Source organism: Bacillus sp. ChL18 (assembly GCF_026241425.1).
Taxonomy (GTDB): Bacteria; Bacillota; Bacilli; order Bacillales; family Bacillaceae; genus Bacillus; species Bacillus velezensis.
Map to the genome: position 1 here is coordinate 1,036,908 of NZ_JAPHWE010000002.1, position 51,834 is coordinate 1,088,741.

At 38.3% G+C, this 51,834-nt stretch carries 54 protein-coding genes, 1 rRNA gene and 1 riboswitch (1 of these 56 cut by a window edge); of the genes, 43 read left to right on the forward strand and 12 right to left on the reverse strand.

What is annotated here, in order from left to right; all coding sequences use genetic code 11:
* Together OQ477_RS16240 and OQ477_RS16245 are read right to left on the reverse strand one after the other, a co-directional pair.
* A protein-coding gene (locus OQ477_RS16240) for a site-specific integrase (protein ID WP_265973182.1) crosses the window boundary here: on the reverse strand, positions 1–803 show its 5' portion. The gene continues 349 nt to the left of window position 1, outside the view; only the first 803 of its 1,152 coding nucleotides appear in the window; it begins with the start codon at positions 801–803; the stop codon falls past the left edge of the window.
* Entirely contained in the window at positions 803–1,348 is a 546-nt protein-coding gene (locus tag OQ477_RS16245; RefSeq protein WP_265973183.1) for a helix-turn-helix domain-containing protein, read from the reverse strand. Before OQ477_RS16245 ends, OQ477_RS16240 begins: the two co-directional genes overlap by 1 nt.
* A gap of 183 nt (positions 1,349–1,531) precedes the next feature.
* On the opposite strand from OQ477_RS16245, the gene OQ477_RS16250 reads away from it, so the two are divergent.
* From OQ477_RS16250 to OQ477_RS16340, 19 genes are all read left to right on the forward strand, one after another.
* Positions 1,532–1,711 (forward strand): helix-turn-helix domain-containing protein, encoded by a 180-nt coding sequence (locus tag OQ477_RS16250; RefSeq protein WP_014470886.1) that lies wholly within the window; start codon positions 1,532–1,534, stop codon positions 1,709–1,711.
* Positions 1,712–1,917: 206 nt separating this feature from the next.
* The gene (locus OQ477_RS16255; RefSeq protein ID WP_265973185.1) at positions 1,918–2,880 is read left to right on the forward strand and encodes an AimR family lysis-lysogeny pheromone receptor; all 963 of its coding nucleotides are present in this window, start codon (positions 1,918–1,920) and stop codon (positions 2,878–2,880) included.
* Positions 2,881–2,924: 44 nt separating this feature from the next.
* Entirely contained in the window at positions 2,925–3,059 is a 135-nt protein-coding gene (locus OQ477_RS16260; protein WP_021495004.1) for a lysogeny pheromone AimP family peptide, read from the forward strand.
* A 92-nt stretch (positions 3,060–3,151) separates the two neighbouring features.
* The gene (locus OQ477_RS16265) at positions 3,152–3,706 is read left to right on the forward strand and encodes a hypothetical protein (protein WP_265973188.1); all 555 of its coding nucleotides are present in this window, start codon (positions 3,152–3,154) and stop codon (positions 3,704–3,706) included.
* Complete coding sequence (locus OQ477_RS16270) at positions 3,696–4,208, forward strand: hypothetical protein (protein ID WP_265973189.1); 513 nt, start codon at positions 3,696–3,698, stop codon at positions 4,206–4,208. Before OQ477_RS16265 ends, OQ477_RS16270 begins: the two co-directional genes overlap by 11 nt.
* A gap of 399 nt (positions 4,209–4,607) precedes the next feature.
* The gene (locus tag OQ477_RS16275; protein WP_265973190.1) at positions 4,608–5,504 is read left to right on the forward strand and encodes a hypothetical protein; all 897 of its coding nucleotides are present in this window, start codon (positions 4,608–4,610) and stop codon (positions 5,502–5,504) included.
* A 330-nt stretch (positions 5,505–5,834) separates the two neighbouring features.
* Positions 5,835–8,738 (forward strand): hypothetical protein, encoded by a 2,904-nt coding sequence (locus OQ477_RS16280; RefSeq protein WP_265973191.1) that lies wholly within the window; start codon positions 5,835–5,837, stop codon positions 8,736–8,738.
* Positions 8,739–9,065: 327 nt separating this feature from the next.
* Positions 9,066–9,284: a helix-turn-helix transcriptional regulator gene (locus OQ477_RS16285; protein WP_014417453.1), complete on the forward strand. Its 219-nt coding sequence runs from the start codon at positions 9,066–9,068 to the stop codon at positions 9,282–9,284.
* A gap of 414 nt (positions 9,285–9,698) precedes the next feature.
* Positions 9,699–9,845 (forward strand): hypothetical protein, encoded by a 147-nt coding sequence (locus OQ477_RS16290; RefSeq protein ID WP_265973194.1) that lies wholly within the window; start codon positions 9,699–9,701, stop codon positions 9,843–9,845.
* A gap of 28 nt (positions 9,846–9,873) precedes the next feature.
* Positions 9,874–10,350, forward strand: coding sequence for a hypothetical protein (locus tag OQ477_RS16295; RefSeq protein WP_265973195.1), 477 nt, complete (start codon positions 9,874–9,876; stop codon positions 10,348–10,350).
* Positions 10,350–11,063 (forward strand): hypothetical protein, encoded by a 714-nt coding sequence (locus tag OQ477_RS16300; RefSeq protein WP_104679069.1) that lies wholly within the window; start codon positions 10,350–10,352, stop codon positions 11,061–11,063. Before OQ477_RS16295 ends, OQ477_RS16300 begins: the two co-directional genes overlap by 1 nt.
* A 23-nt stretch (positions 11,064–11,086) precedes the next feature.
* Positions 11,087–11,872, forward strand: coding sequence for a hypothetical protein (locus OQ477_RS16305; RefSeq protein WP_014417456.1), 786 nt, complete (start codon positions 11,087–11,089; stop codon positions 11,870–11,872).
* A gap of 14 nt (positions 11,873–11,886) precedes the next feature.
* Positions 11,887–12,468 carry a hypothetical protein gene (locus OQ477_RS16310; protein ID WP_323054517.1) on the forward strand — a complete coding sequence of 194 codons (582 nt, stop codon included), beginning with the start codon at positions 11,887–11,889 and terminating at the stop codon, positions 12,466–12,468.
* On the forward strand, positions 12,468–12,695 hold the full coding sequence (locus OQ477_RS16315; protein ID WP_160182958.1) for a hypothetical protein: 228 nt from the start codon (positions 12,468–12,470) through the stop codon (positions 12,693–12,695). The genes OQ477_RS16310 and OQ477_RS16315 overlap by 1 nt, the downstream gene beginning before the upstream one ends.
* Positions 12,696–12,729: 34 nt before the next feature.
* Positions 12,730–13,203: a hypothetical protein gene (locus OQ477_RS16320; RefSeq protein WP_265973197.1), complete on the forward strand. Its 474-nt coding sequence runs from the start codon at positions 12,730–12,732 to the stop codon at positions 13,201–13,203.
* A gap of 203 nt (positions 13,204–13,406) precedes the next feature.
* Positions 13,407–13,556 (forward strand): hypothetical protein, encoded by a 150-nt coding sequence (locus tag OQ477_RS16325; protein WP_017417543.1) that lies wholly within the window; start codon positions 13,407–13,409, stop codon positions 13,554–13,556.
* A gap of 239 nt (positions 13,557–13,795) precedes the next feature.
* On the forward strand, positions 13,796–14,008 hold the full coding sequence (locus tag OQ477_RS16330; RefSeq protein ID WP_071347055.1) for a helix-turn-helix domain-containing protein: 213 nt from the start codon (positions 13,796–13,798) through the stop codon (positions 14,006–14,008).
* Between the two features lie 86 nt (positions 14,009–14,094).
* Positions 14,095–14,529 (forward strand): hypothetical protein, encoded by a 435-nt coding sequence (locus OQ477_RS16335; protein ID WP_265973198.1) that lies wholly within the window; start codon positions 14,095–14,097, stop codon positions 14,527–14,529.
* A gap of 19 nt (positions 14,530–14,548) precedes the next feature.
* Complete coding sequence (locus OQ477_RS16340) at positions 14,549–14,962, forward strand: phBC6A51 family helix-turn-helix protein (RefSeq protein ID WP_215532327.1); 414 nt, start codon at positions 14,549–14,551, stop codon at positions 14,960–14,962.
* An 18-nt stretch (positions 14,963–14,980) separates the two neighbouring features.
* Here OQ477_RS16340 and OQ477_RS16345 read toward each other — a convergent pair whose 3' ends face one another.
* Positions 14,981–15,619, reverse strand: coding sequence for a recombinase family protein (locus OQ477_RS16345; RefSeq protein WP_265973199.1), 639 nt, complete (start codon positions 15,617–15,619; stop codon positions 14,981–14,983).
* Between the two features lie 443 nt (positions 15,620–16,062).
* Between OQ477_RS16345 and OQ477_RS16350 the strand changes: the two genes are divergently transcribed.
* From OQ477_RS16350 to OQ477_RS16395, 10 genes are all read left to right on the forward strand, one after another.
* Positions 16,063–17,745, forward strand: coding sequence for a hypothetical protein (locus OQ477_RS16350; protein ID WP_265973200.1), 1,683 nt, complete (start codon positions 16,063–16,065; stop codon positions 17,743–17,745).
* 13 nt (positions 17,746–17,758) lie between these two features.
* Positions 17,759–19,129, forward strand: coding sequence for a phage portal protein (locus OQ477_RS16355; RefSeq protein WP_265973201.1), 1,371 nt, complete (start codon positions 17,759–17,761; stop codon positions 19,127–19,129).
* Positions 19,130–19,206: 77 nt separating this feature from the next.
* Entirely contained in the window at positions 19,207–19,791 is a 585-nt protein-coding gene (locus tag OQ477_RS16360) for a DUF4355 domain-containing protein (RefSeq protein ID WP_265973202.1), read from the forward strand.
* 45 nt (positions 19,792–19,836) lie between these two features.
* The gene (locus OQ477_RS16365) at positions 19,837–20,727 is read left to right on the forward strand and encodes a phage major capsid protein (RefSeq protein ID WP_104679078.1); all 891 of its coding nucleotides are present in this window, start codon (positions 19,837–19,839) and stop codon (positions 20,725–20,727) included.
* A 67-nt stretch (positions 20,728–20,794) separates the two neighbouring features.
* On the forward strand, positions 20,795–20,935 hold the full coding sequence (locus OQ477_RS16370) for a hypothetical protein (RefSeq protein WP_157110140.1): 141 nt from the start codon (positions 20,795–20,797) through the stop codon (positions 20,933–20,935).
* 1 nt (position 20,936) lies between these two features.
* A complete protein-coding gene (locus tag OQ477_RS16375; protein ID WP_071347049.1) occupies positions 20,937–21,251 on the forward strand; it encodes a phage head-tail connector protein in 315 nt (104 codons plus the stop codon).
* A gap of 6 nt (positions 21,252–21,257) precedes the next feature.
* Positions 21,258–21,596 carry a hypothetical protein gene (locus OQ477_RS16380; RefSeq protein ID WP_104679079.1) on the forward strand — a complete coding sequence of 113 codons (339 nt, stop codon included), beginning with the start codon at positions 21,258–21,260 and terminating at the stop codon, positions 21,594–21,596.
* A 77-nt stretch (positions 21,597–21,673) separates the two neighbouring features.
* The gene (locus OQ477_RS16385) at positions 21,674–28,552 is read left to right on the forward strand and encodes a phage tail tape measure protein (RefSeq protein WP_265973203.1); all 6,879 of its coding nucleotides are present in this window, start codon (positions 21,674–21,676) and stop codon (positions 28,550–28,552) included.
* A 96-nt stretch (positions 28,553–28,648) separates the two neighbouring features.
* Positions 28,649–31,228: a phage tail spike protein gene (locus tag OQ477_RS16390; protein ID WP_265973236.1), complete on the forward strand. Its 2,580-nt coding sequence runs from the start codon at positions 28,649–28,651 to the stop codon at positions 31,226–31,228.
* A 91-nt stretch (positions 31,229–31,319) separates the two neighbouring features.
* A complete protein-coding gene (locus OQ477_RS16395; protein WP_265973204.1) occupies positions 31,320–32,051 on the forward strand; it encodes a hypothetical protein in 732 nt (243 codons plus the stop codon).
* A 108-nt stretch (positions 32,052–32,159) separates the two neighbouring features.
* On the opposite strand, the gene OQ477_RS16400 is transcribed toward OQ477_RS16395, so the two are convergent.
* Positions 32,160–32,525 carry a DUF1433 domain-containing protein gene (locus tag OQ477_RS16400; RefSeq protein ID WP_265973205.1) on the reverse strand — a complete coding sequence of 122 codons (366 nt, stop codon included), beginning with the start codon at positions 32,523–32,525 and terminating at the stop codon, positions 32,160–32,162.
* 50 nt (positions 32,526–32,575) lie between these two features.
* Between OQ477_RS16400 and OQ477_RS16405 the strand changes: the two genes are divergently transcribed.
* Both OQ477_RS16405 and OQ477_RS16410 read left to right on the forward strand, forming a co-directional pair.
* Positions 32,576–33,991: a lipase gene (locus tag OQ477_RS16405; RefSeq protein ID WP_265973206.1), complete on the forward strand. Its 1,416-nt coding sequence runs from the start codon at positions 32,576–32,578 to the stop codon at positions 33,989–33,991.
* 12 nt (positions 33,992–34,003) lie between these two features.
* Positions 34,004–34,309: a hypothetical protein gene (locus OQ477_RS16410; protein WP_265973207.1), complete on the forward strand. Its 306-nt coding sequence runs from the start codon at positions 34,004–34,006 to the stop codon at positions 34,307–34,309.
* A 132-nt stretch (positions 34,310–34,441) separates the two neighbouring features.
* Here OQ477_RS16410 and OQ477_RS16415 read toward each other — a convergent pair whose 3' ends face one another.
* Positions 34,442–34,705, reverse strand: coding sequence for a hypothetical protein (locus OQ477_RS16415; protein ID WP_060962606.1), 264 nt, complete (start codon positions 34,703–34,705; stop codon positions 34,442–34,444).
* Positions 34,706–34,831: 126 nt separating this feature from the next.
* Entirely contained in the window at positions 34,832–35,056 is a 225-nt protein-coding gene (locus tag OQ477_RS16420) for a helix-turn-helix domain-containing protein (RefSeq protein ID WP_017417546.1), read from the reverse strand.
* Between the two features lie 184 nt (positions 35,057–35,240).
* On the opposite strand from OQ477_RS16420, the gene OQ477_RS16425 reads away from it, so the two are divergent.
* From OQ477_RS16425 to OQ477_RS16440, 4 genes are all read left to right on the forward strand, one after another.
* Entirely contained in the window at positions 35,241–35,555 is a 315-nt protein-coding gene (locus OQ477_RS16425; protein WP_053573500.1) for a hypothetical protein, read from the forward strand.
* A 14-nt stretch (positions 35,556–35,569) separates the two neighbouring features.
* The gene (locus tag OQ477_RS16430; RefSeq protein ID WP_265973209.1) at positions 35,570–35,965 is read left to right on the forward strand and encodes a hypothetical protein; all 396 of its coding nucleotides are present in this window, start codon (positions 35,570–35,572) and stop codon (positions 35,963–35,965) included.
* Between the two features lie 2,237 nt (positions 35,966–38,202).
* Entirely contained in the window at positions 38,203–38,481 is a 279-nt protein-coding gene (locus tag OQ477_RS16435) for a hypothetical protein (RefSeq protein WP_265973210.1), read from the forward strand.
* Between the two features lie 313 nt (positions 38,482–38,794).
* Positions 38,795–39,115, forward strand: coding sequence for a hypothetical protein (locus OQ477_RS16440; RefSeq protein WP_265973211.1), 321 nt, complete (start codon positions 38,795–38,797; stop codon positions 39,113–39,115).
* A gap of 66 nt (positions 39,116–39,181) precedes the next feature.
* Here the strand turns inward: OQ477_RS16440 and OQ477_RS16445 are convergent, their stop codons facing one another.
* Positions 39,182–39,823, reverse strand: coding sequence for a cupin domain-containing protein (locus OQ477_RS16445; protein ID WP_044801724.1), 642 nt, complete (start codon positions 39,821–39,823; stop codon positions 39,182–39,184).
* A gap of 218 nt (positions 39,824–40,041) precedes the next feature.
* On the opposite strand from OQ477_RS16445, the gene hmpA reads away from it, so the two are divergent.
* Positions 40,042–41,217 carry an NO-inducible flavohemoprotein gene (gene hmpA, locus OQ477_RS16450; RefSeq protein WP_265973212.1) on the forward strand — a complete coding sequence of 392 codons (1,176 nt, stop codon included), beginning with the start codon at positions 40,042–40,044 and terminating at the stop codon, positions 41,215–41,217.
* 141 nt (positions 41,218–41,358) lie between these two features.
* Positions 41,359–42,204: a glucosaminidase domain-containing protein gene (locus OQ477_RS16455; protein WP_014418724.1), complete on the forward strand. Its 846-nt coding sequence runs from the start codon at positions 41,359–41,361 to the stop codon at positions 42,202–42,204.
* A gap of 33 nt (positions 42,205–42,237) precedes the next feature.
* On the opposite strand, the gene OQ477_RS16460 is transcribed toward OQ477_RS16455, so the two are convergent.
* The 3 genes from OQ477_RS16460 to cudC form a co-directional block, all read right to left on the reverse strand.
* The gene (locus OQ477_RS16460) at positions 42,238–42,906 is read right to left on the reverse strand and encodes a potassium channel family protein (protein WP_007613331.1); all 669 of its coding nucleotides are present in this window, start codon (positions 42,904–42,906) and stop codon (positions 42,238–42,240) included.
* Between the two features lie 163 nt (positions 42,907–43,069).
* Complete coding sequence (gene bslA, locus OQ477_RS16465) at positions 43,070–43,609, reverse strand: biofilm surface layer hydrophobin BslA (RefSeq protein WP_015240450.1); 540 nt, start codon at positions 43,607–43,609, stop codon at positions 43,070–43,072.
* 159 nt (positions 43,610–43,768) lie between these two features.
* On the reverse strand, positions 43,769–44,323 hold the full coding sequence (gene cudC / locus OQ477_RS16470) for a choline uptake/conversion transcriptional regulator CudC (RefSeq protein ID WP_265973213.1): 555 nt from the start codon (positions 44,321–44,323) through the stop codon (positions 43,769–43,771).
* A gap of 200 nt (positions 44,324–44,523) precedes the next feature.
* Between cudC and betB the strand changes: the two genes are divergently transcribed.
* The 3 genes from betB (at position 44,524) to OQ477_RS16485 (ending at position 47,875) form a co-directional block, all read left to right on the forward strand.
* Positions 44,524–45,996: a betaine-aldehyde dehydrogenase gene (gene betB, locus OQ477_RS16475; RefSeq protein ID WP_014418720.1), complete on the forward strand. Its 1,473-nt coding sequence runs from the start codon at positions 44,524–44,526 to the stop codon at positions 45,994–45,996.
* Positions 45,997–46,013: 17 nt separating this feature from the next.
* Positions 46,014–47,222 carry a choline dehydrogenase gene (gene gbsB / locus OQ477_RS16480; RefSeq protein WP_003152181.1) on the forward strand — a complete coding sequence of 403 codons (1,209 nt, stop codon included), beginning with the start codon at positions 46,014–46,016 and terminating at the stop codon, positions 47,220–47,222.
* Positions 47,223–47,293: 71 nt separating this feature from the next.
* A complete protein-coding gene (locus OQ477_RS16485) occupies positions 47,294–47,875 on the forward strand; it encodes an MOSC domain-containing protein (protein WP_265973214.1) in 582 nt (193 codons plus the stop codon).
* 1 nt (position 47,876) lies between these two features.
* Here OQ477_RS16485 and OQ477_RS16490 read toward each other — a convergent pair whose 3' ends face one another.
* On the reverse strand, positions 47,877–48,365 hold the full coding sequence (locus OQ477_RS16490) for a DinB family protein (RefSeq protein WP_032876875.1): 489 nt from the start codon (positions 48,363–48,365) through the stop codon (positions 47,877–47,879).
* A gap of 145 nt (positions 48,366–48,510) precedes the next feature.
* On the opposite strand from OQ477_RS16490, the gene OQ477_RS16495 reads away from it, so the two are divergent.
* Both OQ477_RS16495 and OQ477_RS16500 read left to right on the forward strand, forming a co-directional pair.
* The gene (locus tag OQ477_RS16495) at positions 48,511–49,041 is read left to right on the forward strand and encodes an NfeD family protein (protein WP_032876878.1); all 531 of its coding nucleotides are present in this window, start codon (positions 48,511–48,513) and stop codon (positions 49,039–49,041) included.
* 19 nt (positions 49,042–49,060) lie between these two features.
* Positions 49,061–50,590, forward strand: a complete 1,530-nt coding sequence (locus OQ477_RS16500) for a flotillin family protein (RefSeq protein ID WP_045208587.1) — start codon at positions 49,061–49,063, stop codon at positions 50,588–50,590.
* A gap of 30 nt (positions 50,591–50,620) precedes the next feature.
* Here the strand turns inward: OQ477_RS16500 and thiT are convergent, their stop codons facing one another.
* Positions 50,621–51,202, reverse strand: coding sequence for an energy-coupled thiamine transporter ThiT (thiT, locus tag OQ477_RS16505; protein WP_044801717.1), 582 nt, complete (start codon positions 51,200–51,202; stop codon positions 50,621–50,623).
* Positions 51,203–51,301: 99 nt separating this feature from the next.
* Positions 51,302–51,402, reverse strand: a riboswitch (TPP riboswitch).
* Positions 51,403–51,768: 366 nt separating this feature from the next.
* On the opposite strand from thiT, the gene OQ477_RS16510 reads away from it, so the two are divergent.
* Positions 51,769–51,834 (forward strand): 16S ribosomal RNA (locus OQ477_RS16510); the annotation flags it as partial.

The following is a 51,834-nucleotide window of genomic DNA, read 5'->3' on the forward strand; positions in this document are numbered from 1 at the left end:
TGATCTGCTAATGATTCGCTAAATTCAATTGTCCGTCTACTTTTCTTAGTCTTAGTATCATCGAGAATTTCCTTACCATCATGTGACAATGTTTGCTCAACATAAAGAAGGTTGTCTTCTAGGTCGACATCTTTCCAGGTAAGCCCCAGTATTTCCCCCTGACGCATTCCACAGATAATAGCAATAGCATAAGCCAAGTGATATCTATTTTGTTCATCCTCTTTAGATGTTTCTAAGAATTGGTTAGCTTGTTCTAAATCCCAAACATCAATTCTCTTGCGCTTAGGTTCTTTAGGAAGTATTGCTTTTTTAGCTACATTGGTTTTGATCATCTTATTGTCTACACCGTAGTCAAGTGCTGTGCTGACAATTTCATGGCTTCTCTTAATGGTTTTGTAAGCATACCCAATCTTTCCTTTGCCTCTATCTTTTGTGTGAAGAGCGTGAATGAAGTTATTAATGTGCTCTGTTTTAAGATTGGCCAAAAGAATATCCCCTAAATAGGGGTAAATGTAGTTCTTCAAACAATTTCTATAAAGTGTTGCAGTCTGAGAGCCGATATTTATCGACTTTACTTCGAGCCATCTATCTAAATAATCTTTAACCGTTATCCTTGGAGTCTGAATATACATTCCTTTATTAATAGCTGATTCAACTTCAGTAATGAATTCTTTAGCATCTTTTTTCTTATCGAATCCTCTTTTCTTTTTCTGGTGGCGCTGTCCATTCTCATCATATATGTCGTAGGCTACAAGATATTTCTGTTTCCCTTTACTTGTCTTGTAAGGGTGAATAGATGCCATTAATCGTCCTCCTTAATATCTCTGTATTGCTTGAGAAATCTTAAACTTTTTTCTCTCAAATTTTCCAAAACCTTTTTCCTGATTTCCTTTTTATTCTCTTCTATAAATTCCATTAGAGTGTTAACGACGACATCGGTTTCATAGAGATAAGATTTTTCACGGGAATTCAGTTCTTCCTCTAATCCCTCATCTAAATCCTTTCCATTAACAAATGTTCGCAGTTGAATGGCGACTGAAGTAGAACTAGTTACATCCCAAATGTCTCTACTAGCAACCAAAATTTTTTCAGTGTCATCATTTTCATTCGTTGGTTCAGGTTCAATATTTAAAAATTCAGCAATGTCAGGAGGAAGTTCAATTTCGCATATCTCAATTATTCTTTTCACAGTTTGCAAACTGTTTTTTCTTTGCCCAAACTTCCCGTTTTCAATGTTGGATACTGTCCCTTGACTAACCCCAACCAATAGAGCGAAGTCTGCTGAAGACATTTTCTCTTTTAATCTGTAGTTTCTTATTATCCTTCCAATCCGTTCATTCTCAGTCATTTCTTATACCTCCAAGATCATAAACAATATAGCCAATGATAACATAATTAATTATGATTAAAAACAGTTAGAAAACTTATTAGATAATTAGTAATTTATTATTGACTAATTAATTGAATGTGAGTATACTTAAATTAATCCCAAACGAGAGGGGATTATCCCGAATTAGAAAGGAGGAACCAGATGTACGAGGACATCATGAATAAACCGGCACTTGACGTTGAAGATGTGCAGAACTGGCTGGGCATTGGGCGTGATCAAGCATATGCCCTGTGCAAAAGTGGAAAGTTCCACACAGTAAAGATCGGTAGACGTATCAAAATTCCAACGAACGGATTTATGCGTTGGTTCAACGGTCAGTAAGTCTAATAGTTTCATATTACATAACAGCAACACCGCAATACATAATCGCAATACATAACTTGTTCCATAAAACTGGAGGATGAACTATAATGAGATCATATGTTCTGTATGAACTAAAAGAGATCCTATATTCAGATTCGGGTTAGTGGTGACATCGCCACTGTCTGTTGCTCTGAATTAGTGACACACCACAGGGGGTTATTCGGATGATAGCAAAAGAGAGAGAAGCTAAGAAACCAAAAGTAGATGCAAAGGTACGTCTTGAAATGTCAGATATTAATGAACAGTATGAACAAACTGACGCATTAATTGATCAATTAATCAACAGTAGCTGTTTGATTGAACGTGAATGGGCAGCAATGTATCAGATCAAACGTAAGCAAGACAGAGGCGAAATAAACGCACATCAGGCGCTTAAAGCAATTGGGAAGCTTGATCCCAAGTCTCAAGAAATGCGTGTATTCACTTACATAATCCCGTTGTATTACTACCTTAGAATGGCTGAATACTCAAATCTTGCAGAAATGTCGACAATTGTTGATCTTGATTTTATTGAAAACAATGAACAGATTAAAAGTTCGTTTTATTACCGTCTGATGGCTTTGTTGGGCGCTTCAGCATTCAGTCAGAATAAAATGACTCAAGCTCGTTTTTATTGCTCATACGGCATTAATGTAACGAATATTGATAGACTTGTCGCTTATAGCTATCTAACTATGGGTAACACTTATTTGCTTGATGATTATGAAAAAGCAAAAGAATATTACCTAGCCGGTTTAAAACATACTGAGAATAACCCCTTGGCAAAATTACAGCTAACTAGAAGCCTTTGTTTCTTGGAAAACCATTGGAATCAAGAGAACTTTTGGTTAAACCCTGATTCAAATGAAGTTACAGATATCCAAGAAATTGCACACTATCACATCAAGAAAAACAACTTGCAACAGGCTAAAGAAATATTGGAGAACTTAGAGCAGCAACCGAATATTCATACTGACTTTGGCATTCATTTTTATCTAAAAGGACTAGCTTATGAAGATAAGAGATTCTTTTATGAGTCTATAAAACACTTTAAGCTGTCCGGTGATCTATACAGCGTACGATTACCTTTAGATAAATTAAGGGAAATGGGTGAGGACGAGCAGATTTTGGATTTACTTGCCCTTTAAATGCGAAATTGATTTCGCATCACTTGAAAGGAGGTGAACATAATATGAAAAAAGTATTTATCGGTCTTACAATCGTAGCTTCATTGGCTGTTGGTTTCGTTGCCGGTCAACAAACTACAATTCACAGCGCATCAGGGGAAGAAACATTCCATGTAGCAGGTTTTGGACGTGGTGCGTAAGCATTACATATCCATTTGAAGGGGTGAGCGATTCGTTCACTCCTTCTCATTACATATTTTTAGGATAAAAATAAAATAAGTGGAGAGTTTAAATGGGCACTCTGATAAATTTTCATAAGAAAACACTTGAGAATAAACAAGCAGCTCTAAGGGCTTTGCAAAAACAAATAGACGCAGAAAATGAAATAGAGCCAAGAATCCCCTTAGAACAAAAGGAAGTTGAATTAAAAAGAGAGATTGAAGACGTAAAACAATTGATTAAAGGTGAAAACAGAACTGTGTTAGATATTTTGATAAGCGGTATGCTTGATGGCCAATACTACGAGCACATGAAAAAAGTTGCTGGCTACACAGTGGATTACATAATTGATGACTGTTTCATCATGGAATATGCAGAAGAAACAACTGCAGATGACGTGGAAAGAGTCCAGGCGATCAAGAAAGCTTTGTGGGATAAGTTAGAAGAAGATTCTCCTATTAAGACAAATAGGAACATAGATGACCGGATTTTTTATATCCCGATCAGAAAGGGATATGAGGGTGAAGGGATAAGAAAATTCATCAGTATATTTGAAAATGAAATCGGCAGTGAGATCACAATTTTATTTAAAAGAAACTCGAAAGGGAGATTGCTAGATGGCTGCTAGAAGAAGCGTAAGAATTGATTTAGCAGCATTAGCTAATGGCTTTAAGCGAATCAATGAAGACAAGCCGGTTTATTACAGCCTAAAACATAATGCGATACTTAGCACAAATGGTTATACAGCAGAAATTATTAGCCCACAGCCATACGATTCAGTAGTTGTGGGGTTGCCTTACATAATGCGTGATGGGGTTTGCAAGAAAGTTACATATAGAAAATCATCGGAAAATTTAAAAAACGACATAAAAATAATACTTGAGAACCTGGATAAATTCTCATCTAACGGTTTTCATCAAATGACGGTTACAGAGTGTTTTGACACCGGTTTAATTAAGCTATCTTCTTCATATTGTCCGGAAGCTTACGCTGATATATCGAAATTTAACGGTAGGAATGTGGAGAATGGGGAGCAACTTTGGTGCAAACTTGAAACAAATGAAAACAGAGCGCCGATTGTTACAGCTATTGAGAACAGTAAACCATCAGAATACTTAAATTTAATTTAAAAGGAGAATTCAAATGTGGATAGATGACGGAATCTCAATTTGGATATGTGACCTCTGCGGCATGTCATGGTGCGAGTGTTGTATTGAATGTGGGATGCCACATAGCGACTGTGATGGTTGCGACTGCCCGAATTGCATTGTGTGTAATAAACAATTGAAAGGAAGAAGAACATGAAGAAACAACCGAAGTATTTCTTTTGCTATTCCATTAATCTTCATCGCAAGTTAAGAGCAGCAGGAGCGTCATCAATCTGTGAAGCTTTAAGCACTCGAAATAAGCGGTTCTGGCTTTATGAGAAAGACGAAACTGTTCAAAGGGTACTAAATGAAATGTGATTGCTAGAAGCTCCGTAAGGAAGTCTAAGCACCAGAATAATAAGCACAAAAGGAGAATGTTTATTGAAATCAAAGCGAAAACATATTAAGGGGAAAGAAGAAATTCAAAAAATTATAGAGTCAAGCGGCATTAAGTACCTCTTGGTCAACAATAAGATATTTGATGAACTTTATGTTAATGAAGAACTCAACATGTCAGAGTTAGACTTAATCACATATATTCATCTTCAAATCATGATGCTAAACAAGATTACTTTAAGCGCAAAAGAATTGGCTTCTTGGATTGGCTGCAGCGAAAAACAAATAAGAGTAGTGATTAGTAGGCTGAAAGAATACAAAGTAACGTGCAACTGTCGCTACTCTCCTCATGAATCTAAAGTATTTCTAACTGATGATGGTGAGGAAAGAATAATAAACCTGATAACTGAAAAAAATCAAGTTGTCTATAACCCTTCTACAAAAAGCAATCAGAAAGTAAAACATTGGTATCCCAATTTAATTCCAGATCATAAAAAAGGCAAGGATAAGCCCGTACCTGTAAATTTCTTTCTCGTATCATTAAAAGACCTTAATTTGTTCACGCAAGGACAATTGAGCCGCACAGAGTTCATTACATACTTATTTTTATTAAAAACATATGCATATGGCAAAAAAGATAAAGACCAGGTGTGGATGAGATATAGCCTTATCGCTTCAAAAACACGTAGGAAATTACCGCAGACAACACAAGATCATATTGAAAAATTGAAATCATTAAATATTGACGGTGCTCAGTTAATTCGACAAATGTACCCCAATAACTATCAAATACAAATGGAAGCAGGTCATGAAACCTCATCCAAATTCATTCCAGACTTTAATGTAAAGACATTGGAGGAACTGAAGTTAAAAAAAGAGGAAGTCAGTTTTTATAAAAAGGAAGATGATATTTTATTAGAAGAAGTTGATTTGCCTTTTTAAGAAGTCAGTTTTTTTAATGAAGAACCTAATTTCAAAAATCAGAAGCCCAATTATTTAAAATGTGAATTCGATTTTTGTGATGAGTTTTCAACCCCTTGCCACGACTGGGCTCAAAGGGTATGGCGACTCGCTATAATAACTTAATAATACACTTTAGAATAGTTTAAATAATAGTCTCAAAAATAGTTAAAAAAGATAATCTAGAAGATTCTTTAGAATCTTCTGGCCAACAATTAAAAATTGCTGTCCTGTCTCACAATTAAAATTGTTCGCCATATTTATTTATGATCGGATACTTACCTAAACTATAATTAATTGGAGGATTACTTATTGAAAAATGAAAATTTAACTAAATCAGTGTTCGTTTACTCTTTAGATTCATCTGCTTTTTATAATGATAAAGAAGAACAATTAAATCAGGATTTGCTTCAACTTCGCCTTTATAAAAAGTTCTTGCAGAAGTTGGCTAAAAAAGTGGCAAAAATGAATGATTCAAATGTAACCGATATTCATTTAGATCTAATTGGTAAGCTCTTTGAGGAAGAAAGAAGCTTTAAGGAATTGGAACAATCGCTAATTACATATATCAAGAAAAAAGGTGAAAGTGAGTCCAGGCTTTCGAATGATATTGATGAGCTAATGGCCTGCAAATACAACAAAGCGAAAATCAATCGTCTTAAAAAAATTACGAACTGTTGGATTAACGAAAAGAAAGATGAATTGATTGAAGAGCAGCAAAGTTTTAAAGGGACAAGAACCCTTAGAGGTGATTCGCTTAAAACAAAAGATGGAGAGGTTAGATCGCAAAGGGTTATCTCTTTATTTGATTCAGTGCTAATTAGAACACTTGGATTGGAATACGATCAGATCACTGAGGAGATTATGATAGTTGAATCCTTTTACCATAACGTTTTTAGAAGCTTGGTTCAGAATGGTTATTATTTTAATAATGAAAAATACGTTTACTATGCTTCATCAGCAGGACAAATTAGGCAAAAGAAAGGCGTATTCATCAAAGAGAAAACATACCTGGAGAAGAAAAACACTCTGATGTGTGGGCTTAGTGAAGAGGTAATTAATTCTAAGGGCGGCATGAGCATTAACAAATGGATCGCTTACCTTGCCTTATCAAATAGCGCCAGTACATTATGGGAAGGGTTTAATATTGATGAGTGTATAGTTGTAAATGATTTTGAGACGGATGTGTCCACTGAGGTTGATTACATAAACGATGAAACATACGAAATTAAAAGAGAGTACAAGTCTATTCCAATAAATCATACGGATGGCTGTGGAATGATACTCCCAGAGCTTTCGGAGAGTGCATTCATGTTTAGAGCCCCTTTTATGAAAGGAATGTTAGTCCCATTTCCATTTGATGAGTATTCTAAATTATGCCGGAAGACCAAAATTAAAGATATATACGGCAAGGAATGGGATATTGTTAAAGACGGTATTAAAATTATCCTAACGAAGAGCCAGTTTAAGCTCTGGAAACATTATAATTCATGGGATGATTACAAATCCAAATTTAAGAAGTATGAGTGTCAGGCAGCCAAGTTGAATGAAGAAGAGGATGAATTTAAAAACAGTGAACTTAATTATCAAATGATCCAGACACTAACCGACACGACAGATGAAGAATTAGATAAGCTTTCAGAAAACACAGTGAAGAGGATCCAAACTCTTTACAAAGATAAAGAATCAATGCTCAATGTTATAGGAGCCGTTGAAAGCAATGTCCATAAAAATAACTTTCAGAAAGCTCATTTGATTTATCCTGAGTTGCTTAATGATAACCATTCAAAGGAGATTATTAAGAAGAATAAAAAGCGTTTGGTGAAGGAAGCAAAAGCAGGAAAAATCCTGCTAGAAGGCTCTCATTATACTTTTATTATTCCAGATTTGTATGCTGCTTGCGGTTATTGGTTTTGTGGTGATTCTGATCCGAAGGTTTTACTAAATGACGGAGAGGTTAGCTGTAAGCTTTTTAATAATCAGCAAAAATTAGATGTGTTAAGGCCTCCTCATCTATCTAGGGAGCATGGCATTAGGATCAACAAGTTAAATGATGATCTTAAAGACTGGTTCATTACGAAAGGCGTGTATACGTCCACTAAGGATGCCTTGTCAAGACTTCTGCAGTTTGATGTGGACGGAGATAAAGCACTTTTAGTTAGCGACAGCACTTTTGTTAAGATAGCAGAAAGAAATATGAAAAATGATGATATTGTTCCCCTTTATTATGAAATGAAGACAGCAGAAAACCAAGAAATCAATAATGAGAACATCTATAAAAGCTTGGAATTGGCGTTTGAGGTAAACATTGGTGAGTATAGCAATAACATAACCAAGGTGTGGAATAGTGATAAGGTTGATTTAGACGTGATCAAATGGCTTACCATGGAAAATAACTTTGAGATTGATTATGCCAAGACCTTATACAAACCAACTCGTCCTGAACATGTTAGTCAAAGAATTAATGGTTTTCTGAAAGGGACTTATAACAGGAAAGTTCCTCACTTCTTTATTTACGCAAAAGACAAGAAAAGAAAGAACGTCAGATCAAGAAATGATTCTGTAGTTAATCGGTTGGGTGAAAAAATACCGAATAACCGGGTGAACTTTAAGAGGCTGGCGGGTGAATTTGATTACACAAAACTGAAGAATGAGAATGCTACTCTTGGGCTTGATCAAGAGGTATCGACACGATTTAATGAACTCTACAAGTTGTATTCGAAGCAGCAACAGGAATTAGGTACAAAGGGAATTCTCCTGCAAATAAAAGATGAATTACTCAAAGATTATAGCAAAAAAAAGGTTGAAGATACAATGATTGTGACAGTCTATACAATGCTTGATCGTAATAAGCACTGGAAGGCCAAACAACAGAAAAAACAAAATGTTTCTCGTCAAGAAGCAGAATGGCATGTAACAAAAGAGATCAGAGAAACCTTGCTGAGTATTAGAGACAGCAGTTACATAACAGATATATTGGTGGAGTATCTATTCAATACTAAATGCTCTAAGCATAAGGATACACTATACAATTGTTTTGGGTATAACATTGTAAGGAATTTAAAAAAGAACATTCGCAGAGCTATTAAATGTGTTGATTGTGAGCGGGAAATCGAAAAGGGAACTAGGTGTGATAAGTGTCAAAAGGATAGGGAAAGAGAGTTAAATAAGCTGAGAAAACGAAAAGAACGTAAAAATAAAAAATGTCACGCTTAAATTATAAGAAAATAAATGAAGATGGATAAGCCCTTGATATACAAGGGTTTTTCCAGTTGTATAGTGATATCTATAATCTTCTTCTAGGGAAGAAAAAAGAAGTATTGATTTATGGATAATTATTTATACGATTCCGTTATTATAATTTATCACAAAAATCCATACTATGCAATTTCGACCCAAACATTGTTTAATTCAACTTTGGACATCTATAGTCTTTTGGTTATTCCTCCTAAATAATCAAAGAATGCTGATCATAGTGATCAGCCCCCCTTATTTTAGATAATTATTTCAAATAAAAATTTATTGATGGAAGGAGGACTATAAGTGGAAATTGATAGACATAAGCTATGGCTAGATATTCGTAAAAGAAGGTTAACTCAAACGGAAATTGCGAAAGAATGCGGTTGTGCTCAGTCAAAAATCAGCTCCTTTTTGAATTATGATTCAGATATGTCACCTGAGCTTATTCAAAGAATGAAAGACTTTGTCTACTCTAAGCCTGAGTATGAAAACGGAAAGCGCAGAGTAATCAAAGTGATCTAATTCTTTGTCGTTACTACATTAAACAGCATTGCGGAAACAGTGCTGAAGAGATGTACAGGCCGACTCCAGCGACGTTAAATAAATGGTTTCGGGGTTTCATTAGTTTTACTCCTTTGATTTTATTTTTGTTCTTATTCCGAGCCATTTTTGGTTCGGGGTTTCTCCTTTTAACATGACTATGTGCGGGGCATCCTCAGTGCCCCCGTAATCGTGTTTAAATGAGAAAAAACAATTGGAGGAATAATAAAATGAAAAAAAATAAGGTTACTGATACGAAGATCCTCAAGTCAGGATACTACTGTAAGAAATGCGATTTGTTTTTTGAGAATACATGGGATATGGAATGCTACTGCCAAGGCGAAGGATGGTATAGAGCTAGTAAAGCGATTTTGATGTTAGAGAAGGTACTCGGCAATGGAAAATAAAAAAGACCAGCCAAGATGGGGCGAGCCGAATGAGAAGTTTCAAGAGTTGGTTAAAAATATTGATCCAGAAGTATTAAGAAAAGCAAATGAAAAAATAAAAGAGATGGCCAATGGTAAGCCTCTTTATAGATTTTAATTAAACAATTTAGGAAGGAGGTGATGATATGAGCAAATTAGCAAATGACTTAATAGGCATTTTCAAGCTCGTTTCAAGAGACAGTGAGTTAATGAATCTTGCTTATTATAAAGAGTTGAGTATTCCCGCTAATATAGACGTGCAGCAAAGAGATGATTTTGATGACATCCTCAAAGGAATTATTGTTAGAGCTCCTAAATCAAACGATTTAAAAGAAGATGATCCTCAATGTCGGATCTGCATGTACTTTGGTAACGGCTATACTACACACAATAAGCGTATTACTTCCCAGGATGTAATGATTGACGTATACACCCATATTGATCATTTTGAAGACAATGATCCTAGAAGTCTCAAGATCATAGACCGGCTAATTGATATTGTTTACGATAAAAATGTTGCTGGTGTGGGTAAGGTTGCTAATATCAATAGAATGTTGATAGCTAATCCCCCTGATGGATACCTCGGCTATAAACTCATCTTTTCCTTTGGAGCTCCACAATAATGGAATATTCAAAGGACTTCTTTATTTTAGGTACTCCTATTTCAACAGATATAGGAGAGTGCCACTTCATTAGACTTAAAGATTATCCTCAGTTCGTAAATGATCTCTCTCAAATGGTTAAATCAAAATCTGAAATAATAGCTGAATTTCAAGAAAACAATAAATTTGGTCAATTGGATAGCTTGATCAATGATTTTAACGCTTCAACTTTGTTGGACATAGTTAATGTGATGGATCAGTTAAGAGCCTCTTACCAAAGAGTGTTTGCGAAGGTGTTTAATAACCCTGATGCGTTCCAATCTGTAGACGAGAAGAATTTTCACGATATCCGTAAGTTAATTCTTGATATGCATTGTTTAAAAGAAAAAAAGGTTAGCAAAAACTCTGAACTTGAAAAATTCAACAAGAAAAGTAGAGCGTTGAAACAGTCTGAGAACAATTATGATTTCTCGGATATTGTTAGTTGTGTTGTTCAATTTACTGGGTATTCATCCGCTGAAGTTCTTGAATTAACGCTTCCCCAACTTCACTCTCATTTTTTCAGAGGCGCTGCTTTTTTAAATAGCTCTGCTGCAATTGTACTCTCTACTGTAAGTCCGGAAGCTGCTAAAAACATTGGTTCTTGGAGTCAACATATAGATTTATTTGAAGAAGAGAAAAATTACATAACTAAGAAAGAAGCAAGAAACTTAGAGAAATTATTCTCAAATTAAAAAACAAGGTGGAATTTTAATAAATGAGTAAAAAGACAGTAATTCATGATGTATGTAACGTTGTTATGAAAAGAAAATCTGACGGGAAAGTTATTGCAACTGCTGAAGCACAAACAACTAGCCTGTCTCAAAGTATCCAGGAAGACTATTTAAAAGGCGGATGGGGAAACCAAAACCTTTATCAAATTAAGTCCGACAAGAATATTACAGGAACAATCAAAAATGCTTTCTTCAGCTTGGATTGGTTGGCCATGCAGCAAGGAGTCAAGGTTGAAAATGGGACGGTACAGGTATGGGAGGATGAGACGCTTACTGTTGAGTCAGATGGAAAAGTAACTCTTAGCAAGACTCCAGTCGATACAGTTTCTTTCGAGAATAGCGAAGGAGAGTCTTATCTTATGGAAACTGAAACCACAGAAGGTCAACTCCCTACAACTTTTGCAAAAGAGGGTGCGAAAGTTAAAGCACGATATAAAATTGATGCTGAAGGCGAAATTGTTGAAATTAAGGCTGATACATTCTCTGAAGCTTATGAGATGGAATATCACACTTTAGAGTACGATCCAGAAACTGAAACAATCCATAGTGATCTTTATATTCAGTTCGATAAAATCTCTCCTTCTGGTGAAGCAGAGCTAAACTTTGAAGCCGGCAACGCAATTACACCTGAAATCAAATTTACAGCGCTTGCAGTTGATAATTCTCTTGGGCGTTTCATTCGGGTTAAACGTAAAGCAGACGGATCAAAAGGTGAGAAACCTACTGAGTCTCCAAAGCAAAGCGTTGATCTTGGCGGCGCAAGTGCATAAGGGAGGCGTTGAAGATTCCTTTCTTAAATAAAGATGGAACTACGCTTACCTCTGCAAAAGATGATGGTACTGGCAACCCTATAACGCCTGTATCAATTGAAAATTCAACTATTCCATTAGAGGTTGATCTTAAAACTGATCAGCCTCTTGATGTTAATGTTGCAAACAAATCATCTATTCCAGTTCTTGTGAGAAACACAGTTCCTATTAAAACTCAGATCCAAAAGTCATACGAGGAATCTGTGTTAACAGATAATGATACTGTGGCAGTTGGTGCAACAAAGTCGTACACATTAGATCTTGTTGAGAATTTAGGAGTGTTTAGAGCTTATGGCGTTGCTCTGTATACAACACAGACTGACAGCGCAAATAGCAAAGTTACAGTCAGTGCTTATTCTGTCCCGAAGAATATTCCTTTTTATTCATCAACATCAGCAAGTGACAGCACAACTTTAATCAGTAATGCTGCATTTGTTTCAAACTATCCAATTCAAAAACAGTTGCCCTTCGTTTGTCCAAAAGTGCTATTGACAGTAAAGGCATCTGGTACAGTTGATATTACTGGTTTTAAAATGATTGTTTGGGGGATGGAATAATGACTTTTCATGATGTATGCGGAAAGTTTAAAACGGTTGATGGTATTGAAGATGCGTATTTACTGCTTTCAGAGGAGGACAATTATTACATAAGCCTGAGTGATTTTGAAAAGCTCTTTGAAGAGGATTTTGACGAAGAGCATCCATATGAATCACTTTCAGCAGCTTCTGATAATTCTCCAGCCTGGAAAGACATTTGGGACGATATTTGGACGGAAGACCTTTAATAAGGTCTTCTTTATTTTTAAAAGGAGGAATTAAATGACATCGAAAAAATTAAGCGTATCAGGTGTAAAGACACTATCAAAAATTGTTGATAAGAAACAAAAGGTTCAGATCAATGATGAGTATCATGTATACATCTATCCTCAGTTTGGTATGTTCAAGTTGCAAAAGATGTTTGAGAATTTTGTGAAAGCCCTATTAGAAGCTGAAGAGCAAGGTATTGATTTGAGTAAGATCAGCATGAATGATTGGTTAAGTTTTAATGTCGTGAAGGAGTTCAGTGACTTGGATATTCCTGATGATACTAAGAAACAGTTTGAGTTTTATTACGAGTTAATGAACACTGATCTCCTTTATCCAATCTTTAATGAGTTTCCTATAGAATCACTTGAAAAAATAAACATCATAGCTAATAGACTTCGATCCAATTTTGAAAAATTAGGATCTGCTAAGTCTGAAGAGTTTGAACAGATGATTATTAATACAGTAGCTGAACTAGAAGAAAAATAAAAAATAACCATTCAATTTAAACAAAGTCGATTCGCGAACGACTATAAATGTCTAAACAAGGACAGAAAACAACAAGCAGGATATATTAGCACCCTCCTTTCATGCTAGAAAAAAGTGAAAAATAAGGATAAAAATAAAATAAATAGATTGACGATAGTAAACGTAAGTGTTATAATTAAGTTAAGAAAGGAGGGGAAATGAGTATGGAAAAGTTAGAGCTTATCCTTCGGGACTTGGCTTGGGTGGTTGCAATCCTAGCAGGAATAACAACCATGATCAAGAACATCAAGGACTTGAAGGCAAGCAAAAACAAAAAACGACGTTCTCCCGCCAAGAAGAAACGTCGCTCATAAGCTAGAGGGGATTTATTCCCCTTCTCTTATTATTATAACACTTTTCATTCCATACTCAAAACACATGAAAAAATTGGTTGATGTCACAACAATATTCTTTTTTATTCTGTTCATTATGCTGTTTTCGAATTTTGATTATGCTCATCTCAGCACCTTAGATATACTAACAATGGTATTAGCGTTAATCTGGTTGGTAGTTACTATTATAAACATTATCCTTAAGTGGAGGAACCTTAGAAATGACTAAGATTGTTTTTGACAGCATTGATGACCTGAAAGATTTTATAGCAAAAGAAATCTTAACTACATCTGAAGCGATTGAGATAATCGGCTGTAGTCGTCAAAACTTAAAACAGTTGGTCGATCGTGAAAAATTGGTACCCATTAAAACAACAAGTCGTGATCGTTTATTTTTAAGAGAAGATATTGAAAGTTATAAAAGGAAAAGGTAAAAGCATCCGAAGCAACGGGTGCTTTTTTATTTGTGTTATGAAGCGGGACAAGTAAATAAAACAACATACAACGGAGGAATTTAAAAATGATTAAAGCTAAAAAAATAGGTAAAATTAAAACAACTTTAGATGTGGCCATGTATCTTAGAATATATGGGTATGAACCATATACTATGATTGATTCCAATAAAAAAGAAAGAGTTTTATATGGAGTTAAGCACGCTATTTATTTCCTTAATCCATACACACAAGAAGTCGTTAATAAAAATGAAGCGAATACCCTAGTTGATGCTGAAGAATTAGACTTTACTGAAGATGAGACTAAGCTGGCTACATTTGAAAGATATTTTAAAGATAAAGCGTTAGAAGTGTATAAGAACGATTTTGTGGAAGATGAACTGGCTTGCTGTAAAAGGTGTGAAGAACCTGAAGGATTACACCAAATTGAATCTGGTGTTGTATATGCTAAATGTAAGTGCGATCTTAAAGCGTTCTTATCACAAGAAAAATGTAAAAAATAAAGTAGGTGTAAAATATATTATGCTTGATGAAAGAAAGTTAAAAGCAATTGAATTATTAGTGGAAGGAAAGCTGAATAGGACTGAGATTGCTAAGGAAGTAGGAGTGACCAGACCGACTCTATACAACTGGGAAAAGGAAGAAGAATACTCGCAGGAGTACGACAGACTTTTACATTACAAAAAACTTTCAGTTAGACGTGAAGTAAGTCGAGATACAAAAGCTTTCTTTGAAAATCTAAAAAAGATTAGCGAATCATCCACAAACGATAATGCAAGGGTAAAGGCTACACAGCTATTACTTGCATACACTGAGGGTAATCCAGAGAATATTTTAAATATCAAAGATGATCGAAGTAATGACAATGTATCAAAAGATGTATTGGAAAAGGAAGAAGAAGAGTGGACGGCTTCAAAGCTATCTGAAGACGAATAAAAAGACCCTTAGCTTTTATTAATTGGCTAGGGTCAGCTGTGCTTCATATTCTTTTATCACTTTATAGAAAGTATTCTTAGTAAGCTGTAAGTCTTTAGCGAATTGAACACCTGTAATCTCTTTGCTTTTCCATTTAGAGTAGCCTGATTCAAGGGTGGATCGTTGCTCTTTTGTTAATGTGCCAAACCCCTTTTTAGGTCGTCCTAAGTGCTTTCCTTTTTCTTTGGCATCTTTGATCCCTTCTGCTTGTCTCTCTCTTATGTCCTCCCTTTCCTTCTCTGCAAAGGCTGTAAGGATAGTCAATACAATCTTCTGTATAGCTTCTTTAAGAATATCGTCTTGATCTTCAGTTGAGTTGATCATTGGTTCTTTAATGAATTTAAGCTTAATGCCATTATCAATGAACCAATCGTATTCTTTTTGAGTCTCTTTCATGTTACGACCCATACGAGTGATTGAATCAAACACAACAGTATCGCCTGTTCTTACAACTTGCTTGAGTGTTTTATATGCAGGTCTTTCGAAGTCTTTACCACTTTGCTTGTCAATGAATAGATCACGTTCAGCAATGCCTTCTTTAAGCATATTGGTGATCTGCCTGTTTTCGTTTTGATCCTTTGAACTTACTCTTATGTAACCAAACATTTTAGAAATCATCGCTTGTCATCCTCTCATTTATTGTACCTTTATTATACCATTTTTGTTTAAAAAGGTCTATTATATTTTATAAACGTTTATAAAAATAAAATAACACCTTTTTAAACGTGATGTTGCTGAGATAGACAGCGTTTATAAACGTATGCCTTTACAAACTATGGTTATGGTATAAGTAAGTCATTTTGTGAGTATAAAACCACCCGATAGAATCCTCTCTAAAAGGCATTTACAGGCTAAATAAACATTGATGCGTAATCTGATACCTATAGGGCTAAATGTGTTTGAAACGCACCAGAAAGGACGCTAGTTATCAATAATAGGGGGTATTCTAAATGATTGAACACCCTCTCATCCGATAGCAACCCACACAATTTTTATTATAATTTTAAAACTCGGAGGTGATTCGGATATCCGATTTAATCAACACAAGAGAAAACAGGAATTTGCTTAGAGAGTATCTTTATAGAGATTACTTGAAAAATGGTTCAACTCATGATGAAGCAGTAATGAGGACAAACAGAATGATGAAGGGGAAGAATCTCTTCGGTAAAAATGGAGTAGCTCATTCACTTGGGGCTCGTAGTTTTGAATTCTTTTGTCTATATTACCTACAGGATACATTCCAAGCAAAACCCACTAATACAGCTCGTAAACTCGGTGATTTCCATTTTGAAATATGGAATACGCTTGATGATATGTTCATTAAAGATGAATTCGATAAGCTTTCCCTTTGTATGCCTCGTGGTAGCTCTAAGACAACAACTGTTAACTTTGCCTTATCAACATATTTAGCAGCATACGGTATATCCTACTTTACGCTTGTAGCTGGGAAGAAAGAGGATGATGCGGTTGAATTTATCAATGATACTCGAAAGGCATTTGTTGAGAACCCCTACATAATCAATACATTTGGACATATGCTCACACGTTCAATTAAGTTGAAAATGTATTTCTCAAACGGTTGCAAAATCCAAGCTATAAGTTCTGGGACATCTATTCGTGGATTGAAACACAATGGAGTGCGCCCTACATGCATTATTGGCGATGACTATCAATCAGCAGCTGATGTTATTACTCAAGAAGCAAGAGATAAGAAATACAATACATGGACACAAGATGCTGAATATGCTGGAGATGATCCTGTTTACAGGGATGGCAAGAAGGTCAAGATGGCAACAAAGTTTATTATGCTCGGTACAATTCTGCATAGAGACTGTCTTATCTCAAGAATATTAAAAGATAGCCAGTATAAACGGATCGTGAAGAAAGCCGTCCTTGTTGATGATATTGATGAATTATTCAATAGTGGCAAATGGGCTGAATTAAAGAAAATTCGATATGACGCAACCAATCCCAATGCAGAAGAGGATGCTAAAAAGTTCTACTTAGAGCATGAAGAAGAAATGAAATTCCCAGTTCTTTGGGAAGATAAGTATGATTGCTACGATCTTGCCGTTGGAAAGTATTATCCTAATCCTTCAGCATTCAAACAAGAAATGATGAATGATGCTTCTAAGCTAGGGCAGAAAGCTTTCCATGATATCAAGACATTACCTAGAAAAGAAATTGAAAAGGAAAAAGACAATTTCATAAAAACAATACTTTGTTGTGATCCAGCCGTTGAGGTACAGGATAGTCACGATTATTCTGCTTTTATTGTCGGTTCTAAGACTCCTAATAACTTTAGATGGGTTAGGAAAGCGTGTATTGAGAGACTTGAATACGATGACTATATTGCAAAGGTTATTTCCTTATTGAAAGAATACCCAGATATCACGCATTTATGGATTGAGAAGAACGTGTTTAGCGGTGCAGATGTACGTGATATTCAAAGAGAAATTAATAAAGATCATACACTAACAGCAAGAGACATTCAAATCATTAATGAACATCAAACGAAAAACAAAGAAGCTAAGATTAGAGCCATTGGTGGAAAGGTAGACAGTGGTTTTATTGTATTTCCTCAAGAGGATAAAGAGTTTACTGATCAGATAATGGCTTATGAAGGTGAAAAGTTTACACGCTTTGATGATGCTCCTGATATTACAGCTGAGTTTGACAGGCTTATTGATGAGCTACAAGAAGTGCAATACATTAGCTTTTTAGATAGGTCAGCATTATTTTAAAGGAGGTGAGTAATTGAGAAACATCGTTGATACAGTTTTAAAGCGAAAAAGAAATGGACAAATTCAAATAACTCCTGAATTAGAAACTTTGTTAATGAAGTGTCTTAGAAAGCTAAGAGAAAACCAAGAGACTTATAAAACATACGAAGAATACTACAATGGACATCATAGCATAATGAGGAACTATGCTATGAATGAGAGTAGAAGTAATATGAAAGTAGTCGTGAATTTCTTTAAAAAATTTATTCATGACGAAATTGCGTATGCTTTGGGGAATCCAGTGACCTATATTAGTTTAGATGGAAATAGTCAATTGATTGATGTGATTGATTATAACTTCTCTCATTGGTCTAAAATTCACGATCAAAAACTTATGCTAGAAGCAACTAAGTTTGGTGAAGCATATGAAATCCAATACACAACCAGAGACAATGAATTTAAGTGTGCTGTATTAACGCCTATGAACTGCTTTGTAATCGAAGAAGGCGATGTTGAGAAAGACGTTATTTTGGCGTTGCATATATACAAAAACGATTTGTTTTCTGATAACGAAAAAGTAGATGTTTACATAAGTAATTCAATCTTACACTTTGATGTTGATGGAAGCGATAATCTAATTTATGTGGGGCAGCGTACACATATCTTCGATACACCTCCAATTGAAGTGACCTCCGCAAATCACGAAAGAACAAGTATGTTAGATGATATCAAATCAGAAAATGATGCCTATAATAACACATTATCGGATTTGGTGAATGAGGTATCTGATTTCAGACAGGCTTTCTTGAAAATAACCGGAGCAAAAATCACTGATGAAGAAGCAGCAAAGTTTAAGAAAACGGGTATTCTTCAAGTGCCTACACAAGCAAGTGTTGATTATCTTATTAAGAAGATTGATGATAAATTCGTCCAAAATTTGCTGAAAGAGCTTGAAGAGAAAATGTACAAGCTGGCCAGTCATGTAGACACAAATGAAAAGCTTCAATCTAATCTATCTTCTGCAGCCCTCAGATCAAGATTAATCTCCTTGGAAAATAAATGTTCCCTTAAACAAGCGATGCTGGAAACAGCAATTAAGAAGAGGTTAAAGAACTTCTTTAAGTTTATCAAGATCCAAAAAGGTGATGAATACGATCATCGCAAGGTTAAGCTTAAATTAACAATGAACATCCCTTCTGATATTACTGCTTTAGCTGATTCATTAAGCAAATTATCTGAAGTATGTTCATGGGAAACGATTTTAGCCCAAATACCATATGTTGAAAATCCTGCTGTAGAGATGCAGAAGAGAAGACAGGAACAAGAATATGCAAGAGAACAAGAGATTGAGCACCAAAGAAAACTTAAATCATTAGAGATAGGTAGCACTACAGGCTCTCTATAAATAGAGCCTTTTTCTTATGTAAAAATATGCACTTTTTAGGGTCACTGACACTAGAAAGGGCGAATGGAGTGATTTGAATGAATTTAGAAGATGTTAAACAGTTTTTTGAAGAACAACAAGATAATGACGAGGTAAAACAATATCTTCAAGGGTTGCAGCCTGTAACACTTGATGGTGTTAAACAGTTCGTTGAATCAGATGAAGATGCTAAAAAGTGGATGCAGTCGCAAAAAGATAGATTCTTCTCCACAAGTTTAAACTCATGGATGGAAAGCACATTTCCTCAAAAGCTTGAAGAGGAAATTAAGAAGCGGTATCCAGATGAAACTCCTGAACAAAAAAGAATTCGGGAACTTGAACTCAAAAATGAAGAATTTGAACGCAATGCAAGAATTGAGAAAATGAAATCCATTGCACTAAAAACAGCATCAGATAAAAAGATTCCTGCAGACTTAATTGATTTGCTTGTTTCTGATAATGAAGAGGTAACTCTAGGAAACTTAACAAAATTTGAAGAGTCTATGAAGCCGTATATTCAAGAACAGGTTGAAGACCGATTGAAGAATAGCAGCTATACTCCTCCTGCTTCTGTACATAACAACAAAGCTGGATCTTCTTCAGACTTTATGGCAGCTATTTATGAGAATCAATCAAGAGTATAAAACTATTAGAAATAATAAAATAAAGAATAAAGGTGGAAATTATAAATGGCATTTTTAAAAGATCAATTAGAAGGTTTTGTACCTACACAAATTCAAAAAGAAATCATCAAAGGCATTACCAAGGGTTCGACATTACTCAAATTATCTAAGGTTCAGCCTATGGAATCCGATAAAAAGAAAATTCCTGTTTTGGTTGATGGGCCTGGAGCATACTGGGTAGGAGAATCTGAACGGATTAATACATCCGAAGTGAGATATATCCATCCTGAACTTGAAGCTAAAAAGATTGCTGTAATCATTCCAGTAACTAAAGAGAAATTAAATGACACCACTATCAACGTTTTCTCAGAACTGCGAACAGAAATTGAAAAAGCATTTTACACTACTATTGATGGAGCGGGTCTTTTTGGTATCAACTCTCCGTTCAAGAAAAGCTTGTTTGGCTCTGCTGAGGCTTCTGGAAATCTTATTGCAAACGGCACCGGCGGCACATTTGATATTGACGTTTCAAATGCTATGGCTCTTGTTGAAGATACAGGATTAGATGTAACTGGTTTTGCAGGGCATCGAGGTATTAAAAATACTCTACGTACTCTAAGAGACACAAACGGAAATCAAATTTATGTTTCTGGTGTATCACAAAATGAATTGTACGGATTCCCTGTTGAGTTTTCTTCAAATGGTGGATTTGACAAAACAAAGGCTGATCTAATCTTAGGTAACTTTGATTACTCATTGGTTGGTATTCGAGAAGGATTGAAATATGAAATCCTGAAGGAAGCTACACTACAAGGTCATGTAATGGGCGATGGTAAACCTCTTTCACTTGCAGAAAACGATATGATTGCAATTAAGGCAACTATGAGACTTGGTTTCTTACCTATTAAGGAAGATGCTTTTGCAGCAATCACTCCTAAGGTTGATAAACAAGATTAATCGGAGAGAGGTTATCCTCTCTCTTTTTTTATCATAAAAAATCTAAATAAAATATGAGGTGCTTAATATGAAGGATTACATTGATCCAAATGGTAATGAAGTGAAATTGACAGAAAAGGCCTTTAAATTAATTTATAAGGAACAAGGCTATAAGGAAAAGAAAAAAACAGTAAAGAAGCAGAAGAAAACTGAGAAATCAGGTGAATAGAATGGATCAATTGGCTAATTTGAAGTTGTTTTTAGATATTGCTGATGACTCTGAAGATGCTCTTTTGGAACTTTATTTAAAGAAAGCTCGGCGTTTTGTAATTAATTACTGTGAGATTAATGAGAATGAAATTCCAGATAATTTGCTAGGTGTCATTGAGGATATAGCTGTATTTAAGTATAGGTTAAAGGGTGTTGAGGCTACAAAAGCGGAAACAAGAGGGGGTATTTCAGAAAGCTATTACGACAAACTCCCTGATGATATTAAGCTTGAATTGGATAGCTTTAAAACCCCTTACATCACTGCTGGAGGGTGACTCACATTGAAGTTCAATGATCTATATTATTTAATTCAGGTTAAAAGGGTGAAGACAGGTAAAAAGACTGATTGGGGAACAGATATATATGAGGATCAAGAAACTCTAGTTCCATACAAATGTTCTTTTCAGCCTTATGTTGAATCAATTAGTTCTCCAACTGCGGTAGGAAGAATAACTGACATAACCAATATGATCTTCTGCCCGCCTAATGAAAAGCTAGAGAAAGGCGTTAAAGTCGTTCATAAAGGAAAAGAATACGAGGTTCTTTACCCACCCAGAGACTGGGGAAGACATTATGAGGTGTTCGTTAACTATATAGGCGCACACAAGCCCACTAAGTAAACAAACGAAGTGCTTTAAATTTTGAGGCACTTCTTTTTTTTATTTGTAGAAAAATTACTAAGGAAGTGAAAGAACAAGTGTCTCAAAATTTAAAAATTGTATTAACTCCTGTGGCTGACACATCAACTAAGACAGTTCAGCAATTAAATAAAGATATATCCACACTTCAAAATAAAATCAATCCATTGAATCTCAAAGTAAGCTTTGACGACAAAGTTCTTAGAACGCTTGAGAGGTTTTCAAATGCTTTTAAGCAAAGTGAAGAGGCATTAAAACACCTTAATCAAACAGTCAAAGAAAATATTACTGAGACTAAAAATGCAGATGGTTCTATCACTAGGCTTACACAGCAGTATAAGCGGAGTGGTGAAATCCATGAGAAAACACGGACAATCATAGACAACTCAACAAAGAGTTTGGAACGGGAATCAAAAGCAGCAAGTAAGCTCGTGCAACAAATGGAGCGTCTTGGACAAGCTCAAAAGAAAGTAACGAAACAAGATGCAACTGGTCGTGTCACCGGAACAGTGACTAAGTATAGGGATGAGTTTAAAGATGTCACCCATAGCACAGATAGGCACGGGGCAACTTTAGCTGTTAAAACCACAGAAAACTTTGACCAGCAACAAAAGGCAATAGATAAACTAAACCAAAAATTAGAGCAGCTTAGACAAAAAGGTCAACTATCCTCAACAGTCCTCAATAGACTATCCAATTCAATTAACGCCGCAAGAACAACCTCTCAAATAGATCAGATCGCTAATAGAATGAAACGCCTGGATGACTCCGCAGCATTAAAAGCTAGAACTAAAGAGTTAGAACATCAATTAAGCCTGTATCAGAGACAAGCTAAATTAAATGTTAAATCTCTGACGGATAGGTATGGAACATCTATCAGTCCTGAGAACTCCAGAGCATTGCAAAACTATATTAATTCTGTGAATCAGCTCAATGTAAAGACACCGAATATTACTAGACAGATGCAAAGTCTTAGTATGCAGTTTAGAGAGATTCAATCTAATGCAAGTTCATCTTCAAGACAAGTATCTAGTTTTGGTGAGAAATTAAAGCAAGCTTTTACTGGAATGCCTGCTTACATGCTAGCCGGTTCTGCTTTATTTGGTGGGGTTACTGCTCTTAAATCAATAGTTTCTCAGGTTGTTGAAATTGATACGCTCATGACAAACATTCGTCGTGTAATGGATGAACCAGACTACAAATTTAATGAGCTTCTTCAAACGTCCATTGAATTAGGGGATTCCCTATCGAATAAAATCTCAGATATTCTTCAAATGACTGGTGATTTTGGACGTATGGGTTTTGATGAAAGTGAACTGTCCACTTTAACAAAAACTGCACAAGTCCTTCAGAACGTCTCCGATCTTACCCCCGATGACACCGTAAATACATTAACTGCAGCAATGCTCAACTTTAACATCGCCGCAAACGATTCCATTTCAATTGCAGATAAGCTCAATGAAGTCGATAACAACTATGCTGTAACTACAATGGATCTGGCTAACAGTATTAGAAAAGCTGGTTCAACAGCTTCAACTTTTGGTGTTGAATTGAATGATCTAATCGGATACACCACGGCCATCGCAAGTACCACTCGTGAATCTGGGAATGTGGTCGGTAACTCATTAAAGACGATATTTGCACGTATCGGGAATAATGAAAGCTCAATCAAAGCTTTAGACCAGATCGGAATTTCTGTAAAGACTGCAGGTGGAGAAGCTAAGTCAGCAAGTGAGCTGATTAATGAGGTAGCAGCCAAATGGGATACGTTAACTGATGCCCAAAAACAAAACACCTCTATTGGCGTCGCAAACATCCATCAATTGTCTCGATTTAATGCAATGATGAACAACTTCTCTATTGCTCAGAATGCAGCCGCCACTGCAGCTAATTCCACAGGTAGTGCTTGGAGCGAACAACAGAAATACGCAGATAGCTTACAGGCAAGATTAAATAAACTTCAAAATAAGTTCACTGAATTAGCTGTAGCATCAGGAGATGCATTTATTAGTGATGGTTTAATTAATGCTGTATCTGTAGTTGGGGATCTTCTGAAAGCTGTCACTTCAGCTGTAAAGGGTGTCGGATTCCTTCCAATTGCTTTTATGACAGCAAACTTTGCTGTAGTTGGCTTTAATAAGAATATGCGTTTGCTTCAAACAGCAATGATTTTTGGGGCAAATTCTTTAACTGAAGCCCAAAGAGCAGCAATTGGGATAGAAGCGGGAATGACAAGGGCTACAATTGCTACAAGGTCGTTTACTGTTGCTTGGAGAGGTATGTTGGCATCTACAGTAGTAGGCGTTGCCTTTGCTGGTATTGGTTTTGCTTTAGAAAAAATAATTACAGCATTCGCTGATGCAAAGAAAGCAAAAGAAGACTTTGAACAAAATCAGCAAACCAACATTGAAGCTATTACAACCAACAAAGACTCCACAGATAAACTGATCAAACAGTATAAGGAGCTTCAAAAAGCTAAAGATTCCAGAACCCTTACTTCTGATGAAGAACAGGAATACCTTCAGGTTACACAACAATTAGCGCAATCGTTTCCGGCTTTAATTAAAGGCTATGATTCTCAAGGTAATGCAATTCTAAAGAGTAATAAGGCTTTAGAAGAGGCTATTAAGAATACCAAAGAATATCTTGAGCTCAAAAAGACAGAGGCAAAAGACGGTGCTAAAAAGACGTTCGAAGACGCTTCAAAAGGAATCGAAAAGTCTAAGGAAGAACTGAAGCAGTATGAGAAGATGGCCAAGGAATATTCAAAAGGCAAGAATTTCTGGTCTTTCCTTGAAAGTCCTTTTTCAGATGAAAATGATTATAAGTTGGAAGCTGATAAAGCACAGCTGAATATAAATCGGGTACAAAAGGATATCTCTAGCGGTAATGCAAAAGTTAGGGACAGCGTACTATCCATTGCTGAAGCTTACAGTAAAATTGATATTAGTAATACGTTAAAGGCAAGTCTCACTGACATTGTTGATAAGCTCACTCTAAAAGACGACTTGAATCCTGAAGATCTTGAGAAATTCTCTTCAGCACTGGGTAAACTCCAAGAGAAAATGCAAACAGCATTGAACTCAAACGATGAAAAAGCATTTGATAACGCAAAAAAAGACCTGCAAACTCTTTTAGAGACCTATGCTGACTCTGGTTCATCAATTGATGTCTTCAAGTTGAGTTTTGATAAGGCACAAAAGAACATTAAAGATGGCGACAAAGCCGTTTCATCTGTTAAATCTGAAGTTGGTGATTTAGGGGAAACTCTTGCTGAGGCAGGTAACGAAGCTGAAGATTTTGGTCAAAAGCTAAAAAAGGCGCTTGAAGCAAATGATATCAATCAGATTAAGGATCTTATTAAAGAACTCTCAGAAGGAATAAAATTTGGCTCTGTTCAAGATATCCTTAACGGAGATGTTTTTAATAACACCAAAGAACAAGTTGCGCCTTTAAATGAGCTTTTAGAAAAGATGGCTGAAGGAAAGAGCATTTCTGCCAATGAAGCTAATGCTCTAATCCAAAAAGATAAAGAATTAGCCAAAGCAATAAGTTATGAAAATGGTGTTATAAAGGTTAACCGAGATGAAGTAATTCGTCAGCGAAAAGTTAAACTTGATGCGTATGATGACATGGTTCGATATAGCAATCACCTAATGAAAACCGAGGTTAACAACGCTATTAAGACCTTAAACGCTGATACGTTAAGGATTGACAGCCTTAGAAAGCTTCGCAGAGAGCGTAAGCTTGATATATCTGAAGCTGAATTGTCTCAGCTCGAAGTTAAATCAATTAATAGTGTAGCTGATGCTAAGAAAGAATTACATAAGATCGAAACACAAATGTTACAGCCTGGTGGATACTCGGATAGTGAAAGATCCCAGATGGATAGTGTAAGGTCGGCTATTCAGGCTTATATCTCAGCATCAGAAGAAGCTGCATCTACCCAAGAAACAAACAAACAAGCGTTAATCGAATCAGGCACTTCCCTTGAGAAATGGACAGACGAGCAAGAGAAAGCTAATGAAGAAACCAAAACATCTACTTATGTAACTGATAAGTATAAAGAGGCTTTAGAAAAGGTATCATCTGTAATTGACGAACAAAACAAGAAGTTAAACGACTATGCAAAATGGTCTCAAAATTACAGAAATAACCTAAAGAAAGAAATCAAAGAGCTCCAGCAAAAGAAAAAGCTCATGCAGGAGCAAGCCAAACTCCTCAAGGATCAAATTAAGTCAGGGAACATTTCACAATACGGTATAGTTACCTCTTCCCTTTCCTCTGGTTCATCTTCTGGTGGTTCTTATTCTTCTGGTGGCGGGTCTTACTCCGGTAAATACTCCAGCTACATTAATTCTGCCGCAAGCAAATACGGTGTTGATCCAGCTCTAATTGCAGCTGTAATCCAACAAGAATCAGGATTCAATGCAAGAGCTCGCTCTGGAGCCGGAGCTGCTGGTTTGATGCAATTGATGCCTTCCACTGCTAAAAGCTTAGGAGTAAACAATGTTTATGATCCTTATCAGAGCATTATGGGTGGCACGAAATATTTAGCCCAACAACTAAGCAAATTTGGTGGCAATGTTGAGAAAGCACTTGCTGCTTATAATGCAGGGCCTGGTAATGTAATTAAGTATGGCGGCGTCCCTCCTTTCAAGGAAACTCAGAATTATGTTCAGAAGATCATGTCTAATTACACTAAGTCAATGACTTCTGCTAATTCCTCCATTGCAAGCTACTACACGAAGAACAGTGCGTTTAGAATAAGTTCTAAATATGGCGCACAAGATGGTGCTTACCGTTCAACTCCACATAAAGGTATCGACTTCGCAGCAAAAGCTGGAACCGCAATTAAATCGGTTCAGAGTGGAAAAGTTCAAATTGCTGGTTATAGCAAGACTGCCGGTAACTGGGTTGTCATTCAACAGGATGATGGAAAAGTTGCTAAGTATATGCATATGCTTGATACCCCTTCTGTTAAAGCCGGTCAAACTGTTAAAGCTGGTCAGACCATCGGTAAAGTTGGCAGTACGGGTAATTCAACAGGAAATCACCTTCATCTTCAAATTGAGGAAAACGGAAAGACGATTGACCCTGAGAAGTATTTAAAAGGTGTCGGTACATCTATTTCAGATGCATCTCAAGCTGAAGCAGAACGACAGCAAGCAATAGCGCAAGCTAAATCCGATCTCCTCTCCCTTCAAGGTGACATCAGTTCTGTTGGAGAACAAATAGAAGAGCTTCAATACGAAATTGTACAATCAAAGCTTGATGAATTTGATAAGCGTATTGGAGACTATGATTTAGCAATTGCCAAGAATCAAGCCTTAGCAAGTCATTATCTGTCAGACAGTAAACAGTTTAGAAAGTATACTGCAGAACAGAAAAAAGCAATGGCTGAGCAGCAAAAGATTCAGAGTCAAAAGGTTTCATGGATACAAAAAGAAATTTCAGCTAATAAGAATTTGAATTCAGCCCAAAAAGCTCAACTTAAAGAAGAGCTAAAGCAAGCTAAAATAGACCTTATTAACTTCCAAGAGCAAGTAAGGGAATTGCAAGGGCAAATAGTTCAATCTAAAGTAGATGAAACTTTAAAGTCAATTCAAAAATCATCAAACAAGACTGAATCCAAGATCAAAGACGTTGACAATAAAATATCAATGACTGAAAAAGACAAGGATAAGGTCAAATATTATAGTCAGCAAGTCAAATTAGTACAGCAACAACAGGCTGAGGCTAAAAAGTACATCAAGCAATTAGAGGAACAGAAAAAAGCAGCAAAGGGCTTTCCAGAAATACAAGAGCAGATTACGAATGAGATCGAAAATTGGAAAGATAAACAGAAAGATTTTAATCTTGAGCTTTATAACACCAAAAAGTCGATCAAGGACATCTATAAATCCCTTGCTGATGAAGTTGTCTCCATCTACAAAGAGATGTACGAAAAGATGCGTGATATTGAATTAAAAGCGCATCAAAAAGCTACGCAAGACTTGATTGATGAGATTGATAAAACTGATGATGAAGCTAAATACCAAAAAGAGCTCAAAGAAAAGAATCAGGCTATTCAGGAAACCAAAGAAAAGATCAGTAAATTATCCCTTGATGACTCAGATGAAGCAAAATCACAGGTTAAAGACTTAGAAAAGCAACTTCAAGAACAGCAAGAAGCTTTAGATGAGTTTCTTAAAGATCGGAGCAATACGAAACGTAAGGAAGCACTTCAAGACCAACTTGAAAAAGATCAGGATGCCATAAATGACAAATATGATAACCTGACAAATGATGAGAGAGAATTCAAGAAAATTGAAGACAAACTCATGAACGGCAAAATCACTGACATCTCCAAGCAGCTTAATGAATTCTCTAAGTTCATTAACAGCAATATGGAGTCCATCGGTAAGAGTATTTCTAATAACCTGATTGACAAGCTTAAAGAAGCTTCTAATGCCTTAAATACCGTTGTCAAAGGCAATACCACCGGTCAAAAGGTTGCTAGGTTTAAAACTGGAGGGCATGTAGGTAAGCTGCCAGCGGCGGGTGCTCTCGCAGTAGTGGATAGCGGAGAACTCATCTTAAATGAGTCAGACACCAAAAACATGCTTAAAGCAGTAGACACTGTACGTGAATTGTCGGAAAAAGATTTAAATGGTACCCCTTCTGCAAAGCCCGATTTAAGTAAGTATAAAGATTTCCTTAGTGATGTTTCGTTTGCGGGTGGTAAGTTTGGAATACCAAGTTTAAGTGCAAACGTTAAAACAAACGTTCCAGATTCTCTTGTTAGCAACAAAACAGAGACTTCTACAGTAAACAACGACTTTAACTTTACAGTAACCATTAAAGAAACTGGGAATCCTCAGAAAGCTGTTGATTTAATGTACAAGCAATTTACAAATGGGCTCAAAAACAAGGGGTTAAATTTCAATAACTCATGAGTCGGCTAAAATGCCGGCTCTTTTTTAAATTTGAATGGAGGTTTTTAATTGAGAATAAGCAAACATACTGAGGTGAAAGATCTTCGATTAGCATTAATGAAACCCAATAGAAAGAAGATAGGGAACATAGTCGATAAATTCAATGAGACAATCACAATGAACTATGGGAAAACCCATGAGTTGTCTTTTTCTGTTCCTTTGAAGTGGGGATATTTCCACAGATACAAAGATAATCCTTTATTAGAATTATTGAAACCATGGTATCTTATTAAAGCTGAATTTTATGGGATGACAGAGTGGTTTGTGATAACAAAACGAACAAAATCAATGAACGAGGATGGAGCTTCTTACATATACGAATGCAAGTCTTTGCCTTTTTTGCTTACCAAATACAAAGTGCGGAGATTTGAAGAAACGTCGATTAATTTAAAAGAAGCAGCTAATTCTTGCCTTAAAAACACTGGATGGAAAGTAGATCATATTGATTCAGAATTGAATACTAAGTATAGACAATTTGATGTTACATCTTCGACTAAATTAGATTTATTGTATACCATATGTGAAAAGTTTGGTGCAACACCTCTTTTTAATACAGAAAATATGACAGTGAGTTTTTATAAAGATACTGATAAGGGTACGTACAAAGGATTATGGTTTAAAACAGGCCAGTATATAGTGGACATAAATGATATAGAAGACACAGAGGAAGTTACCACCAGACTATATCCAACAGGGAAAGACGGAATAGGCATTAACTCGGTAAATCCGACTGGGCAAGCATATATAGATGATTTCTCATACTTCCTTTACCCATTTAATCGTGATGAAAACAGAAACGTAATCCAAAAAAGTAATTACATGTCGAATGAGCTTTGTCATGCTATCCTGGATTACAATTTGATTGTGAATGAACAAGGGAATAAATTTTACCTGTTACTTGAACAGCAAAAACAAGTCGAAGAAAAGAAAACAGTGCTCAAAAATGAACAGTACACACTAGAACTAGAAAAACAAAAGATATTAGACCATATTGAAGTAGCTAAAAAAGCAGGGGATGACACTAAAGAACTAAAAGCCCAATTACAAATGAAAATTCAGGAACTTGATGCCAAGATTAATCAGATCGCTATCTTAGATAAAGATAAGGAAACAATCCAAAATTCTATTTCTGAGCTTAAAGAAACACTTAAATTTGAAAAATATCTTACAGACGATCTTAAAGAAGAACTTTCAGTTTTTATTCTGGAAGGAGAATGGTCGAATGATAGCCTATTTGATGAAACTGAACTTTATGAAAAAAGCATAGAGGAGATGGAAAAGAGAAATGCGCCACCAATTAACATTACCTTAGATGTAGTTAACTTTTTCAATTGTATTTCTGAATCTCATAACTGGGATAGGTGTTCACTTGGCGATACTGTCAGAATCAGGTCAGAAGAACTGAAAACAGATGTGAAAGCTCGACTTGTTACATTTAATTTTGATTTTGCTCAAAAGACAATGGATGTAACAATATCAAATGGAAAGAAGATTAAAAGCGATTTTGAAACCATCAGTAATATGATGTATACATCTATAAAAACAAACACGGATTATAACAAAAGAAAAATTGACTGGGAGAATGCAACTGAAAATTTCAACATTAGGAATGACAGAATAGCTGTAAAACCTGACCCTCCAATTATTAAAGGTGACGGCACGGCTATATCCCATACAAACAATGATGATGGATCAGTAGATATCACAATAGAATGGGAATATCCAACTTCTGATGAAGACAAGTATAATATTGATGGATTTGAATTGTATCTATATTCTAGCAACGATAAGGATGAATATGTTTTCGGCTCAAAAATGGCAAGTGAAGACCTGAAGAATGTTAAGTATGACAAACGAGCTGCAGCGTTCACAGGGTTGCCCTCTAATAAATACTACACCATTGGTATTCAAGCCTATCGAAGAGTTGATGCAGACATAGAGATAACTCAGTTTATTGGATCTGACATTGTAAAATCTCTTCATCCAAACGAAAATCCTTACCTCCCCTCTAATTCCGTTGAAGTGAAAGGAAGTCTCGATGGAAAAGTTAATGGACTTTATACAATATCTACAGAGACAAAGCCTATTGTGCCAGAATTGGGAACGATTTGGATCGATCCAAAGACTAATAAACAAGAGCTTTTTAATGGCGAAGAGTGGATTGTATCTTCTGCGGGATCGGCTGATTCATTAAATGGTTACACGACTTCAACGCTATCCACGCCTAATACAATACCTGTACGTAATGACCAAGGAATCATTATAGGTTCCATAGATGGCAACGCTGAGTTTCTTGGGGGTAAGCTACACTCAGAATATGCGCTATCCTCTGATGTTCCTCAGATGGCTAAAGGAACGTATGTGGGTGATGGAACAATTAGTAAACAGATATTGCTACCTTTCACTCCAACACATGTGAAAGTGTGGCCAGTGTCTCCTAATGATTCTATGCTATTAATTGATGAGACAGGGGGTTATACGTATCAGATAAATGAAATGGGAATATACCTGGTTGGGGGAAACTCTACATACGGAAGTATAAACGAACTTGGGTTTATAACAGGCTCAGACGGCAATCAAAGAGGGAATAAATTAAATACAAAGTACATTTGGGAAGCATATAGGCATATACAATAAACAGGCGTATCCTTATTGGATACGTCTTTTTTTTGTTGGAATAGTGAGTGAAATAACCGATAATAAGTAAAGATGGGAAGGAGAGGTTAATTTGTCAAAAAAGAAAATCATACTTCTAATATCAACACTTAGTGTTGTGGTAGTTGGTATTATTCTAGCTATAACAATTCCGATGTACATAAACAGGTTGGATACCAGTAATTTAGACGCAATTGCCGAGAAAGTGGGAAATGATAAGGGAGTAAAGAAAAACTTTAATCAAGTGTGGATGTCTAAAACCGATAAATCCAATGATAAAGTATACGACTTATCTTTAGCAGCTAAACCATCTTTCACATCGCTATCAGATAAAGAAAAGTTGCTTAAAGTGGGTGAAGCAATGGAAGTAGCTCAAAAAAACTCTAATTTTAATAAAATAAACTGTGGAAAAGATAAGGTTTGCTCGATCAGTCGTATCTATATTTTGCCGGCTAAAAATGATAAAGCGGTCAGTTATGAAGTTGCTTATGATCTATTAAACAACCCTGAAGAAAACACTTTACTAATAAAAGATCGTGTAGACGATAATCCTGAATCAACTGGTTTCCAAAGAAGAGAAGTTACATACAGCGAAAATGATGATGAACAGTCTGAAGATGAAGAATATCAGGAAAAGAAAATTGCTATTGGCATGACTAAGCAGGAAGTTATTCAACTTAAAGATTGGGGAAGACCTATGTCTATTAATAAGACAACGACAGCATCAGGAATAAACGAACAATGGGTTTACGGCAGCAGATACCTATATTTCGACAATGGAGTATTAACAACAATACAAGAATAAAACAGCTCTATCCTTAACCGGATAGGGCTTTTTCTTTCGGACTCTTGAGCTTAATCTAAACATAGACCACACAATAAACCCCTCACAAATAACTGTGAAGGGGTTTATTTAATACTCGCATACTTTATCTTCGCACTCAGGCTTCTCGGTTGCATCCACAGTGAAAGATATGACTTTGTCATTACCTTTATCATAGATTCCCCATATTTCTTTTTTCTTATTTCCATTGAGGTAACCGTTGATTTCAATACCGCCCATTGGATTAATCTCATAATCATCAGTGTAATCAATTTGTTTAATATCTTTATAGTTTGTTTTAATAAAGTCAGTCATTCTTTTTTTAGCCAAAGAGTACAACTCTTCCTTTTGCTGAGTTTCTTGGGCTTCCATTTTTTTGTCGTGTTGCTCCTTCATAAATATCCCTCCAAGTGTTATAATAACCAGAGCTATAAGGATAATTATGTATTTTTTCATAAAACCATCCTTTCTGTCTTACATTTTACATGAGTGAAGGGGTATTGTACATGAATACAAAGACTGACATACCTAATTTATCAGATGAAGATTATTTTTCTCTCAGTCAAAATACATACAGTGAAAAGAAAATGAAAAAAGCCTATGAGAATAAGACACCACTTGTAAATGATTCAAAAAAGGCTTTTTACGTAGATAAAATCAAAAAAGATCCAGATACAGGGCTAGATGTATACGTCTTTGTTCAAGCCAAGAAAAAAGAAGGTAAATGGGTAAAACCAAAAGAACCAGAAAATGTTGTTGTAGGTTTTCAAGGAACAAACCAGGAACAAATTAAAGCTGACGTTATAAGTGCAGATGGCGGCAACGTAGTAATGGGCAAAGACCCTAAAAAGAAAGTCCAATACATAATGAAAAAAGATGCATCTGAAAACTCTAAAGCTATTGCCAAGTGTAACGGCAGTATGGAACAAGCAATGATGATTAAGAGCGGAGAATACAAAATTGTCACTAAGACATCTCAATTTGATCAAGGTGATAAGCTCGTTGCCAATGAAGTGAAAAAGTATGCTGGCACTAACACAGTGATTTCGACAACAGGTCACTCACTTGGAGGGGCAGATGCGGAATACGCTGGTGTAAACAATAGCGTTTACAGTGTAGCTTTTAACAACCCTTCTATTGTTAAGCTGCATGATGATGAAACACAGAAGAAAATCAGAAATGGCGAGTTTGATGCATATCATAAGGCAATTATTAACCCTGATGATATGGTGAGCTCAGGATGGTTTTTAGAGTATGAGCGGCATAACGGAACAACTATATACACGAAAGACCCAAGCATCGCACGTCAAGATCGTGCTAACCGGCTTAATCCGTCTCTGGGTATTCCTGGTGTTTTAGGGAGTCTTATTACTTCATTCTATGGTCAGGCATTCGCTAAAAATCCTGATACTCATAGTATGATTGACGCTAACTTTAAATTTGATAAGAATGGTAACATCCAGAGTGTTGATGGCAGCAAAGGTGTTTATAACCAGAATATCGAATCGTTCTCATCTTATTCAGGTATGAATGGGCAAACCATTAAAGTGGATGCTAAGTATGCAAAAGAACTGGCTAAACGATTACTGGCAGCTATCGAAGACTTAAAAACAAAGAAACAAGTAATTGAACGATTCCCTCATGATCACAGCAAAATGATTTATGACATAAAATCTATTTGCGGAAAGAGATTAGGTGAATTCAAGGATTTAGACCCAAGTGATGTTGATAAAGCTGTATTGTTTCACGCACCGTATGTGAAAGATGGGGCAGCATTTTATGACTCAGAAGAACATTATCAAACTGAGGCTTCTCTTCATTATTTGATTAGAGATTTAGAGGATATTAGTGAGTTCATTGTTAAAATGGCTGAAGATCTAAAAGATAAGGATGATGAATTAGCAAGCTGGTTACGGTTATAAGGGGGATTTAAATTGCCATATGGAGTTAATATGGATGCAGATGAATTTTACAGACGATTACAACAGAATGAGGAATTAAAAAAAATTGTGGGTTCAAGTTTAAAATCTCATTGTCAGAGCCTAAAAGAAGACATAAAAAACGCATCAGACTTTTCTTCAGCACAACAGGTTATAGCTGAAGTGTATATTGCTTTACTCTCTTCATTTGAAGGTAAAGCTAAAGAAGCATTAGTACAAAGGCTTAATGAAAATGCAAAAATGCTTACAAATGCCACTGAGAACAGAAGTGCTTTTCTGAGAAGTATTAAGACTAAATAGTTAAAATAACCCCTTCACATTATTGTGAGGGGGTTGCTTTATTTACTACATTTTAAAACGGACGACATCGTCCGATTTCATACCGGTATACGTATACCGTTTATCAAATGTCGGCAACGTCGCCAACTTTGCTCAGTTATTCAATCTCTCTTCAAGATCATGGATACGTCTTTCTAACCCAGAGAATTTCTTGTCATTATAGCTATGATCATGCTCAATATTTTTGTTAATCAATTTAAGCATAGATATGACTTCTTTTGGTTCATTTTGTTCAATGCGATCTAATTTCTTATCAATTTCATTTAAACGCTTATCTACTGCATTAAAGCGTTCATCCATCTTTTTATTAACGTTCTTAATTTCATCTAATATTGCTTGAAGCATGTTGTTTTCCATCCTTCTCACCTCTCCGTACAGTATAACAGCTATTGCAATACTTTTGATTGTCCGAAATTTGGACAATTGAATATTTCAATGGTTTTGTTTAACGAATTTTTAAAAAAATAAAAGCAATACTTTTGCTTAAGACTCTGTATCTTCAACCTCAATTAATTCAACAACATCGTGTAAGTCACACTCAAGATATTCACAAATCTTTATTATTGCTGAAAGGGACACAGGCTCACCTTTAGACATTTTAGCCAAAGTTGCAGATGAGACGTCTACATGGCTTCTTAGGTCAACTTTTTTTAAATCCTTTTTGATAAGAGTAATCTCCATTGGTTTATAACTTGGTCTTAATTTCATAAAGCACCTCAAACGTCCATTTTCTTAATTATAACATATTATTTGTCAATCTGTTTATTTTTAGAACATTTTTTTCAATAAACGCTTGACTTTGTTTTTTAATAGAACTATACTGTGTTTAGAAACGAAACAATAAATAAACAAAAGAAACAAATAATCAAATTAATAAACTGGAGGTGAAAAAATGAAACACATAATCATCCGCACAAAAGGGTCAGATAATTTACCCGCAATGTTGTTTTACAAGCAGTTTGCAATAGCCGGTGATGATGGTCAAGTCATCCTGTATCAAGTTTTAAAAAGAGGGGACGGATTGTACGACACCCTGACAAGTACCTATCTTGCTAAGGACATTAAATACAAAAACCTTAGAAGTCTAACAAACGCAGTGATTGACAAATTGTTTAATACGACTTTGTGGGATGTATTTATTGCAGACCCTACCTTGTTTGATCTTTACGATGAATTTCAAATCTTAGATAAAAACAAAACTTACTAAAGGGGATAACGACAATGCAAATTAACCGTCACACTGTAGGAAATAACGTAGCAAGCTTAGGGGCAATCACAAACGAACAGCGTATCGAGGAAATGACGAATCATTTCAATTACTTCAGAGGAAAAATGTTCGAAGAGGAAAACAACTTCATTGAAACATACGACGATGGGAAACCTAAAAAGCGTTTCAAAATCTTCACAACTATGACAATACCGGTTTGTGTTGAACTTGATGCGAAGGATCGAAAAGATGCTATTGAAGAGTTAGTTGAAACAGGAGAAATGGGTGTTAATTTCCCTCATATCATGTTGGATATGGGGGGAGGTAAAACAGTTATCCCCACTATAACAGACAATGTGTTTTACATAGATGAAAAAGCAACTGTGGTAGAAGTAGATGAAGATGAGTAAGACGGATTTACATAACGAGCGGTTCTGTCAGGTTGTATTTGGGGGATTGATCGTAGTTATACCAGCTTTAAGTATATTATGCATAGCGTGGTTTGGGTGATTAGGAAGAGTGTCACCAGCACTCTCCTAATCTGATGGGTTAGTACCCTCCCATTGTATTTAAACATAACAATTTAATCAAGGGGATAACTGAAATGAAAAACACATATACCACTTATGAATTTAAAGCATATGATAGACGAAATAATTTGTTAAAAGAAAGGTTTACATGCAATTACAATGATCGACTTTATTCAATCATAGAGTGGATTATCAAGAAATGTCCTACCGTTGATGTGATTGAATGTATGGTATCTGAAGTCAGTGAGCTTGCTTTCTGTAAGAGTGAGTATGTCGATATCTTCACGGTGTGGAAAGCAGACGATTGAATATACAGTGAGGACGGGGAGTTAAAGTCCCTGTCCTCTGCAGACCCTGTATTACTACAAGCGGATTATTATCAAGGGAGTAGCGTTTTGCGAGCCCCTTAAAACTGAATACAGTCAGTCTATACTCCTGAATTAAGGTGTTGTCTTTAGTGATGCCTTTTTTCGAAGGCTCCAATATGGCGCCATCGCCACTTGTGGCAACGAAAGAGACTGCCGTGGAATGCTCTAACACACGTAAAACTTGACAGGGTAGTGACTCAGCCGTCGCAATAAATGAGGATAGGATGCCTTCTGTGTTTCCCTATTTACACATGCATCTGAAAGGCGAAAGCTGCCATTAAGTGCTGACGAAGGAAGGGTGTATCGTTTCTGACGATGCAGGACAAGCCATAAGTATCAGGGCTCAAATTTGAGCTTTGAGAACCTGTTAGGGACACTTGACACAGTAGGTTTGTTTGGGGAATAACCAACGGCAAATAGGGTGAACACACGGATACCACAAGTTGATATACAATCAAGTTTCAGTCGCCTGCCTGAGTTTGTTTTTTACAAGCAAATTCAGGCAGACAACTTGCCAGCCGTTGTCCACAGTCTCAACCAATCAAGCAAAAGATCAAAAGAAAAGTCAAGACAAATAACAAACAAATTTGTGAGGTTCACTATGAACCTGACAAGGTGTAGTTCATGATGAACCAGACCCTTTACCCTTTGGTTAAGTATATATGGTTATTATCTATATACTTAAATGAAGCCATAAACGATAGTTCAGGCTGAACCATTGGCTCCCCAGAATTGGGGAACGAAACAGAGCTTCATCATGTATCTCTGTCACTTCTCAATTTTGAGGAGTCCCCAACTTTGGGGGCTGAGACTATTACCAATTGTAATAGTTAAGAGGTCGTCACTAAAATAGTTACGACTTAATGAGGTCGTACCCAAAACGTATACGACCTTGTATCACTCGTTGACAAATTAGCAACGACTCAATCCACGACCACAATAAGGTCGTAGACAAAACAACCACGACCACAATAAGGTCGTAGACAAAACAACCACGACCTCTGTATGCTCGTTGGTGAAATAACAACGACCTGATAGGAATAATGTTCCGATCAGCTGAAACGAACAATGTTCAGTGCAGGTCAAAGCTGAAGTCGATAGTATCGCACTCAGGCCAAAGGGTATGCGTAAACAATCCTTACGCACTCTAAACACTGAAGTTAATATCTAAATTTTAGAAAACGGAAAACTCCGTTCTCTAAATTTCTGAAAAGGTTAGGAATACTACTCCCACCCTCAGAACAAATTGTATTTTAATAACGCAAAAATGCGTTCTTTAGATCAAAAGGTCAATTTGACCTGAGCAATTAAATTTTACTTGTGCAAAATTTGCACGACTAAAAGATATCGTTTAATTGTGCCAAATTGGCACGAACCAATTCAAAACACAATATGATCAACTCTAAAATGATTTCGGAAATTCCGAAAAGGTGAGCAGATATGAAATGATTACCGATAATTTCGGTGAACATTAGATGATCTTATTACAAATTGTAATAAGAGACAAACTGAGTTGATTGCGACAAATTGTCGTAAATAGGCGGAAACTTCCGCTTAATAATAGGAGCTGGGTGAACGATTCGTTCAGTCTGCAAAAAGAAGAGCGATACCTAAATTTTCGAAGTCGTGTTTTTGAACCGTCGTCAATTTGTACACGGTTAATCCAAAGTTGGATTTAACGATTTCTTTTACATACCCTCAAGGTGAAGGTATGTTGATTGTAGTATAATGCCATTGGGGGTGATTAGATTGAAGAGAATGCTAATTGTGGGACTTTTATCTATCGGTTTATTATCCGCTTGTGGAGAACCATCCTTAGTGAAAAAAAGCGATAAAGACTCTAATGAAAAAGAGCAAGGACTTGTACAAGTGGTTGCTGATGTTGAGAAAGACAAGTTGAATGGCACGCTTGAGGACTTACATAAACGAAACATGAAAATCATTGATATTAAATTATCTGATTCAAAAGATGTGACAGGTTATGTTCAAACAGTCTATACAGTGATTTATGAAGAGCCGGCTAAATAAATAAATAAAAATGGCAACAAAAATGGCAACAAAATTTTTAAAAAATCCTGATTATACCGGATTACACCAAAGAACTAAAAAGGATTAAAAAGACTATAAGGCCTGTTAAATCAACGTTTGTAGGGTACGTCAGAATATCGGAAAGTATGCAGGGATAACGCTGGCAGCGTAGAGGTCAGGGGTTCGAGCCCCCTTGGCTCCATACCTTTAAACCCTTATTCTATAATAAGGTTTTTTTTGTTTTTTCATCTTCTGCGGCAGCCTCTGTGTTCTGCTTTATTTCTAACAACTCAAAATAATGAAAAGAAAGAAAATGAAAAAGAAAATCTATCTTATATTATCTCTGTCAGCGGCACTGGCGCTTTTTTTGACAGCGCTTCCGCCTCTTTCTCCTGTCATCTTCACGTCTGCTTCAGAAAAAGGAGCCATCAGGCATGACATTTATAAAAAAGGATATCCGTATCAAAGCTACTTTGCGATTCTTCAAAAAGAAGAAGGCGGCGGAGAGGCCGGGAACCTTTATTATGTAAATTGGTTCAATTGGAAAGATGAAACCGGACAGACGCCGCACGTATGTTATTCAAAAAAATCGTCCGAAGGCGGGTACAAAGTAAGCTGCGGAACCGGACCGTAATGATTAAGAGCCCCTCTCCAATGAGGGGCTCTTTCTGTCGAGCTGAATGCCGCTCTGGCTCTCCGTTTAATATCCCCAATATAACGGCGTATCATAATGCCGATACGGATCATTCGGATAATGCGTATTTGGCTGATAAGGCTTATTCATATCATGAATACCCGTGTTTTCAGTCTGACCGCAGTATTTATCGGGACCTATCACAGTTGATTGCCGGATCGGTGAAACGGCTTTTTCCCACTCATGCTCATTCAGACAGTACGTATGCGCCATGATCTCAGGCGGCGTCAGACGGAGAATATCCGAGCCGTATATCACTTCAGGCGAAGGGGCGTCAAATATGGCCAAAAGGTGGGTTTTGTCTGAAGTGGCGACTTCATAATGCCACCACCCCTGCGGAACATTCGCCACTTGTCCTGAAGAGATCGGATAATTCCGTATTTTCTGGGTGAACGGATTCAGCATCGACACCACCGCGGAACCCGAAATACAGTACACCAATTCAGCGGCGTTTTGATGGGTATGCGGTTCAATCACATTTGTTTTGCTCAGAAAGATATCTAATAATGAAATATTTTCAAGCGTGTTTAACTGTTTAATCCCCAATACATTGATAAAGTTTCGAGCATCTTTCGTAAAAAAACGGCTCTCATTCACATTATAAGTGAACTGTGTATTCGGAGACGTGTAATCGATATCGGAAACCATGCACTCCCCCGCTTTCATCTTTAAACGTATATTCCCAAATATATGTGTCCCTGTTTCACCGGGTGATAAAAAAAGGAGGTGAAATCCATAAATTCCAAATCCAATACAATATTGTGACGACTTTTTTAAAGATTCATTTTCAATATATCTTTTATTCGAAATATCTCTTACTATAAAGATATATTGAAAATACATCTTTAGAAGGGTTGAGGATTAACATGCTGGATGAGAGAACAATAGACATCATCAAAAGCACAGTACCCGTATTGAAAACACATGGAGAAAACATCACCGGACGCTTTTATAACCTGATGTTTCAAGATCATCCCGAACTGTTAAATATGTTTAACCAAACGAACCAAAAGAAACAGACTCAGCGCGCAGCATTGGCAAATGCAGTCATTGCGGCTGCGGCGAATATTGATCAATTAGAACAAATCATTCCGGCGGTCAGACAGATCGGCCATAAACACACAAGCATCGGTGTAAAACCGGAACATTATCCGATTGTCGGAAAGTATCTGCTTCTGGCAATTAAGGATGTGCTGCAGGATGCCGCAACTTCTGAGATTATGCAGGCATGGGAAAAAGCCTACGGTGTTATTGCTGAGGCTTTCATCGGCATTGAAAAAGACATGTACAATGAAGCCGGATGGCAGGGGTATAAAGAATTTACGGTTATACAGAAAACGAAAGAAAGCAAAGATATTACATCATTTTATATCAAACCGAGTGACGGTTCTTCGCTTCCTGGATTTGAAGCGGGACAATATATCAGCATTAAAGTGCGGATTGCGGATTCTCCTTATACGCACATTCGCCAATACAGCCTGTCTGATGCTTCTCAAAAAGGGGCATATCGGATTTCTGTGAAAAAGGACGGAGCGGTTTCTTCTCATCTCCACAATGAAGTTCAAGAGGGAGATAAACTTGAAGTCAGCGCACCCGCCGGGGATTTCAAGCTGTCTTCTTCCGAAAAACCGGTTGTTCTTATCAGTGCCGGCTCCGGAATCACGCCGATGATGAGCATGCTGAAAACAGCCGCCGAAAAACAGCCGGAGCGTTCCGTTACTTTTATTCATGCCGCGAAAAACGGAGAATACGCCGCGTTCCGCAAAGAGGCTGAACAAGCTGCGGAGAATCATCCGGATATTAACGTCATTTATGTATACAGTGAACCGGCAGAACAAGACCGCTCAGGAGACAAGCCTTTTTACAGCGGCCGGATTGATCAAACCTTCCTGGAGCAGCTTCATCTGAATCAAGATGCTGAATTTTACTTGTGCGGATCAGCGCAGTTTATGACGCAAATGAAAGACATGATTCTTGCACTCGGGTTTGACTCTGATTCCGTTCAATATGAATTGTTCGGCCCTCAGCTGAGCATGGCATAACAAAAAAGACTCCTCAAAGAGGAGTCTTTTTTATTTGCACAATGTGTTCTTTCTCCGTCTTTTTCCCTATTTTATTGAAATTTTCATCAATGACCAGTAAAATTATAAATCTAGTGATTCCGGAATTAAAGGAAGGTTGATATGAAAAAGAAAGCAAAGACCAAAAGGGTGCTTGGGTGCCTTTTTGCTGTATCTCTTATATTCGGATTATTTCTGGTATCAATGGTGTTTTCGAAATTCATAGTGACGGAAGAAAAACCGCCTGAAGAGGTGGACGAGCAGCAGGTCTTTATTGACAGCCTTTCCGGGCATGCTCAAATTTTATATGAGAAATATCATGTCCTTCCGAGCATCACCCTCGCACAGGCCATTCTCGAATCGGACTGGGGGAACAGTGAGCTTGCGGGGAAAGCGCGCAACCTGTTCGGTGTAAAAGGTGATTATAAAGGAAAACACGTCACGATGAAAACGGATGAATTTGAAAAAGGAAAACGAAAAACGATTCGGGCAAAATTCCGTAAATACAGCACGTTTTTTGAATCAATGGATGACCATGCCAAATTATTTGTCAACGGAACGTCTTGGAATAAAAAGAAGTATAAGCCTGTCATTGAAGCGGACAATTATAAAACTGCGGCGGCTGCCCTTCAAAAATCCGGCTACGCCACAGACCCCGGCTATGCTGAAAAAATTAAAGATGTCATAGAAACCTATAACCTGAATGAATATGACAAAATCAATGCCTCTCTTAAAGCAGTTGATATGAAAGGCGCCATCAAAGACCACGCCATTGAAGACGTGTGGTCGAAGCCGTCAAAAGAGCGGCATTCTATAAAACTGGCATCGGCGCAAAAGTTTACCGGCCAGCATATTAAAGTCGTATCTGAAAAACAAAACGGAGAATCCGTCTGGTACCAAATTCAAGTGAAAGATGAGTTGATCGGCTGGGTTGACCAAACCGCCGTCCAGTTAAGTGAAGAAACATAAGCATCAAAAAAAGCCGGCAGCCCGCCGGCTTTTTTACATTCCTTCAGTTTCAAACCTTTTAATATCACGTTTATGCCCCATCAGCACAAGACAGTCACATTCATGAATGACAGTCTCCGGAGAAGGGGACAGCTGAATGTCTCCATTATGTTTCAAGGCGAGAATGGTGCAGCCGAATCTGGCCCGGACGCCGAGATCAAGAATGGATTTTAAATGCAGCTTTTTTGTGGCTGAAAGCTCCACAATGCTGTATTCATCTGACAAATCAATGTAATTTAAGACATTTTCATCCGAAAGGCTTTGCGCAATCCGCACGCCCATATCCTTTTCGGGATGGATAATACGATCAGCGCCGATCTTTTCAAGCACTTTGTGATGATAATAGTTTTGCGCTTTCACCCAAATATTAGGGATGTTCAGCTCCTTCAATAACAGCGTCGTCAGCGTGCTTGCCTGAATGTTGGCGCCGATTGCTACGATGACATATTCAAAATTTCTGATGCCGAGCGACTGAAGCTCGCTTTCTTCCGTTGAATTTGCCCGCACAGCATGCGTGGCATAAGAGGAGTATGCGTTGACCCGCTCTTCGCTGATATCGACCGCAAGCACCTCATGCCCCATTTTAAAAAGCTCTTTACAGATGCTTCCGCCGAAACGGCCGAGTCCGATGACGGCAAATTGTTTATTTTTGATTTTTCCCAATCCTCATAACTCCTTAAGAAACTGTTTTCGTCACTCCAAATACAACAAACAAGAATGTACTCCTGTTTCAAGGGTTTGTCAATGCGAGAGCCGGAAGAAAGAAAACAGCACAAAAAAAGACCGGCTGACAAGCGATGGGCTTGTGCCGGTCTTTTTTTCGCAATTATTTGCAGTTGCAAGGCTGTGTCGGCGGTGTGCTGCGTTTTTGAACAACAATTGTGTCCTCAGCATAGAATTTAGAGCCGATGCTTAATGATTTATTTTCTGCACGGAACTTATATGTACCTGCAGCAGGCAATGTTTTATTATTAAGAGAAAGCTTAAATTCCGCTGCGCCGAGCAAATCAATGTTTAACGGAAGTCTGACTGTTTTGCCGTTATTCAGAATCTGTCTTTCACGCAAAGCGTGTCCGTTGACTGTATCTTTTGTTGTAGCCGCAAATCCGCTAGGAAGGGTAAATTCCATAACGCCTAAGCTCAGGATCGTGTTCGGACGGTACGTCAATTCGATATCAGAAAATGACCATTCCTGCTGGCTGGCACCTGTATATTTTGCAAATAAGGTAGCAGTCGCTTTCGTGGACATTTCCGGCTCGTGAACGGTTGAGCCTGACTCAGCGGCGAATGACGCTGTCGGCAGAGAAAGAAGCAAAACCAGGCCGAATAAACTTGCCATGACAGTTGAGAAAAATTTCTGTTTCATTTTCATAAATCCCCCTAAAAAAATTTTACTGATTGTTCTTAAAAAAGAACGACCATACCTATAAAAATTTACCATCAATTTTAATGGAAGTAAATGGGGTTATGTTCCTATATTTTCTCAAAAATAATCAAATCACGACAAAAAACGCCTGATTTTGATTCAGGCGTTTTTTTCGTCCGTTTCTATCGGAATAAATTTAAAAATCTCCCCGCTCTGAACCGAGTCGGCGAGACGCTTCAGCCAATGATAATAAGCTTTCGAACTTTCAAGCTGATCATGTAACTGCCGTGCTTCTTCCTGTAATTCCGCGTTGCCTTTCTCGGCCAGCAAAACGGTCTGCAAATCCGCCTGGGCCTGTTCAATGGCGGACAAATTCACCTGAACTTCACGATCCCATTTCGGCGGGAAGAAATTCGTAAAAAACGTAAAGAAATCTTTTTCCGCTACAAACGTATGCTTCCGTGTGCCGCGGTGAAAGGTTTTTTTGACTACATTTAAATCCTGCAGCTTTTTGACGCCTGTGCTCATACTCGGTTTGCTCATCTGCAGTTCCTCACGCATTTCGTCAAGCGTCATTTCATCCCTCATATACATTGTTCCGTATAAAATCCCGACACTCCGTGTGATTCCGTAAAGATCCATCGTCTCTGCAATGGAATCAATGACAAGATCCCTGGCTTGTTCTATAGCTGCGAATTCTGGATTCTCATCCATACTGTCCCTCTTTTCCTCTTGAAGTTTAAATTTGTTAAGTCATTTCTTTATGTTCTTAATCTTAACGAATCATGACAAAATGTCAAAATCTAAACGGACTGACCGGGTTTTGACAGGCAAAAAAACATGTGTTAAATTAATATTGTTAAAAACATTAAATTTTTATTTAACAAACTTACTTTTCGGTAAGGAGGACTTTTATGAGCAAAACGCTTTATATCGGCGGCGAATGGATCAGTGCAGAAAAAAAACAGACCCGCCGTATCATTAATCCATTTAATCAAGAAGAAATTGCAACGGTATGCGAAGGAGACCGGGATGATGCGGTGAAAGCCATCGCCGCAGCCAGAAAAGCATTTGATGAAGGGGAGTGGCCGGTGCTTTCCGGGCTTGAGCGCGGACAATTTGTTCTGAAAATTGCGGAATTAATCAGACGCGATCTGAACGAATTAGCTGAGCTGGAATCGCTCGATACAGGAAAAACGATTGAAGAAAGTAAAGCCGATATGGATGATATCGCAAATGTATTTCAATATTATGCCGGTTTGGCGGATAAAGACGGAGGCGAGGTCATTTCATCTCCGATTCCCGATTCCGTAAGTAAAATCGTCAGAGAGCCCATTGGCGTATGCGGACAAATTACGCCGTGGAACTATCCGCTCCTTCAGGCGAGCTGGAAAATCGCTCCCGCTCTTGCGGCCGGAAACACGATCGTTTTAAAGCCGAGCGAGATTACTCCGCTGACAACCATTAAAGTCTTTCAATTAATAGAAGAAGCCGGTATTCCGAAAGGGGTCGCCAATCTCGTGCTGGGGCCGGGTGCCTCTGTCGGCGATGAGCTGGCGAGAAACCTCGACGTCGATTTGGTCTCTTTTACGGGCGGAATTGAAACAGGCAAAAAAATCATGCAGGCGGCAAGCGGCAACGTGAAAAAGATTGCCCTGGAGCTTGGCGGCAAAAACCCGAATATCGTATTTCAAGATGCAGATCTCGAAACAGCTGCAGATCAAGCGCTGAACGCCGTGTTTTTCCATGCCGGCCAAGTTTGTTCGGCAGGGTCCCGTCTTTTGGTGGACGAAGCCATTCATGATGAATTTTTAGCCGAGCTGATCAAGCGCACGAAACGCATCAAATTAGGAAACGGTTTTCATGAAGATACGGAAAGCGGTCCGCTGATTTCCGCCGAGCATCGGGCCAAAGTCGAAAAATACGTCGAAATCGGTATCGAAGAAGGGGCAAAACTGGAAACAGGCGGCAAACGTCCTGATGATCCCGCCCTTCAAAATGGTTTCTTCTATGAACCTACTATTTTCTCAAACTGCAAGTCTGATATGCGGATAGTCCAAGAGGAGATCTTCGGCCCCGTTTTAACAGTTGAGTCATTTTCTTCTGAAGAAGAAGTGATCAGACTTGCCAACGATACCATTTACGGGCTGGCCGGAGCGGTATGGTCAAAGGATATTGAAAAATGCGAACGCGTAGCCGCCAAACTGCGGATGGGAACGGTATGGATCAATGATTTCCACCCGTATTTCGCGCAAGCGCCATGGGGCGGGTACAAACAATCGGGCTTCGGCCGCGAACTCGGCAAAATCGGTCTGGAAGAATACACGGAAATCAAACATATTTACCGCAACACGAAACCTGCGGCTGTGAACTGGTTTCAAGCATAACGAGGAGGAGATACAATATGACATTAAATATGAAAGTAGAAAGCATGCATAAATTCCATACATTCGAAATCCCGACAGTCATTAAACACGGAATCGGCGCGATTCAGCACGCGGGAAGTGAAGTCAGAGCGCTTGGCGTCACAAAAGCGCTGCTCGTAACAGACCCGGGAATTTATAATGCGGGAGTGGCAAACCCGGTCATTGAATCTTTGCAGGAAGCGGGCATCGAAGTCGTCCTGTTTAACAAAGTGGAGCCGAACCCGCCTGTACGTCTTGTAAACGAAGGATCAGAACTGTATAAAAAAGAAAACTGCAACGGCCTTGTGGCTGTCGGCGGCGGAAGCTCCATGGATACAGCGAAAGCGATCGGAGTAGAAGCGACACACGAAGGAAGCGTGCTTGATTATGAAGCCGCGGAAGGCAAAAAGCCGCTGGAAAACCGTATTCCTCCGCTGACAACGATCCCGACGACTGCGGGAACAGGTTCAGAGGTCACACAATGGGCGGTCATTACAGATGAAGAAAGAGAATTTAAATTCAATACGGGCGGACCGCTTATCGCCGCGCATTTAACGGTCATTGACCCTGAGCTGCACACGTCCATGCCTCCGCATGTGACGGCTATGACAGGTATTGATGCCCTTGCGCACGCCATCGAGTGCTATACGATGAAATTCGCGCAGCCGATCACTGATGCCGTCGCTTTAATGGCCATTGAATATGCGGCGCATTATATTAAGCGCGCGTTTGCGGACGGAGAGGATTTGGAAGCAAGATACGGCATGGCGCAGGCGGCGATGCTTGCCGGCCTTTCATACGGCAGTGAATCAGCAGGCGCGGCGCATGCGATGAGCCAGACGCTCGGCGGTATCATCCCTGTCGCTCACGGACAATGCGTCGCAGCTATGATGGGGCCGGTAATGGAATACAACTGGAAAGGCTATCCGGAAAAATTCGCCCGCATCGCCAAAGCATTCGGAATCGATACAAGCAACATGACAACCGAAGAAGCGGCAAAAGCGTCCGTCAACTGGATGTATGATCTTGTAAAAGATTTAGAGGTGCCGAGTTTAGAAGAACAAGGTGTGTCTCCGGACATGATTGAACGTTTATCAAAAGAAGCCATGAAAGATCCGCAAACATTCGGAAACCCAAGAGATTTGAATGAGAAAGCATACAACTGGATTTACAAACGCTGCTTTGACTTAACGCCGAAAACGGTATAATAAATGAACCCCGCTCCTTTACAGAGCGGGGTTTTTTAAGGATAATGTCAAGAAAAAGGCGTTGGTGGCTGATGTGGAAACGCATAACAGCAAAGACGGAAGGCGTATATATAGCGGATACCGAACAATTTGTTACCAAAAAGATGGACAAGCTTCGTGCGGAATACGGCGGGTTCCCCGGTGACCTGCATTTCGGACTGACAAAAAAGGCCGGCGCGCGTGAGCCGATGTATGAAAGAGGAACAGAAATTTTTAACCGGAGACAAATTTCAATCGTGTCCATGGAGGAATGTGATGACATTGCGGAGAAGATGGGGATTTCTCATATCTTTCCCGAATGGCTCGGCGCTAACATCGCAATCAGCGGTTTTTCTGCACTGACGCTGCTTAAAGAAGGAAGCAGAATAATATTTCCAAGCGGTGCGTCTCTGTTGTGCGAGGGAGAAAATGATCCGTGCATTCAGCCGGGAGAAGTCATTCAATCCTTTTATCCGGATCAGCCAAAACTCGCCGCGGCGTTTGTGAGGCACGCGATGGGCAGAAGAGGAATTGTCTGTATTGTTGAACGCCCGGGTGATATATGCACGGGCGATGCGGTCACCATCCATTCTTATGAACCGAAACGCGCCAAGAAAAAAATCGAAAAGGTCTGACTCAGACCTTTTCGATTTTTTGTTTGATTTCTTTTATTTGATTAATGTGACGCTTTTCATGATGGCCGATAAAATCAATCCACTGGCGGATCGTCAGTTCTTGAAAAACAGGATGGGGAAGCACACGTTCTAAGTCTTCCTCGTTTAATGATGAAATGACGGCGGTCAGCTGCTGTCTTGCCGTATCTAATTCCTGTTTTGCTTCAATGACTGATATTCGGTTTTGCTCAGGTTCGAGGTGTGACGGAGCCGGCCGTTTATTTGTTCTGTCCTCTATAAACTCCATCGGTTGTTCTTCTATTTCTTTTAACGGTGCGTCTTTTGCCTGCTTTGATAAAAGGGTCTGCGCTGTTTCGTCAATTTTCTTTAAATGGTCAAGGACTTCCCGCACGCTCCACTCATCAGCCGCGGGCTTTCGGTTGAATTCCTCATCAGAGAGTCCTTTCAGTTCTTCCCAGGTCTGCTGTCTTGCTTCATTAAAAATGCTCATCCTATCTCCTCCTTTAGAGTAAACATATCATATCCGGATTGGATAATCATGTAATCAGCCTTCCTTGTCAGAAAATTGAAACCATTCACCTTCACATCCGTATATAAAGTAACACTCCACACCTCAGCCGAAAGGAGGATAGAAGATGGACATATTTCATCTGCCGCTTGAAACGGTCTATCTTTACACATTGATTATTTCGGGAAGTCTCACGCTTTTGATTCTGTTTTTTCAAGATGTGTTTCACGGCCTCTCGGAAGCCATTCCTGTTTCATTTTTAAACCCTGCATTGATTCTGTCTTTTTTAACAATCTTTTCAGCCTCAGGTTATATCGGCGAAATCGCCGCTCCGCTATCAAGTCCTGTCATTGCGTTGCTTTCATTTGTTCTTTCGGTTCTTTTGGTCAGCCTGCTTCACTTCTTCGTCCTTGTCCCGCTTTCATCAGCGGAAGAATCGCTCGCATATCGGGAGACAGATTTAAAGGGCAGAGTCGGCAGGGTCATTACTTCCGTCCCGAAAGACGGCTATGGGGAAGTGATCATAGAGGGAATAGGGGGCGCCATTTCTAAATCAGCCGTCAGCTTTGATCAAGAACAGATCAAGTACGGAACGGCCGTATTAGTGATTGATGTAAAAGACGGAGTGCTTTTTGTGACGCCGCATGAACCAATCTGATATCTAAGGGGGAACTGTTATGACTATGCCGATTATCATCGTTATCGGAATCGTATTCTTTTTACTCATCGCACTTATTGCTGTATTTATTACGAAGTACCGGACGGCGGGGCCGGACGAAGCCCTTATCGTGACCGGAAGTTATTTGGGGAATAAGAATGTTCACATTGATGAAGGCGGAAATCGTCTGAAAATCGTCCGGGGCGGGGGAACGTTCGTGCTCCCGGTATTCCAGCAGGCAGAACCTCTCAGTTTACTGTCAAGCAAACTTGATGTCTCTACACCTGAAGTCTATACAGAACAAGGCGTGCCGGTAATGGCCGACGGAACCGCCATTATTAAAATCGGAGGCTCCATCGGTGAAATCGCAACAGCAGCTGAACAATTTTTGGGGAAATCTAAGGAAGACCGTGAGCAGGAGGCACGGGAGGTGCTGGAAGGCCATCTGCGCTCCATCCTCGGCTCCATGACCGTTGAAGAGATTTATAAAAACAGGGAAAAGTTTTCTCAGGAAGTCCAGCGGGTCGCGTCTCAGGATCTTGCTAAAATGGGGCTGATGATCGTTTCTTTTACGATTAAAGACGTCCGAGATAAAAACGGCTATCTTGAATCATTAGGTAAGCCGAGAATCGCCCAAGTCAAGCGGGATGCGGACATTGCCACGGCAGAAGCGGATAAAGAGACGAGGATTAAACGCGCGGCCGCTGATAAAGACGCAAAAAAATCAGAGCTGGAGCGGGCGACGGAAATAGCTGAAGCGGAAAAAATCAATCAGCTGAAAATGGCGGAATACAGAAGAGAGCAGGATACAGCAAAAGCCAATGCCGACCAGGCATATGATCTTGAAACAGCAAAAGCCCGCCAGCAGGTGACAGAGCAGGAAATGCAAATTAAAATTATTGAGCGGCAAAAGCAGATTGAATTGGAGGAAAAAGAAATTCTGCGCCGTGAGCGCCAATATGACTCTGAAGTGAAGAAAAAAGCCGATGCTGACCGTTACTCGGTGGAACAAGCGGCCGCGGCCGCAAAAGCAAAGCAGCTCGCCGAAGCGGATGCCGAGCAGTACAGTGTCGAAGCGATGGCCAAGGCGGAAGCGGAACGCGTGAGAATTGACGGTCTTGCTAAAGCGGAGGCTGAAAAGGCCAGAGGAGAAACCGAAGCGGAAGTCATCCGCCTGAAAGGACTCGCAGAAGCGGAAGCTAAAGAAAAAATCGCCGAAGCATTCGAAAAATACGGGCAGGCTGCAATCCTTGATATGATTGTGAAAATGCTGCCTGAATATGCGAAGCAAGTCTCAGCGCCTCTTTCCAACATTGATAAAATTACCGTCGTTGATACGGGAGGAAGCGGTGAAAACGGCGGGGCCAATAAAGTCACAGGCTACGCAACCAATTTAATGGCCGGTCTTCAGGAAAGCTTAAAAGCATCTTCCGGAATCAATGTAAAAGAGCTTATTGAGAATTTTTCGGGAAAAGGAAACATAAAACAAAGTATAAATGAACTTACAAAAGAACTGAGTGATTCAAACGAACGGCACAGCCCGGAATAAAAAAACAGCAGGCGTAAACCGCCTGCTGTTTCAGTTCGTCCGCTTAGCTTCAAGAAGCCGCGGCGCAGTCATGAATAATAAGATAAGGACAACGGCCGAAAGGATAAAAGAAGGAATCATATAAGTCGCGTTATAGACGGACGAATAAACCCATACCGGCGTGCCTTTCGGAGCATAGCTTCCGAAAAAGACAGCTCCGGAGACCACATGTGCCGCATAGCGCAGCACACTGCCGATGAAAACACCGCCTATAACATACATCGTTAAAGCGCCTCTTTTTTTATTCAATGCCGATTCCCGTACACCGGAAGCAAACAAGCCGCTGAAACCGAGGACTGCAAATGCCGCGATGTAATCAAGAAATAGCTGCACCGGGTGCTGCAAAAACAAATTGCCGATGGCGATCTGGACAATCCCTGTTAAAAAGCCTGTCGTAAGCCCGGCCTTCACTCCCCAGCGGAATGAAATCAAAAAAATCGGAATCATCATAATAGAGACCGAACCGCCTTGGGGCATCCGGAGAAACATGCCTGAGACAATGTCCAGAATGACAGCCGCCCCGGTCATAATCGCTATTTCAATTAAGCGCACAAGCTGTGTTGAATGATTCATAGTTTTCCCCCTGGTCAGACAACCGTATCAAGGATAAACAAAAAAGCAGCGCGGGGAAGGATGGGAAAAGTCCGCGCGCTGCTTACATAAACTGCAAATCATTTGGCTTTGCCACATCCCTACGCCAGCGTTAACTAACAGGTTCAAAGGGTCAGAACAAAATGTTCACTCTCAGCTTTAATGCTCCCCTTGTGGTCATCAAGTATTTAGTTCAATCTTACTATACAAGAAAATATGCCAAACCACAAGACAGCTTATCTTTCTATAGAAGAGAAACTGAAATAAGTATGAAAGAAAATAATTAATGATTTTTTTAAAAAAACTATTGTCATATTTTCAAAAGGGTGTTATATTGTTAAACGTCGCTGATGAACAGCAGACAACAACGAAAAGCTTCGGAAACAACTTGAAAAAAGTTGTTGACATAAAAGAAGCTGAGTGGTAAGATAATAAAGCTGCTTCAACAAGCGGTAATGATCTTTGAAAACTAAACAAGACAAAACGTACCTGTTAATTCAAAGTTTTAAATAAATCGCACAGCGATGTGCGTAGTCAGTCAAACTACTTTATCGGAGAGTTTGATCCTGGCTCAGGACGAACGCTGGCGGCGTGCCTAATACATGCAAGTCGAG

Coding starts and splice junctions, on each gene's coding strand:
- OQ477_RS16245 (WP_265973183.1), bottom strand. CDS start 1,348: ATGACTGAGAATGAACGGATTGGAAGGATAATAAGAAACTACAGATTA.
- OQ477_RS16250 (WP_014470886.1), top strand. CDS start 1,532: ATGTACGAGGACATCATGAATAAACCGGCACTTGACGTTGAAGATGTG.
- OQ477_RS16255 (WP_265973185.1), top strand. CDS start 1,918: ATGATAGCAAAAGAGAGAGAAGCTAAGAAACCAAAAGTAGATGCAAAG.
- OQ477_RS16260 (WP_021495004.1), top strand. CDS start 2,925: ATGAAAAAAGTATTTATCGGTCTTACAATCGTAGCTTCATTGGCTGTT.
- OQ477_RS16265 (WP_265973188.1), top strand. CDS start 3,152: ATGGGCACTCTGATAAATTTTCATAAGAAAACACTTGAGAATAAACAA.
- OQ477_RS16270 (WP_265973189.1), top strand. CDS start 3,696: ATGGCTGCTAGAAGAAGCGTAAGAATTGATTTAGCAGCATTAGCTAAT.
- OQ477_RS16290 (WP_265973194.1), top strand. CDS start 9,699: ATGGAAAATAAAAAAGACCAGCCAAGATGGGGCGAGCCGAATGAGAAG.
- OQ477_RS16295 (WP_265973195.1), top strand. CDS start 9,874: ATGAGCAAATTAGCAAATGACTTAATAGGCATTTTCAAGCTCGTTTCA.
- OQ477_RS16300 (WP_104679069.1), top strand. CDS start 10,350: ATGGAATATTCAAAGGACTTCTTTATTTTAGGTACTCCTATTTCAACA.
- OQ477_RS16305 (WP_014417456.1), top strand. CDS start 11,087: ATGAGTAAAAAGACAGTAATTCATGATGTATGTAACGTTGTTATGAAA.
- OQ477_RS16315 (WP_160182958.1), top strand. CDS start 12,468: ATGACTTTTCATGATGTATGCGGAAAGTTTAAAACGGTTGATGGTATT.
- OQ477_RS16320 (WP_265973197.1), top strand. CDS start 12,730: ATGACATCGAAAAAATTAAGCGTATCAGGTGTAAAGACACTATCAAAA.
- OQ477_RS16325 (WP_017417543.1), top strand. CDS start 13,407: ATGGAAAAGTTAGAGCTTATCCTTCGGGACTTGGCTTGGGTGGTTGCA.
- OQ477_RS16330 (WP_071347055.1), top strand. CDS start 13,796: ATGACTAAGATTGTTTTTGACAGCATTGATGACCTGAAAGATTTTATA.
- OQ477_RS16335 (WP_265973198.1), top strand. CDS start 14,095: ATGATTAAAGCTAAAAAAATAGGTAAAATTAAAACAACTTTAGATGTG.
- OQ477_RS16340 (WP_215532327.1), top strand. CDS start 14,549: ATGCTTGATGAAAGAAAGTTAAAAGCAATTGAATTATTAGTGGAAGGA.
- OQ477_RS16345 (WP_265973199.1), bottom strand. CDS start 15,619: ATGATTTCTAAAATGTTTGGTTACATAAGAGTAAGTTCAAAGGATCAA.
- OQ477_RS16360 (WP_265973202.1), top strand. CDS start 19,207: ATGAATTTAGAAGATGTTAAACAGTTTTTTGAAGAACAACAAGATAAT.
- OQ477_RS16365 (WP_104679078.1), top strand. CDS start 19,837: ATGGCATTTTTAAAAGATCAATTAGAAGGTTTTGTACCTACACAAATT.
- OQ477_RS16370 (WP_157110140.1), top strand. CDS start 20,795: ATGAAGGATTACATTGATCCAAATGGTAATGAAGTGAAATTGACAGAA.
- OQ477_RS16375 (WP_071347049.1), top strand. CDS start 20,937: ATGGATCAATTGGCTAATTTGAAGTTGTTTTTAGATATTGCTGATGAC.
- OQ477_RS16390 (WP_265973236.1), top strand. CDS start 28,649: ATGAAACCCAATAGAAAGAAGATAGGGAACATAGTCGATAAATTCAAT.
- OQ477_RS16400 (WP_265973205.1), bottom strand. CDS start 32,525: ATGAAAAAATACATAATTATCCTTATAGCTCTGGTTATTATAACACTT.
- OQ477_RS16405 (WP_265973206.1), top strand. CDS start 32,576: ATGAATACAAAGACTGACATACCTAATTTATCAGATGAAGATTATTTT.
- OQ477_RS16415 (WP_060962606.1), bottom strand. CDS start 34,705: ATGGAAAACAACATGCTTCAAGCAATATTAGATGAAATTAAGAACGTT.
- OQ477_RS16420 (WP_017417546.1), bottom strand. CDS start 35,056: ATGAAATTAAGACCAAGTTATAAACCAATGGAGATTACTCTTATCAAA.
- OQ477_RS16425 (WP_053573500.1), top strand. CDS start 35,241: ATGAAACACATAATCATCCGCACAAAAGGGTCAGATAATTTACCCGCA.
- OQ477_RS16430 (WP_265973209.1), top strand. CDS start 35,570: ATGCAAATTAACCGTCACACTGTAGGAAATAACGTAGCAAGCTTAGGG.
- OQ477_RS16440 (WP_265973211.1), top strand. CDS start 38,795: ATGAAAAAGAAAATCTATCTTATATTATCTCTGTCAGCGGCACTGGCG.
- OQ477_RS16445 (WP_044801724.1), bottom strand. CDS start 39,823: ATGGTTTCCGATATCGATTACACGTCTCCGAATACACAGTTCACTTAT.
- hmpA (WP_265973212.1), top strand. CDS start 40,042: ATGCTGGATGAGAGAACAATAGACATCATCAAAAGCACAGTACCCGTA.
- OQ477_RS16455 (WP_014418724.1), top strand. CDS start 41,359: ATGAAAAAGAAAGCAAAGACCAAAAGGGTGCTTGGGTGCCTTTTTGCT.
- bslA (WP_015240450.1), bottom strand. CDS start 43,609: ATGAAACAGAAATTTTTCTCAACTGTCATGGCAAGTTTATTCGGCCTG.
- cudC (WP_265973213.1), bottom strand. CDS start 44,323: ATGGATGAGAATCCAGAATTCGCAGCTATAGAACAAGCCAGGGATCTT.
- betB (WP_014418720.1), top strand. CDS start 44,524: ATGAGCAAAACGCTTTATATCGGCGGCGAATGGATCAGTGCAGAAAAA.
- gbsB (WP_003152181.1), top strand. CDS start 46,014: ATGACATTAAATATGAAAGTAGAAAGCATGCATAAATTCCATACATTC.
- OQ477_RS16485 (WP_265973214.1), top strand. CDS start 47,294: ATGTGGAAACGCATAACAGCAAAGACGGAAGGCGTATATATAGCGGAT.
- OQ477_RS16490 (WP_032876875.1), bottom strand. CDS start 48,365: ATGAGCATTTTTAATGAAGCAAGACAGCAGACCTGGGAAGAACTGAAA.
- OQ477_RS16495 (WP_032876878.1), top strand. CDS start 48,511: ATGGACATATTTCATCTGCCGCTTGAAACGGTCTATCTTTACACATTG.
- OQ477_RS16500 (WP_045208587.1), top strand. CDS start 49,061: ATGACTATGCCGATTATCATCGTTATCGGAATCGTATTCTTTTTACTC.
- thiT (WP_044801717.1), bottom strand. CDS start 51,202: ATGAATCATTCAACACAGCTTGTGCGCTTAATTGAAATAGCGATTATG.